49 protein-coding genes (1 of these 49 only partly in view) are annotated in these 57,115 nt (G+C 63.1%); 33 read left to right on the top strand and 16 right to left on the bottom strand.

Features of this window, described 5'->3' with window-relative positions; all coding sequences use genetic code 11:
- Positions 1-169 precede the first annotated feature (169 nt).
- From pyk to B0G80_RS12665, 6 genes are all read left to right on the top strand, one after another.
- Entirely contained in the window at positions 170-1,606 is a 1,437-nt protein-coding gene (gene pyk, locus B0G80_RS12690) for a pyruvate kinase (RefSeq protein ID WP_106284083.1), read from the top strand.
- Positions 1,607-1,921: 315 nt separating this feature from the next.
- Positions 1,922-2,986: a class II fructose-bisphosphate aldolase gene (fba, locus tag B0G80_RS12685; RefSeq protein WP_106284084.1), complete on the top strand. Its 1,065-nt coding sequence runs from the start codon at positions 1,922-1,924 to the stop codon at positions 2,984-2,986.
- Between the two features lie 132 nt (positions 2,987-3,118).
- Positions 3,119-4,009 (top strand): phosphoribosylaminoimidazolesuccinocarboxamide synthase, encoded by an 891-nt coding sequence (locus B0G80_RS12680; protein WP_012434235.1) that lies wholly within the window; start codon positions 3,119-3,121, stop codon positions 4,007-4,009.
- Positions 4,010-4,232: 223 nt separating this feature from the next.
- On the top strand, positions 4,233-4,751 hold the full coding sequence (gene purE, locus B0G80_RS12675) for a 5-(carboxyamino)imidazole ribonucleotide mutase (RefSeq protein ID WP_116118223.1): 519 nt from the start codon (positions 4,233-4,235) through the stop codon (positions 4,749-4,751).
- A gap of 112 nt (positions 4,752-4,863) precedes the next feature.
- Positions 4,864-6,060: a 5-(carboxyamino)imidazole ribonucleotide synthase gene (locus B0G80_RS12670; RefSeq protein ID WP_116118222.1), complete on the top strand. Its 1,197-nt coding sequence runs from the start codon at positions 4,864-4,866 to the stop codon at positions 6,058-6,060.
- Between the two features lie 10 nt (positions 6,061-6,070).
- Positions 6,071-7,111 carry an L-threonylcarbamoyladenylate synthase gene (locus B0G80_RS12665; protein ID WP_116118221.1) on the top strand — a complete coding sequence of 347 codons (1,041 nt, stop codon included), beginning with the start codon at positions 6,071-6,073 and terminating at the stop codon, positions 7,109-7,111.
- Positions 7,112-7,218: 107 nt separating this feature from the next.
- Here B0G80_RS12665 and B0G80_RS12660 read toward each other — a convergent pair whose 3' ends face one another.
- The 3 genes from B0G80_RS12660 to dacB form a co-directional block, all read right to left on the bottom strand.
- Positions 7,219-8,469, bottom strand: a complete 1,251-nt coding sequence (locus tag B0G80_RS12660) for an SGNH/GDSL hydrolase family protein (RefSeq protein WP_116118220.1) — start codon at positions 8,467-8,469, stop codon at positions 7,219-7,221.
- 97 nt (positions 8,470-8,566) lie between these two features.
- Positions 8,567-9,529, bottom strand: coding sequence for a sterol desaturase family protein (locus B0G80_RS12655; RefSeq protein ID WP_116118219.1), 963 nt, complete (start codon positions 9,527-9,529; stop codon positions 8,567-8,569).
- Between the two features lie 189 nt (positions 9,530-9,718).
- Positions 9,719-11,461: a D-alanyl-D-alanine carboxypeptidase/D-alanyl-D-alanine-endopeptidase gene (gene dacB / locus B0G80_RS12650; RefSeq protein WP_116119639.1), complete on the bottom strand. Its 1,743-nt coding sequence runs from the start codon at positions 11,459-11,461 to the stop codon at positions 9,719-9,721.
- 222 nt (positions 11,462-11,683) lie between these two features.
- Here dacB and B0G80_RS12645 point away from each other — a divergent pair, with 222 nt between their 5' ends.
- The 6 genes from B0G80_RS12645 to B0G80_RS12620 all read left to right on the top strand — a co-directional run bounded on the left by B0G80_RS12645 (position 11,684) and on the right by B0G80_RS12620 (position 17,469).
- The gene (locus B0G80_RS12645; RefSeq protein ID WP_012434228.1) at positions 11,684-12,346 is read left to right on the top strand and encodes a response regulator; all 663 of its coding nucleotides are present in this window, start codon (positions 11,684-11,686) and stop codon (positions 12,344-12,346) included.
- Positions 12,347-12,350: 4 nt separating this feature from the next.
- On the top strand, positions 12,351-13,652 hold the full coding sequence (locus tag B0G80_RS12640; protein WP_116118218.1) for an ATP-binding protein: 1,302 nt from the start codon (positions 12,351-12,353) through the stop codon (positions 13,650-13,652).
- Positions 13,653-13,808: 156 nt separating this feature from the next.
- Complete coding sequence (locus tag B0G80_RS12635) at positions 13,809-15,323, top strand: DegQ family serine endoprotease (RefSeq protein ID WP_106284091.1); 1,515 nt, start codon at positions 13,809-13,811, stop codon at positions 15,321-15,323.
- Positions 15,324-15,620: 297 nt separating this feature from the next.
- On the top strand, positions 15,621-16,118 hold the full coding sequence (locus B0G80_RS12630) for a carboxypeptidase-like regulatory domain-containing protein (protein WP_116118217.1): 498 nt from the start codon (positions 15,621-15,623) through the stop codon (positions 16,116-16,118).
- A gap of 163 nt (positions 16,119-16,281) precedes the next feature.
- A complete protein-coding gene (locus B0G80_RS12625) occupies positions 16,282-16,674 on the top strand; it encodes a DUF427 domain-containing protein (protein ID WP_106284093.1) in 393 nt (130 codons plus the stop codon).
- A 33-nt stretch (positions 16,675-16,707) separates the two neighbouring features.
- Positions 16,708-17,469: a CoxG family protein gene (locus B0G80_RS12620; RefSeq protein WP_116118216.1), complete on the top strand. Its 762-nt coding sequence runs from the start codon at positions 16,708-16,710 to the stop codon at positions 17,467-17,469.
- A gap of 136 nt (positions 17,470-17,605) precedes the next feature.
- On the opposite strand, the gene B0G80_RS12615 is transcribed toward B0G80_RS12620, so the two are convergent.
- Entirely contained in the window at positions 17,606-18,613 is a 1,008-nt protein-coding gene (locus tag B0G80_RS12615; RefSeq protein ID WP_116118215.1) for a helix-turn-helix domain-containing protein, read from the bottom strand.
- 163 nt (positions 18,614-18,776) lie between these two features.
- Between B0G80_RS12615 and B0G80_RS12610 the strand changes: the two genes are divergently transcribed.
- Positions 18,777-19,409, top strand: coding sequence for a cysteine hydrolase family protein (locus B0G80_RS12610; RefSeq protein ID WP_116118214.1), 633 nt, complete (start codon positions 18,777-18,779; stop codon positions 19,407-19,409).
- Positions 19,410-19,574: 165 nt separating this feature from the next.
- On the opposite strand, the gene B0G80_RS12605 is transcribed toward B0G80_RS12610, so the two are convergent.
- Complete coding sequence (locus tag B0G80_RS12605) at positions 19,575-20,234, bottom strand: TetR family transcriptional regulator (RefSeq protein ID WP_116118213.1); 660 nt, start codon at positions 20,232-20,234, stop codon at positions 19,575-19,577.
- A 429-nt stretch (positions 20,235-20,663) separates the two neighbouring features.
- Between B0G80_RS12605 and B0G80_RS12600 the strand changes: the two genes are divergently transcribed.
- From B0G80_RS12600 to B0G80_RS12590, 3 genes are read left to right on the top strand one after another with little or no spacing between them, the layout of a single operon-like run.
- Positions 20,664-21,896, top strand: coding sequence for an efflux RND transporter periplasmic adaptor subunit (locus tag B0G80_RS12600; RefSeq protein ID WP_106284098.1), 1,233 nt, complete (start codon positions 20,664-20,666; stop codon positions 21,894-21,896).
- A gap of 18 nt (positions 21,897-21,914) precedes the next feature.
- Positions 21,915-25,133 (top strand): efflux RND transporter permease subunit, encoded by a 3,219-nt coding sequence (locus B0G80_RS12595; protein WP_116118212.1) that lies wholly within the window; start codon positions 21,915-21,917, stop codon positions 25,131-25,133.
- Position 25,134: 1 nt separating this feature from the next.
- Complete coding sequence (locus tag B0G80_RS12590) at positions 25,135-26,712, top strand: efflux transporter outer membrane subunit (RefSeq protein WP_116118211.1); 1,578 nt, start codon at positions 25,135-25,137, stop codon at positions 26,710-26,712.
- 162 nt (positions 26,713-26,874) lie between these two features.
- Here the strand turns inward: B0G80_RS12590 and B0G80_RS12585 are convergent, their stop codons facing one another.
- Complete coding sequence (locus B0G80_RS12585) at positions 26,875-28,284, bottom strand: nucleobase:cation symporter-2 family protein (protein ID WP_106284101.1); 1,410 nt, start codon at positions 28,282-28,284, stop codon at positions 26,875-26,877.
- Positions 28,285-28,710: 426 nt separating this feature from the next.
- On the opposite strand from B0G80_RS12585, the gene B0G80_RS12575 reads away from it, so the two are divergent.
- From B0G80_RS12575 to fghA, 3 genes are all read left to right on the top strand, one after another.
- Positions 28,711-30,192 (top strand): xylulokinase, encoded by a 1,482-nt coding sequence (locus B0G80_RS12575; protein WP_116118210.1) that lies wholly within the window; start codon positions 28,711-28,713, stop codon positions 30,190-30,192.
- Positions 30,193-30,415: 223 nt separating this feature from the next.
- Positions 30,416-31,522: an S-(hydroxymethyl)glutathione dehydrogenase/class III alcohol dehydrogenase gene (locus tag B0G80_RS12570; protein ID WP_020069206.1), complete on the top strand. Its 1,107-nt coding sequence runs from the start codon at positions 30,416-30,418 to the stop codon at positions 31,520-31,522.
- Positions 31,523-31,537: 15 nt separating this feature from the next.
- The gene (gene fghA / locus B0G80_RS12565; RefSeq protein ID WP_116118209.1) at positions 31,538-32,389 is read left to right on the top strand and encodes an S-formylglutathione hydrolase; all 852 of its coding nucleotides are present in this window, start codon (positions 31,538-31,540) and stop codon (positions 32,387-32,389) included.
- Between the two features lie 59 nt (positions 32,390-32,448).
- Here the strand turns inward: fghA and B0G80_RS12560 are convergent, their stop codons facing one another.
- The 4 genes from B0G80_RS12560 to B0G80_RS12545 all read right to left on the bottom strand — a co-directional run bounded on the left by B0G80_RS12560 (position 32,449) and on the right by B0G80_RS12545 (position 35,686).
- Entirely contained in the window at positions 32,449-33,231 is a 783-nt protein-coding gene (locus B0G80_RS12560; RefSeq protein WP_116118208.1) for a metal ABC transporter permease, read from the bottom strand.
- Entirely contained in the window at positions 33,224-34,165 is a 942-nt protein-coding gene (locus B0G80_RS12555; protein ID WP_116118207.1) for an ABC transporter ATP-binding protein, read from the bottom strand. Before B0G80_RS12555 ends, B0G80_RS12560 begins: the two co-directional genes overlap by 8 nt.
- Positions 34,162-35,130: a metal ABC transporter solute-binding protein gene (locus tag B0G80_RS12550; RefSeq protein WP_116118206.1), complete on the bottom strand. Its 969-nt coding sequence runs from the start codon at positions 35,128-35,130 to the stop codon at positions 34,162-34,164. The genes B0G80_RS12555 and B0G80_RS12550 overlap by 4 nt, the downstream gene beginning before the upstream one ends.
- Positions 35,131-35,191: 61 nt before the next feature.
- A complete protein-coding gene (locus B0G80_RS12545) occupies positions 35,192-35,686 on the bottom strand; it encodes a Fur family transcriptional regulator (protein WP_116118205.1) in 495 nt (164 codons plus the stop codon).
- 330 nt (positions 35,687-36,016) lie between these two features.
- Between B0G80_RS12545 and B0G80_RS12540 the strand changes: the two genes are divergently transcribed.
- From B0G80_RS12540 to B0G80_RS12510, 7 genes are all read left to right on the top strand, one after another.
- Positions 36,017-36,799 carry an L-iditol 2-dehydrogenase gene (locus B0G80_RS12540; protein ID WP_116118204.1) on the top strand — a complete coding sequence of 261 codons (783 nt, stop codon included), beginning with the start codon at positions 36,017-36,019 and terminating at the stop codon, positions 36,797-36,799.
- 72 nt (positions 36,800-36,871) lie between these two features.
- A complete protein-coding gene (locus B0G80_RS12535) occupies positions 36,872-38,194 on the top strand; it encodes a sugar ABC transporter substrate-binding protein (RefSeq protein ID WP_106284109.1) in 1,323 nt (440 codons plus the stop codon).
- A gap of 150 nt (positions 38,195-38,344) precedes the next feature.
- The gene (locus B0G80_RS12530; protein ID WP_106284110.1) at positions 38,345-39,280 is read left to right on the top strand and encodes a carbohydrate ABC transporter permease; all 936 of its coding nucleotides are present in this window, start codon (positions 38,345-38,347) and stop codon (positions 39,278-39,280) included.
- Positions 39,281-39,321: 41 nt separating this feature from the next.
- On the top strand, positions 39,322-40,155 hold the full coding sequence (locus B0G80_RS12525) for a carbohydrate ABC transporter permease (RefSeq protein WP_085966707.1): 834 nt from the start codon (positions 39,322-39,324) through the stop codon (positions 40,153-40,155).
- The gene (locus B0G80_RS12520; RefSeq protein WP_116118203.1) at positions 40,152-40,865 is read left to right on the top strand and encodes an HAD family phosphatase; all 714 of its coding nucleotides are present in this window, start codon (positions 40,152-40,154) and stop codon (positions 40,863-40,865) included. The genes B0G80_RS12525 and B0G80_RS12520 overlap by 4 nt, the downstream gene beginning before the upstream one ends.
- A gap of 106 nt (positions 40,866-40,971) precedes the next feature.
- The gene (locus tag B0G80_RS12515; RefSeq protein WP_116118202.1) at positions 40,972-42,081 is read left to right on the top strand and encodes an ABC transporter ATP-binding protein; all 1,110 of its coding nucleotides are present in this window, start codon (positions 40,972-40,974) and stop codon (positions 42,079-42,081) included.
- A gap of 57 nt (positions 42,082-42,138) precedes the next feature.
- Entirely contained in the window at positions 42,139-42,435 is a 297-nt protein-coding gene (locus tag B0G80_RS12510; RefSeq protein ID WP_106284114.1) for a DUF1330 domain-containing protein, read from the top strand.
- Positions 42,436-42,460: 25 nt separating this feature from the next.
- Here the strand turns inward: B0G80_RS12510 and B0G80_RS12505 are convergent, their stop codons facing one another.
- The 3 genes from B0G80_RS12505 to dalD all read right to left on the bottom strand — a co-directional run bounded on the left by B0G80_RS12505 (position 42,461) and on the right by dalD (position 46,549).
- Positions 42,461-43,408: a sugar-binding transcriptional regulator gene (locus B0G80_RS12505; RefSeq protein WP_116119637.1), complete on the bottom strand. Its 948-nt coding sequence runs from the start codon at positions 43,406-43,408 to the stop codon at positions 42,461-42,463.
- A gap of 90 nt (positions 43,409-43,498) precedes the next feature.
- Entirely contained in the window at positions 43,499-44,980 is a 1,482-nt protein-coding gene (gene xylB, locus B0G80_RS12500) for a xylulokinase (RefSeq protein ID WP_116118201.1), read from the bottom strand.
- 156 nt (positions 44,981-45,136) lie between these two features.
- Positions 45,137-46,549 carry a D-arabinitol 4-dehydrogenase gene (gene dalD / locus B0G80_RS12495; protein ID WP_116118200.1) on the bottom strand — a complete coding sequence of 471 codons (1,413 nt, stop codon included), beginning with the start codon at positions 46,547-46,549 and terminating at the stop codon, positions 45,137-45,139.
- A 385-nt stretch (positions 46,550-46,934) separates the two neighbouring features.
- Here dalD and B0G80_RS12490 point away from each other — a divergent pair, with 385 nt between their 5' ends.
- The 7 genes from B0G80_RS12490 (at position 46,935) to B0G80_RS12460 (ending at position 55,018) form a co-directional block, all read left to right on the top strand.
- Positions 46,935-47,915 (top strand): AraC family transcriptional regulator, encoded by a 981-nt coding sequence (locus tag B0G80_RS12490; RefSeq protein ID WP_116118199.1) that lies wholly within the window; start codon positions 46,935-46,937, stop codon positions 47,913-47,915.
- 113 nt (positions 47,916-48,028) lie between these two features.
- Positions 48,029-48,982 carry an ABC transporter substrate-binding protein gene (locus B0G80_RS12485; RefSeq protein ID WP_116118198.1) on the top strand — a complete coding sequence of 318 codons (954 nt, stop codon included), beginning with the start codon at positions 48,029-48,031 and terminating at the stop codon, positions 48,980-48,982.
- Positions 48,983-49,043: 61 nt separating this feature from the next.
- Positions 49,044-50,564, top strand: a complete 1,521-nt coding sequence (locus tag B0G80_RS12480; RefSeq protein WP_116118197.1) for a sugar ABC transporter ATP-binding protein — start codon at positions 49,044-49,046, stop codon at positions 50,562-50,564.
- Entirely contained in the window at positions 50,551-51,558 is a 1,008-nt protein-coding gene (locus B0G80_RS12475) for an ABC transporter permease (protein WP_116118196.1), read from the top strand. The genes B0G80_RS12480 and B0G80_RS12475 overlap by 14 nt, the downstream gene beginning before the upstream one ends.
- A 37-nt stretch (positions 51,559-51,595) precedes the next feature.
- Positions 51,596-52,693 carry an alcohol dehydrogenase catalytic domain-containing protein gene (locus B0G80_RS12470; protein ID WP_116118195.1) on the top strand — a complete coding sequence of 366 codons (1,098 nt, stop codon included), beginning with the start codon at positions 51,596-51,598 and terminating at the stop codon, positions 52,691-52,693.
- A 46-nt stretch (positions 52,694-52,739) separates the two neighbouring features.
- The gene (locus B0G80_RS12465; protein WP_116118194.1) at positions 52,740-54,284 is read left to right on the top strand and encodes an FGGY-family carbohydrate kinase; all 1,545 of its coding nucleotides are present in this window, start codon (positions 52,740-52,742) and stop codon (positions 54,282-54,284) included.
- Complete coding sequence (locus B0G80_RS12460; RefSeq protein WP_106284124.1) at positions 54,281-55,018, top strand: SDR family oxidoreductase; 738 nt, start codon at positions 54,281-54,283, stop codon at positions 55,016-55,018. The genes B0G80_RS12465 and B0G80_RS12460 overlap by 4 nt, the downstream gene beginning before the upstream one ends.
- 289 nt (positions 55,019-55,307) lie before the next feature.
- Here B0G80_RS12460 and B0G80_RS12455 read toward each other — a convergent pair whose 3' ends face one another.
- The 3 genes in view from B0G80_RS12455 to B0G80_RS45260 are tightly spaced (at most 29 nt apart) and all read right to left on the bottom strand, a layout consistent with a single transcriptional unit that may run on beyond the window.
- Complete coding sequence (locus B0G80_RS12455) at positions 55,308-55,562, bottom strand: PAAR domain-containing protein (RefSeq protein ID WP_106284125.1); 255 nt, start codon at positions 55,560-55,562, stop codon at positions 55,308-55,310.
- A gap of 29 nt (positions 55,563-55,591) precedes the next feature.
- Positions 55,592-56,581 (bottom strand): hypothetical protein, encoded by a 990-nt coding sequence (locus B0G80_RS45265; protein ID WP_147309862.1) that lies wholly within the window; start codon positions 56,579-56,581, stop codon positions 55,592-55,594.
- Positions 56,582-56,601: 20 nt separating this feature from the next.
- On the bottom strand, positions 56,602-57,115 hold the 3' portion of the coding sequence (locus tag B0G80_RS45260) for a hypothetical protein (RefSeq protein ID WP_147308641.1). The gene runs 164 nt beyond the window's last position; the window shows 514 of its 678 coding nt (coding positions 165-678); its start codon lies off the right edge, out of view; it ends in the stop codon at positions 56,602-56,604.

Here is a 57,115-nt window from a genome sequence, read left to right as displayed (position 1 = left end):
ACTCGCCCCGCCACCGGCACCCCCCGTGCTGGTCTCGAATACCGCTTCATCCAATAAAGCGACGCTGGTTTCAACCGGCGCGCAGCCCCCGGCAGCATCTTTCGGTGCGCAGCCTCCGCATCCGACTCGCAGCGCTTTTCCCAGCGATCCTATCCAGACGAGGAGACTCATGCATCGCGCCACCAAGATTGTCGCCACCATCGGCCCGGCTTCCAGCACGCCGGAAATCCTGCTGCAAATGATGCAGGCAGGACTGGACGTGGTACGGCTCAATTTCTCGCACGGCACCGCCGACGACCACCGCCAACGCGCCGAATTCGTGCGCGAGGCGGCTCGCCAGGCCGGCCGTGAAGTCGCCATCATGGCGGACCTGCAAGGCCCGAAGATCCGGGTCGGCAAATTTGAAAACGGCAAAATCAATCTGATCGCCGGCGAGCCGTTCATCCTCGACGCCGACTGCGAACTCGGCAATGAAGAGCGCGCCGGTCTCGACTACAAAGACCTGCCGCGCGACCTGAAAGCGGGCGACGTGCTGTTGCTCAACGACGGCCTGATCGTGCTGAACGTCGCGCGCGTGATCAACAACGAGATTCACACCGTTGTGAAGATCGGCGGCGAGCTGTCGAACAACAAGGGCATCAACCGCCAGGGCGGCGGTCTGACGGCGCCCGCGCTGACCGCCAAGGACATGGAAGACATCCGCACCGCCATGTCGCTCGGCGTGGATTACGTCGCGGTATCGTTCCCGAAGAACGCCACCGACATGGAAATGGCCCGTCAGCTGGCGAACATCGCCGGCGCGCCGTTCGGCATCAAGCCGAAGATGATCGCCAAGATCGAGCGCGCTGAAGCCATTCCGGCGCTGCAGGGCATTCTCGATGCATCGGACGGCATCATGGTCGCGCGCGGCGACTTGGCCGTGGAAGTGGGGAATGCCGCAGTCCCCGCGCTGCAAAAGCGGATGATTCGTATGGCGCGCGAATCGAACAAGTTCGTGATCACCGCCACGCAAATGATGGAGTCGATGATCCACGCGCCGGTGCCGACCCGCGCCGAAGTGTCGGACGTCGCCAACGCGGTGCTCGACGGCACGGACGCGGTGATGCTGTCGGCGGAATCGGCGGCGGGCAAGTATCCGGTGCAGACCATCGAGACCATGGCGGCGATCTGTATCGAAGCCGAGAAGTCGGAGCAGTCGGAGCTGGACAAGGATTTCCTCGATCGCACGTTCACGCGGATCGACCAGTCGATCGCGATGGGCGCGCTGTTCACGGCGTTCCATCTCGGCGCGAAGGCGATCGTGGCGTTGACCGAGTCCGGCTCGACCGCGCTGTGGATGTCGCGTCACTGGACCCACGTGCCGATTTTCGCACTCACGCCGCGGGTCGGCAGCGAGCGGGCCATGGCGCTGTACCGCAACGTGACTTCGCTGCATCTGGACACCAACACCGACCGCGACACCGCGTTGCAACAGGCGTTGGAGACCGTGGTCAGCAAGGGATACGCGTCGCGCGGCGACATGGTGGTGCTGACCGTCGGCGAGCCGATGGGTCAGGCCGGCGGCACGAATACGCTGAAGATCGTACGGGTCGGCGAACCGTATTGAGCGCGTGTGGTGCGTGGGATCGGGGTCGGTGCTGAAGCGCTGGCTCTGATCGACATGCGCTCTGCTCGATCGGCGCGCTCTGCGTCGGATCGGAGTAAGTGCTGAAGCACAAACTCCGGTCGACAGACTTGATTGGCCGAAGCAGGTTGCCATGCTCCGCGAGAGGCGGCGCACAGGCTCCAATCGCGCGTCGAGCGGTAAGGACCGCTCCGTGCTTTAGAGACTGTGTGAACGGGTATGTGGCTTGCTCTGAGACCAACTCGCAAAAAAGATGCCGACGGCACAAGATTTCGTTTCAATCTATGGAGTTATTGCATGCCTCTCGTATCAATGCGTCAACTGCTGGACCACGCCGCTGAAAACGGCTACGGCCTCCCGGCATTCAACGTGAACAATCTGGAGCAGGTTCAGGCGATCATGGCGGCGGCCGACAAGGTCAACGCTCCGGTCATCATGCAGGCGTCGGCCGGCGCGCGTAAGTACGCGGGCGAAGCGTTCCTGCGTCACCTGATCGAAGCTGCGGTCGAGTCGTATCCGCACATTCCGGTCGTGATGCACCAGGATCACGGCCAGTCGCCGGCGGTCTGCATGGCGGCGATCCGCAGCGGTTTCACCAGCGTGATGATGGACGGTTCGCTCGAAGCCGACGGCAAGACGGTCGCGTCGTACGAGTACAACGTGGACGTGTCGCGCAAGGTCGTGGAAGCGGCTCACTCGATCGGCATTACGGTGGAAGCGGAACTGGGCGTGCTCGGTTCGCTGGAAACCATGAAGGGCGACAAGGAAGACGGCCATGGCGCGGAAGGCACGATGACGCGCGAGCAGTTGTTGACCGATCCGGAGCAGGCTGCCGATTTCGTCAAGCTGACCCAGTGCGACGCGCTGGCCATCGCGATCGGTACGTCGCATGGCGCGTACAAGTTCAGCAAGAAGCCCACGGGCGATATTCTGTCGATCCAGCGCATCAAGGAAATTCACCAGCGCATTCCGAACACCCATCTGGTGATGCACGGTTCGTCGTCGGTGCCGCAGGAACTGCTGGCGGAAATCCGCGAATTCGGCGGCGACATGAAGGAAACGTACGGCGTGCCGGTCGAGGAAATCCAGGAAGGCATCAAGAACGGCGTGCGCAAGGTCAATATCGACACCGATCTGCGTCTGGCCATCACCGGCGCGATCCGCCGCTACATGGCGACCAACCCCGGCAAGTTCGATCCGCGCGATTACCTGAAGCCCGCTCGCGAAGCCGCGATGAAAATCTGCGTCGAGCGCTACACGCAATTCGGCTGCGAAGGCCAGGCTGGCAAGATCAAGCCGGTTTCGCTTGATAAAATCGCGGAGAAGTACAAAGCAGGCGAGCTTTCGCAAGTCGTCCGCTAAGCTGTCAACAGGCTCCGCGCCTGGCCGTTTGGCCAGGTTGTCGTTAGACCGCCGTTCCCGCATCATCCGGGGAACGGCGTTTCCCTTTTGTTCCGGTCACACTTTTTGCCTCACTTTTAGCGAACCACGACGATGTCTACCCTCTACGAATCCACGCTCCGCTCGCTGCCGCTGCTCGGCCGCGGTAAAGTCCGCGACAACTATGCGGTGGGCAACGACCAGTTGCTGATCGTCACGACCGACCGTCTGTCCGCGTTCGACGTCATCATGGGCGAGCCGATTCCGAATAAGGGACGCGTGCTCAACGAAATGGCGAACTTCTGGTTCGAGAAACTGAAGCATGTGGTGCCGAACCACCTGACGGGCGTCGCGCCCGAATCCGTGGTGGCGGCGGACGAGGTCGAGCAGGTCAAGGGCCGCGCGGTCGTCGTCAAGCGCCTTGAGCCGATCCTCGTCGAAGCCGTGGTGCGCGGCTATCTGGCCGGCAGCGGCTGGAAAGACTACCAGGCCACCGGTTCGGTGTGCGGCGTCGAACTGCCGCCGGGTCTGCAAAACGCGCAGAAGCTGCCCGAGCCGATCTTCACGCCGGCGGCCAAGGCCGAAATGGGCCATCACGACGAAAACATCACGTACAACGAGATGGAGCGCCGCATCGGCACCGAACTGTCGGCCACGATCCGCGACATCTCGATCAAGCTGTACAAGGAAGCGGCTGACTACGCGGCCACGCGCGGCATCATCATCGCGGATACGAAGTTCGAGTTCGGTCTGGACAATCACGGCAAGCTCTATCTGATGGACGAGGCGCTGACCGCGGATTCGTCGCGCTTCTGGCCGGCCGACCAGTATCAGGTCGGCACCAACCCGCCGTCGTTCGACAAGCAGTTCGTGCGCGACTGGCTCGAAACCCAGCCGTGGAAGAAAGAGCCGCCGGCGCCGAAGCTGCCGGACGACGTGGTCACGAAGACGGGCGAGAAGTATCAGGAAGCGCTCGAACGCCTGACCGGACATAAGCTCGCCTGATTGCGCGCAGCGGTTGGCGCGCGCGAGAAAGCGCGGGCCACCGTGGCTTGCCCGCTCCAGAGGAAGCCGCCTCTGCAATCACGGCCTCGCCGGGCGGCGCGAAGCGACGACTTTGTGGCGCTTCTAACCAGGCGCCGGGCCGCCGCTAATTATTCCGCTCCGCCGGGGCGTCTGGCGCGAAGCGACAGCGCCGGGCGCTCTCAAGAAACAAGGAAGCCGTAAGATGAGTGAAGCACAAACCGCCCATACGCATGGCGCGCCGGTTATCGGCGTGCTGATGGGCTCCAGTTCCGACTGGGAAGTCATGAAGAACGCCGTGGCGATTCTGCAGGAATTCGGCGTGCCCTACGAAGCGAAGGTCGTATCGGCGCACCGCATGCCCGACGAAATGTTCGCCTATGCTGAAAGCGCGCGCGAGCGCGGCATTCGCGCGATCATCGCTGGTGCGGGCGGCGCCGCGCATCTGCCGGGCATGCTGGCCGCCAAGACCACGGTGCCGGTGCTCGGCGTGCCGGTAGCGAGCAAGTATCTGAAGGGCGTCGATTCGTTGCATTCGATCGTGCAGATGCCCAAGGGCGTTCCGGTCGCCACATTTGCGATCGGCGAAGCGGGCGCGGCGAACGCGGCCCTCTTCGCGGTGTCGCTCCTGAGCGGCACGAGCGACGAGTATGCCAAGAAGCTGGCTGCGTTCCGCGTGCGCCAGAACGAAGCGGCTCACGCCATGGTGTTGCCGGCGCTGTAAGCGCACGAACTGACTGCTTGAAGACGTCCCCTGTCCGACCCCCGGCCGGGTGCCTGACATCGCATTGCACGCACGCATTGCACACAGCACCCGGCCGCGACCGACCACTAAGATGAACCCAGACAACACACCGGTTTCACCGATTCTGCCCGGCGCATGGCTTGGCATGGTCGGTGGCGGCCAGCTCGGCCGCATGTTCTGTTTCGCTGCTCAAGCCATGGGCTACCGCGTTGCCGTGCTCGATCCGGACGAAAGCAGTCCGGCGGGCGCCGTCGCCGATCGCCATTTGCGCGCGGCTTACGACGACGAAGCTTCGCTGACCGAACTCGCGCGGCTGTGCGCGGCGGTGTCGACCGAATTCGAGAACGTGCCGGCCGCGAGTCTCGACTTCCTCGCGCGGACTACGTTCGTGAGCCCGGCCGGGCGCTGCGTCGCCGTAGCCCAGGACCGTATTGCCGAGAAGCGTTTTATCGCGTCGTCGGGCGTGACGGTGGCGCCGCACGTGGTGATCGAATCGTCGGATGCGCTGGCCGCGCTCGACGATGCGAAGCTCGAAGCCGTGCTGCCGGGTATTCTCAAGACCGCTCGCATGGGCTACGACGGCAAAGGCCAGATTCGCGTGCGCAACGCCGAGGAAGTGCGCGAGGCGCATGCTTCGCTGGCCGGCGTGCCGTGCGTGCTGGAAAAGCGTTTGCCGTTGAAGTTCGAAGTGTCCGCGCTGATCGCGCGGGCGGCGAGCGGCGCGTCGGTGGTTTATCCGCTCGCGCAGAACACGCATCGCGACGGCGTGCTGTCGCACACCATCGTCCCGGCGCCCGATGCGAGCGCCACGCTCGTCCAGCAGGCGCAACAGGCCGCGCTGCAAATCGCCGACAAGCTCGGTTACGTCGGCGTGCTGTGCGTCGAGTTCTTCATTCTCGAAGACGGTTCGCTGGTGGCCAATGAAATGGCGCCGCGCCCGCACAATTCCGGCCACTACACCGTCGACGCCTGCGCGACCAGCCAGTTCGAGCAACAGGTGCGCGCCATGACCGGCATGCCGCTCGGCGACACGCGCCAGCATTCGCCGGCTGTCATGCTGAACATTCTCGGCGACGTCTGGTTTCCGGACGGTCCGAAGCGCGCGGCCGTCACGCCGCCGTGGCATGAAGTCGCCGCCATGCCGGCAGCCCGTCTGCATCTGTACGGCAAGGAAGAGGCACGATGCGGCCGCAAGATGGGCCACGTGAACTTCACGGCTGCCACGCTCGAAGAAGCGCGCACGGCGGGACGCGATTGCGCGCGGCTTCTGCACATCATCACGAGCTGACACGAGCATCATGCCGGATCAACCGAAACACGCCGAAGCCGCAATGCCGGTGAGCGCCGCGCAGATCGAACACGCGGCGGCGCTGCTCGACGCGGGCAGCCTGGTCGCGTTTCCCACGGAAACGGTCTACGGTCTCGGCGGCGACGCCGAGAGTCCCGACGCCGTCGCGCGCATTTACGCGGCGAAGGGCAGGCCGGCGAATCATCCGGTGATCGTGCATCTCGCGCCACAAGGCGACCCGAACTATTGGGTCGAGCATTTGCCTGCGGAGGCGCAGCGGTTGATCGACGCGTTCTGGCCGGGTCCGCTCACGTTAATTCTGAAGCGCGCCGCGCGCATTCCGGCGGCGGTGAGCGGCGGCCAGGATTCGGTGGGATTGCGCTGTCCGTCGCATCCGGTCGCGCAAGCGTTGCTCGACGCGTTCAATGCATTGCGCGGCGGACACGGCGGTGTTGCGGCGCCGTCGGCGAACCGGTTCGGACATGTGAGCCCGACTACGGCGCAACACGTGCGCGACGAGTTCGGCGACACGATTCATGTGCTGGACGGCGGCGCGTCGGATGTCGGTATCGAATCGACCATTCTGGATTTGTCGCGCGGCTTTCCGGCGTTGTTGAGACCGGGGCGTGTAACACCGCAAGACATCGCCGACGTGCTCGGCGAGGCGCCGCGTTTGCCGGACGGTTCCGACGCGACCGCGCCACGGGCTTCGGGCACGTTGAAGGCGCATTACGCGCCGCGCACGCCGCTGGCGCTGTTGCCGTTCGTCGCGCTGGAGCCTTTGCTTGCCGCGCGGCAAGCGGATGAGCGCGTGGCGTTGGTGGCGCGTGCGTCGCGAGCCGGACATTGGGCTGACGCCGAAGGCGTGCATTTCATCGCCGCGCCTGAAGATCCGCATGTCTACGCGCGTGAGTTGTATGGCTTGCTGCGGGCGCTGGATCGCGCGAACGTGACGCGGATTCTGATCGAGAAGCTGCCGGATACGATTGAGTGGATCGCGGTGAATGACCGGCTTGGCCGGGCGGCCGCCGCGTTCGAAGCGCAGGGATAGTGTAGGCAGCACGGCTGCATCAGCCGCCGGGCCTCTCACTCACCACAGCAAAGAAAAACGGCGGATCGAGCTTCGATCCGCCGTTTTGCCTGCAACGTCTCGCCTGATTACTTCCCCAACCCCGTCGCAGCGATCTGCTGCTGCACGTACTGCGCGAACAACGCGTGCAGGTGCGTGCTCGGGTGCACCGTATCCGCGAACATATAGGTCTGGTCAGCGCCAGCCACCGTATAAGTCTGCGGCGAGCAGAACAGCGACTGGCCGAACTGGGCGCCGTACTGAGCCGGCGTCAGCCCGTTCGTCGCGCTCGGATTGGCGGTGGCGTATGCGGTTGCATTGGCCTGCATCGACGTCAGGTTACACGCCGTGCCGGTGTTGGACACCGTGAAGCCCAGCGCCTGGTAGTTCGGCAATTGCTGATCGATCCACGTGAACGCGTCGGCCACGATGACCTTGCCCGTACCCACCAGGCCGAGAGCCGTCAGGTTCTGCACCAGCAGATAGTTATACGCCGCGGTAATGCCGGACAGCAGCGCAGCCGAGCCAGGCGTGCTTGCGTTGGCGGCGACGCCGAGTGGCGTGTTGCCGATGTCCGGCACCGTCGACACCACCACGTGAGTCGCGCCCGAGCCGACGATCTTCTGGACTTGCGCCGCGAGCTGCGTGGCGGCCTGCGCGATCTGCGGATTGGGCAACTTCTGCAGGTAGCCAACGATGAACGCCACTTGGCCCGCTTGCGAGTTCGGCAGTGTGCCGGCTTGCACGAGCAGCGGGTATTGCGTCTGTAGCGCGGCGCCCAGCGCCGTCAGATTGGCGGTGGTCCCCGCGAACTGGAAGATGTCGTTCGCGCCGCCGTTGATCAGCACGAGTTGGTTCGGATTGAAGCTCGCATGCGCGCCCAGGTAGTTGGCCACCTGGGTCACGACCGGCACGGTCGTCGCGGCCATGTTGTTAGGCGCCCAACCCTGGCCTTGAGCATTGACGACGTCCGAGCCGCCTTGCGCATAGCCCAGACCGCCCGTTGCGACCAGCGGTTGGCCGAAGCCGCCGAGGTAGGCTGGCGTCAACGTGTCGCCGTAATACTCAGCGACCTTCTGGGTCCACACTTCACCCGGGTTCGTCGTGAAGCGGCCGCCGCCGAAGCTCCCCTGAATGACCGGCGAGTACGTGCCGACATCCGACAAGCTGTCGCCGAACGACACGACCTGCAACTTGACTCCGCCCGCAGGCGTGCTGCTGGCGTTGTTGTTATTGTCGCTACCCCCGCCGCAAGCCGCGAGCAGAGCGAATGCCGTGCTGGCCATGGCGATCTGCGTGACACGCAGCCAATGTTGTTTCCGCGATGCTGTTTGCTTCATGTTGACGACATCTCCTCGTATGTATGTGTGGCCCTTTGCCATGTGTTGCAGGCAGCGCCCACCGCTTAGGCGGCGTGACGACAGCTTACAGAATCTTCTACGGCCTGCGTGGTGTTTGAAGCGCGGCCGTATGGTCTTGCTTCGCGCGCGTAGCCTCGCTCGAATATTCACCTGAGTCCATGCGCGCTCCCGATGAACCGGCGGCGCGCCGCGCATGATAATCCGCCGCCCACGCGGGCGGCGCAAACAGCGTGCGCAGTTTGTTGCGCCAGCCGCGCACGCTCGCGAAGTCGGCGGCCATCGACGCCCATTCGTGAAACGTCGCCTTCAGCGGGTTGTAGGTGTGAAGCGGCTCGACGATGCCGTACACCGGCGCATCGCGCAAATCTTCCTCGACGTAGCTGCCGAACAGGCGATCCCAGATCACCAGCACGCCGGCATAGTTGCGGTCGATATAACGATCGTTGCGCGCGTGATGCACGCGATGAATCGACGGCGTATTGAACACGTTTTCGAGCCAGCCGAGTTTGCCGATGGCCTGCGTATGCACGAAAAACTGAAAGCCGAGATTGATGAGCACGATCGCGACGATCTGCTTCGGCGGAAAACCGAGCACGGCGAGCGGCGTCCAGAACAGCCACATGCCCGCGACCGGATACATCAGGCTCTGACGGAACGCGGTCGAAAAATTCATGCGCTCCGACGAGTGATGCACGACATGCGCGGCCCACAGCCAGCGCACGCGATGACTACAACGGTGGAACACGTAGTAGAGCAGATCCTGCGCGATGAACAGCACGGCAAACGACACCCAGCCCGCCTGCCACGTGTAGATGCGATAGTGATCGTAGAAGAACGCGTAGACCGGAATGATGGCGAGCCAGGCGACCTTGTCGGCGGCTTGCTGCATCAGCGCGAGCGCTGCGTTGCAGAGCGTGTCGCGCCAGCTATAGAGTTGCGCGCCCGGTTGCGTGCGCCGCAGGTGCCACGCCTCCCAGCCGATGCATGCGAGAAAGACCGGCGCCATGGCGAGCAGCAGCAATTCGGCATCGAATTGCATTGTGTCTTCCTCCGTGGGTCCCTGGCCGCCGCGCTGTGCGCAGCGGATGTTGTCGTTTTTGTTCGAGCGGGGACGTAATCGATGCACAGCCCCGGCGCCACGTCCAGCGTATTACGCGCGCCTCAAACACTGCCCGACAGCGTACACGCTTGAGCACGTTGCCGCGCGCGGCTTCGCTAGAAGGAACACTCAGTGAGCGCCACGCGCGTGCGGGTTTTTCCTGGGCTTGATGCTGCGCGGTTCGACGACCGGATCGGACACCTTGGTGAAGCCCTGCGACGGTCCTTGATACACCCATTCGAGCAGCGCGTCGTGCGCGGCGCGCGCGGCTTCCGAATGCGGATCGTTGATCAGGCTGACCACCACGTAACTGTTACCGTCCGCCGAGGCCACATAGCCCGCGATTGCCCGAACGTCGCGCAAGGTGCCCGTCTTGATGTGCGCATTGCCGCCCGCGCCCTGGTTGGTCAAGCGGTTGCGCATGGTGCCGTCGACGCCCGCGATCGGCAGCGACTCCACGAAGACCTGCGCGACCGGACTCGCGTTGGCCCGCTGCAATAGATCGGCGAGCGAGAGCGCGGTGACATGCTCGTCGCGCGAGAGGCCCGAGCCGTTATCGAGCGTCAGATATTCCATGTCCACGCTGTCGCGGCGCAGAAACGCCTGGATTGCGCGCGCCGATTTGGCGGTCGTCGCGGGCCCTTTTTCCTCGGCGGCGCCGATCGTCAGGAACAGGTTGCGCGCCATCGTGTTGTTGCTGAACTTGTTGATGTCGCGAACGATGTCGGACAGCACCGGCCCCTGATGCGTCGCCACCAGTTTGGCGCCGACGGGCACCGCGCCTTCGCGCGTCGCGCCGCTGAACGTGCCGCCGGTTTGCTGCCATAGCGCGAGAAAACCGCCCGCAAAAAACGCCGAGTGGTCGAGTACCGCGACGTTGATCGTGCGCGGGCCGCAGCGCATCGAATAGTCGCCGCTGAACGAGGCCACGACGATGCCGTTCGGTTGCGGCGTGACAGTGGGCGACACCGAGGCCGCGTCGCCGCGGCACGGGCCGTTTACCGCGTGCATCTGGTTGTCGATCTGCAACTGCGCGAGCGCGGGCAGCACGTCGATCGCGACGCTGCCGTCGGGCGACGGCGTCAGCGTGAACGACAGCGATTTGAATGCATACAGCAGCGGATCGGGGCCGACGTTGTACGGCGCGGTGGCGTCGTCGTCGAACGGCGGCAGGTCGCGTGTGGACGGATCGAAGTAGCGCTTGTCGAGCACCAGTGCGCCGTCTATGCCGTTGATGCCGGCCTTGTGGATCTTCTGCACGAGATCGATCAGTTCTTCCGGCACGAGCTTTGGATCGCCCGTACCCTGAATGTAGAGATTGCCGTGCAGCACGCCGTTGGCATCGACGTTGCCGTCCGCGTAGGCGCTGGTGCGCCAGCGGTAGTCGGGGCCGAGTATCGACAGGCCGGAGTAGGTGGTGACGAGTTTCATCGTCGAGGCGGGCATCATCGGCTTGCCGGCGTTCAGTGCGAGGATCGGCGTGCGATCGCCGACTTTCTCCACGACCACGCTGATCGACGACAAGGGCACGTGCGCGCGCTGCAAGCCCAGCATCACCGACTGCGGCAAGACCGTGGTGACGTTGACGCTCGGACGCGTGGCCTTGACGCGAGCCTGCGCGACTAGCGGCAGCGATGCGCCGCAGCCGAGCGCGGCGCAGGCGACGAGCCATGTCACGGCGCGCGGCGCGAACCGGCGTGGCAGATGCATGGTGGAAGCGGTTGTTATGGCCGAAGCTGCGCGAGCCACGCCATCGAACGGCTCAGCGAGTGTGCCTGGAGCGGCGAAAGCAGAAGCGGATCGCGCACGCAGCGCGACATGACGAACATACTTGATGCGGCGTGCAAGAGAAACCAGAAAAGCGTGCGTCATGGACGGGCGAAAAAGCAAAATGTCAGGGCGTGGGGCACGCGGCAATCCCGGCGGCGCCGATGGATCGCGTTGGCGCGCGGAGGCAAAACGCCGGCCGCGCGAAGCAAAGCGCCCATTGTAGAGAGTTGCCGCCAGGCTGCGGTGGAAAATGCGCCACGCGGCGCGCATGCAGGGAGCGGGCGCTAGAATGCGGCATCATCGAACGATTCGGAACGGATAACCATGCGCATCTTGCTAGTCGAAGACGACCGGATGATTGCCGAAGGCGTGCGCAAGGCGCTACGCGGCGAAGGCTTCGCGGTCGACTGGGTGGAAGACGGCGAAGCGGCGCTCAGCGCGGCGGGCAGCCAGCCTTACGATCTCGTGCTGCTCGACCTGGGCCTGCCCAAACGCGACGGCCTCGACGTGTTGCGCACGCTACGCGCGCGCGGCCACGCGCTGCCGGTGCTGATCGTCACCGCACGCGACGCCGTGGCGGATCGTGTCAAAGGCCTCGACGCCGGCGCCGACGATTACCTCGTCAAACCTTTCGATCTCGACGAACTCGGCGCCCGCATGCGCGCATTGATCCGGCGTCAGTCCGGACGCAGCGATTCGACCATTCGCCACGGCAACCTGACGCTCGACCCCGCCTCGCATCAGGTCACGCTCGACGGCGCGCCGGTCGCGTTGTCGGCGCGAGAATTCGCGCTGCTCGAGGCGCTGCTTGCGCGTCCCGGCGCCGTGCTCTCGAAGAGCCAGCTCGAAGAAAAAATGTACGGCTGGGGCGAGGAGATCGGCAGCAACACCGTCGAGGTCTACATTCACGCGCTGCGCAAGAAGCTCGGCGCGGAGCTGATCCGCAACGTGCGCGGTCTGGGCTACATGATCGCGAAGGACGCCTGAGCCGATGCGTTCGATCCGCCGTCAATTGCTGGTCTGGCTGCTGGCGCTGGTGTTGCTCGGCGTCGGCATTGCGGGTTGGCTGATTTACCGGCAAGCGCTTGCCGAAGCCAACGAACTTTTCGATTATCAACTGGAGCAGATCGCCGCGGCGCTGCCGTCGGAACCGTTCTCGCAAGTGCTCGGTTCGCGCGACACCGGCGACGAAGGCATCGTGCTGCAGATCTGGAATCGCAACGGCGTGCTGATGTACTACTCACGTCCGCGAGCGCCGCTCGCGCCGCGCGCCGAACTCGGGTTTTCGACCGAGCACACGGATCGCGGCGAGTGGCGCGTGTATGGCGCGATCGTCGGCGATAACGTGGTGCAACTGGCGCAGCCGATTTCCGTGCGCAACCGGCTCGCCGCGAATGTCGCGTTGCGTACGCTGTGGCCGTTGATCGTGCTGCTGCCGTTGCTGGGGCTCGCGGTGTGGGTGGTTATCGGACGCGGACTCAGGCCACTGCGGCGCGTGACCAGCGCGCTCGACGCACGTCATCCCGAAGCGCTCGATCCTTTGCCGGATCAGCGCTTGCCGCTCGAAGTGCAGCCGCTCGTGCGCGCGTTGAACGGTCTGCTCGAACGGCTCGCCACTGCGCTCGATATTCAGAAAGCATTCGTCGCGGACGCCGCGCATGAATTGCGCACGCCGCTCGCCGCCGTGCAGATTCAGGCGCAACTGGTGGCGCGCGCGAAGGACGATAGCGGACGCAGCGAAGCGCTCGCCGATCTGCAAGCCGGCGTGACACGCGCCACGCGTCTTGCGGAACAGCTATTGGCGCTGGCGCGTTCTGAACCGGACGGCCTCGCCGCTACCGACGCGATCGATCTGCGTGCGCTGCTGCAAGAGTGCGTGGTGGCTTACGCGCCGCTTGCGCTCGATCGCGGCGTCGATCTCGGCATCGAGGCGACCGAATCCGCCACCGTGGTCGGCGATGCCGACGCGTTGCGCGTGATGTTCAACAATCTCGTGGATAACGCAACCAAGTACACGCCACGCGGCGGACGTGTGGACGTCAGCCTGCATGTCGAAGAGGGACACCCGGTCGTGCGGATCGCCGACAGCGGGCCGGGGATCGAGCCGGCCGAACGCGATCGCGTGTTCGATCGTTTCTATCGCGCGAGCGCCGGCGCGAATCGCGTCCGTACCGACGTGGCGGGCACCGGTCTGGGTCTGGCGATCGTGCGCCGCATCGCCGTGCAGCATCATGCCGCCGTATCGCTCGACGAGTCGCCGGCGGGCGGCTTGCAGGTCAGCGTGCGATTTTGAAGGCAAGGCTTTCTGTTCGTAAAGAGACTTAAAGAAGGCTTAAACAGGCCTAAATAGCTGGATGGAAGCGATCTGTCGCTGCTTAAGACTCTTTTAAGCGATGCCACGTACGCTTCGAGACATCCAAAGTCTCTTTCTCCCAGTCAGGAGTACACGATGAACGCGAAAACCTTGTCCCGCAGCGCTGTTGCAATCGCCGTCGCCGTAGCGCTTTCCGCCGGCTATGTGGCGGGGCATCGCGACGTGCCCGCGCCGCAGGTGATCTCGCCGGCGCAAGCCGCGATGATGCCCGCTGAAGCCGCCGCCAAAACCGGCATTCCCGACTTCTCGGGCCTCGTCGAAACCTACGGTCCGGCCGTGGTGAACATCAGCGCGAAGCACGTCGTCAAGCAGACGGCGCTGCGCGGCAATCCGGGCAACGGCGGCGGCAATCAGTTGCCGATCGATCCGAGCGATCCGTTCTACCAGTTCTATAAGCATTTCTTCGGCGGCATGCCCGGCATGCAAGGCGGCGGCGACGGCGGCGATGCGACCGATCAGCCGAGCGCGAGCCTGGGCTCGGGATTCATCGTCAGCAATGACGGCTATATCCTGACTAACGCGCACGTGGTGGACGGCGCGAACGTCGTCACCGTGAAGCTGACGGACAAGCGCGAGTTCAAGGCCAAGGTGGTCGGCGCCGACAAGCAGTCGGACGTCGCCGTGTTGAAGATCGACGCGAGCAATCTGCCGACCGTGAAGATCGGCGATCCGCGCCAGAGCAAGGTCGGCCAGTGGGTCGTCGCGATCGGCTCGCCGTACGGTTTCGACAACACGGTGACCTCGGGCATCATCAGCGCGAAGTCGCGCTCGTTGCCTAACGAAAACTACACGCCGTTCATTCAGACCGACGTGCCGGTGAACCCAGGCAACTCGGGCGGACCGCTGTTCAATCTGCAAGGCGAAGTGATCGGTATCAACTCGATGATCTATTCGCAGACGGGCGGCTTCCAGGGCCTTTCGTTCGCCATCCCGATCAATGAGGCGATCAAGGTCAAGGACGACATCGTCAAGACCGGCCACGTGAGCCGCGGCCGTCTCGGCGTGGCGGTGCAGGGCATGGACCAGACGCTCGCCAATTCGTTCGGTATGCAGAAGCCGCAGGGCGCGCTGGTCAGTTCGGTCGATCCGGGCGGCCCGGCGGCCAAGGCTGGCCTGCAGCCTGGCGACGTGATCCTGTCGGTGAACGGCGAACCGGTCAGCGACTCGTCCGATCTGCCGGCGCAGGTCGCGGGTCTGGCGCCGGGCAGTTCGGCAACCGTGCAGGTCTGGCGCGACAAGGCCACCAAAGACCTCAAAGTGACCATTGGTTCCTTGTCGGATGCGAAGGTCGCTTCGGGCAAGGCCGATCAGCCGACCCAGTTGCAAGGCCGGCTCGGTGTGGCGGTGCGGCCGCTGACGCCGGAAGAGAAGAGCGGCGCGTCGGTTTCGCACGGTCTGCTGGTGCAGCAATCGGGCGGCGCGGCGGAAAGCGCCGGCATTCAACCGGGCGACGTGATTCTGGCGGTCAACGGCCGGCCCATTTCGAGCGTCGATCAACTGAAACAGATAATCGCCGGCGCCGGCAACAGCATCGCGTTGCTGATCCAGCGCGACAACTCGCAGATCTTCGTGCCGGTGGATCTCGGCTGATGCGCGAGAGGCGAACGGCATAGCCGCTCGTCCGGTTGGAAGTTTGACCGACGCTGCGGCTGCTCTCACCGCGAGTTGAAGTAATGCTTGCCGGTCCTTGCATTTACTGCCGGCGGACCGGCAATTTTTATTGGACCTTTGCATCGAAGAAGGGCGCTGTGCGCCACCGGGCGTGGCGTACGGCGGTTTCCGTATGATGCGTCCGGCGGCTTGGCACGCAGGTTGCGTCTGCGTTGATCCGGGCCCATCGCGGGAAACCGGAGAAGCAGGCATAGGACTTCAACAAGGAGCGAACCGATGAAAACCCAACGCAAGCAGCGAAGGATCGTAGCCGCCGCGGTCGCCGCAGCGCTCACGCTCGGTCTGGCGGGTGGCGCATACGCACAGCAGGCAAGCGACACGACCGGCGGCACGACCACCGATCAAACCAGCGCGGGCAACGCCAATGGCGGCGGCCTGCCGCAAATCCAGCAGCAAGGCGACGTCTCGTTCGTGTCGGGCGGCGTCGGTCTCGACGAATCGAAGGCATTGCAACAGGCGCAAAGCCAGTGGCCGCTGTCACTGCGCTTTACGGGCCCGGGTTCCGACTTTCTCGCCGACGTTCATGTGCGTCTGGTCGACGCGCACAACGGCGAGGTGCTGAGCACCACGTCGCGCGGGCCGTATATGCTGGTCAAAGTGCGCCCGGGGCGCTACACGGTGCACGCTCAATACAAGGACCGCGACCAGTCCAAATCGGTGACGATCCCGGCCAAGGGCACTGCGAAGGCCGCGTTCTACTGGAACACGCAGTAAGACACGCAGTAAGCCCGGCGCCGTTCCGGGCGGCGGTGTGGTTGGCGCCGCACTGCGTGCAGGAAGGTTGCGCAATCGGCCGGACTTTGGCCGATAATGAAGCCACGGGCACCCCCCGTGGCTTTACTGTTTGCACGACCGCACATCATCACGGAGCCGAGACATGAGCGATGCCTTGACATCTCACGGGAGCCCGGACGCGAGCGCAGGCGCGCACACCATCGTGATCACCGGCAACAGCCACCGGGTGCGGATGATCCACGGCGGCGTGACCATGGCCGATACGCAAGCGGGACTGACATTGTCGGAAACCGGTCTGGCGGACGTGTTCTATTTCCCGCGCTCGGACGTGAACATGGCCCGGCTCGAGCGCTCGACGCACACCACGCACTGTCCGTTCAAGGGCGACGCGTCGTATTTCCATCTGCGCACGGAAGACGGCCTGATCGAGAACGCCGTGTGGAGTTACGAAACGCCGCTCGAATCGGCGATGAAGATCAAAGGGTATCTCGCGTTTTACGCATCGCGCGTCGACCGCATCGATCAGACGTCCTGATCCCGCTGTCGCGCGTTCATCGGGGAGGCTGGCATGGAACTGAACGACGCGTTACGGATTCCACTTGCGCCGTCCGACGTCTGGGAAGCGTTGCAGGATCTCGCGCTGCTGCGCGCCAGCCTCGACAACTGCGAGTCGTTCACCCGCCTCGCGCACGGCGAATACGAGCTGATCATGACCGTGCCGCTCGGTCCGCTGCGCGCGCGCTACCAGGCGCGTGCCCACGTGGCCGGCCAGGATTCCGGTCCGGCGGATGCGCAGCGTCGCACCATCAATTTCAAAGCGCGGGCCGAGGGGATCGGCGCGTTGCGCGGGCAGATCGAAGTACGCTTGCGCGCGGACGAAAGCGCGCACGCCGCCGACAGGGAGCGCAACACGCGGATCGATTACACCATCTGGGCGACCTCGTCGGGCCCGCTCGCGGAACTGCCGACGCGGCAACTCGAAAACGCGCTGCATCAACTGGCCGACGACTTTTTCACGGAGTTCGATGCTGTCGTGCGCGCGAAGCACGGGCAAGGTCCTAATCGCGCCCGGGGTTCGGCGGTGCGCCGCCAGCATGTGTTTCTGCGGCCGATCACGCTCGGCAGCATGGCGCGGCGAGTAAGGTCGGATCACGGCAATGCGCTGCCCGGGCGCGCGGCCAGCGCGTCGCACGGAGCCGCGCATGGTGTGTCGCACGGGGTTCCGCATCACGAGCCGAGTCCTCACGCGGTCCCGAACTGGGCTTGGGCCGCGATGATCTTTCTGGTCGCGCTGCTGTTGTATGTCGCGCGCTGGATCAGCGAGCATTGATTCTGCCAGGTGCCTGTCGTAGCGGCGGCGCAAGCGCGGCGGGCAGCGCCGCTGTCGTGTCCATGCGACTACGAAATTCCGGTGGCCTGCTACGAAACGTCGTCAGCCGAGCGGCGCCGCGCTCGCGCGAGCACACTCACACGCTACGAAACTCCCTTCGCCATGCCGACGGCGACGTGCGGAACGCCTCCGCGAAATGTTGCCGCAACGAAGCGGCCGAACCGAAGCCCGCGATTCCCGCGATCGCTTCCACCGACTCGTCGGTGCTCTCGAGTAATTGCTGCGCGCGAGCCAGCCGCTGCGCCAGCAGCCATGCGCCGACAGTCGTGCCCGTGGCGAGCCGGAAGCGTCGCGTGAAGGTGCGGCGGCTCATCAGCGCGCGCCCGGCCAGCGTGTCGAGCGTATGCGGCAACGTCAGATTGCCGCTCACCCAATCGAGCAGATCCGACAGCCGGTCGCCGCGCACATTCGGCGGCATCGGCTGCTGAACGTATTGCGCCTGGCCGCCTTGCCGATGCGGGGGCACCACCAGCCGGCGCGCGACGTGATTGGCCACTGCAGCGCCGCACAGTTTGCGCATCACATGCAAACAGCAGTCGAGGCCCGCCGCCGTGCCGGCCGAGGTCAGCACGTTGCCGTCGTCGACATAGAGCACGTTCGGGTCGAGGCGCACGCGCGGGTAGCGGCGCGCGAAGTCGTCGGCCCACGCCCAGTGCGTCGACGCCGGACGCTCGTCGAGGATGCCGGCGGCTGCCAGCACGAATGCGCCCAGGCAAAGCCCGACCAGTTGCGCGCCGCGCGCGTGGGCGGCGCGTAGTGCGTCGAGCAGCGCCGCGGGCGGCGTTTCGGCCGGATCGCGCCAGCTTGGCACGACGATCGTGTCGGCGTCGGCGAGCGCTTCGAGTCCATGCGTGACGGCGATCGAAAAGCCGGCGGTGGTGGTCAGCGCGCCCGTTTCGGCGGCGCAGACGCGGAAGTCGAACTCCGGCACGCCGCCGCCGCTGCGGTCTTCGCCGAACACCACGCACGGCACCGAAAGATGGAACGGACTGATGCGATCGAACGCGACCACCGCGACGATGTGGCGGAGCGGTTCACCGCGAGTCGTGCCAGAGGAAACGAAAGTGGAAGCGGGCGTGGCCATCAGTCATCTCATGAATTCCGACGATGGCCCGATTCTAGCGAATCTTGTCATTCGGGTCGCTATCGGGAAGCTCGCCGTAAGGGAACAATGCAGTCATCCCCGCAGCTCGTTCCGAGTCCAGACTGGACCGGCCCGTGCCGCCCCTTGACCAAGGAGTCTTGCCATGACCACACCGCGCCGTGCGCTGATCGTTATCGACGTGCAGAACGAATACGTGACCGGCGATCTGCCGATCGAATACCCGGACGTGCAAAGCTCGCTCGCCCATATCGGCCGCGCGATGGATGCGGCCCGGGCCGCCGGCGTGCCGGTGGTGGTCGTGCAAAACTTCGCGCCGGCCAGCTCGCCGCTATTCGCGCGTGGCAGCAGCGGCGCGGAGCTGCATCCGGTAGTGGGCGAGCGGGCTCGCGATCACTACGTCGAAAAGTCGCTGCCCAGCGCTTTCACCGGCACCGACCTGGCCGACTGGCTCGCCGCGCGCCAGATCGACACGCTGACGGTTGTCGGCTACATGACGCACAACTGCGACGCGTCGACCATCAATCACGCGGTTCACTCGGGGCTGACCGTCGAGTTCCTGCACGACGCGACGGGTTCTGTGCCGTATCAGAACAGCGCGGGTTTCGCCAGCGCGCAGGACATCCATCGGGTGTTCAGCGTGGTGCTGCAGTCGCGTTTCGCGGCGGTGGCGAGCACCGACGAGTGGATCGCGGCGGTGCGGAGCGGGACGCCTTTGGAGCGGGACAATATCTATGCGTCGAATCAGAAGGCAAGGGCCACGCGGGCCGCGGCGTAGAGATCGCGGACGATGGCCGCGTCGAGCGCTGCTATATAGAATGCGGTCGGCCGGGTAGAACAAAGCGGCGAATGCGGCATCACGCATGCTGTGCATGAAAACAAAGGCGGCGGGTTGCTCACCCGTCCGCCTTTTTTTCGTCCGCCGCTTCCGTCAGGCAATCGACTAACCGCCGCTGCTCCGCTGCGCATGCCCATTGCGCAGAGCTGGGCTCAGCTTCAGTGCGTCGAACATACCTTCGACCATCTGCACGGCATGGGCGCCGAAATCCGTGGCGTCGGGCAAAAAAAGCATGTCGCGCAGCGAACCGCTGACGAACGCATGCACCATCGCCGCCGCCAGTTTCGTGTCCAGATCCGCGGGCAGTTGCCCTTTGGAGATGGCGTTGCGCAGACCGCCCTGGATTTTCTGAAGTCCTTCGCGCATGTTGGTCTGATAGCGGACCATCACCGGACCCATTTCCTCGACCAGCTCGCATTTCAGAAACAGGATGTCGAACACGCGCCGGCGACGCGGGTCGTTGGCGGTGTCGCGCAGACAGACCGTGCAGATTTCCATCAGACGTCCGAGCGGATCGGGCTCATTGGGATCTTGCGAGGCGGCCTTGAGTTCGTCCAGCGGCAGCAGCACGCGGTCGAACATTTCCGTGAACAGATCGCTCTTATGTGCGAAGTGCCAATAGATGGCACCGCGTGTGACGCCGGCGGCCTGCGCGATATCGGCAAGCGACGTGCGCGATACGCCTTTCTCGAAGAAAACCCGTTCGGCCGCGTCGAGAATACTGTTGCGCGTCTCCTGCGCCTCTTCTTTGGTTCTTCTGACCATGTTGGAATGACCTGCCCTGATTGTGGGGTTTTCCCGGGCGTTTTTAAGTACGCCCGATGACAATCCGTCTACCGTTGACCGAATTGCGAAGCAATCTTGCAAGTCCCCAGCCAGCAAGAGATATAAACGCACTTTTACATGCATTCGTGAATGTATATATAATAGCATCCCACGATCGGATAGCCCAAGCCGTGACGAAACGTTAATATCCGTCACTGTTGCCTTTCAAACGCTCTTCGCGCCGTGCCCGGACGGGCGGCGCCGTGCGGCATTTCCCCGGTATGGCGCATTTCACTCAGGGTGCCCTGCAGGTTCGGTGTGCGTCCGCGGGTGTCCGGTCAGGCGTCGCAAGACGCATGTGTGCGCTGTCGTCCCCGGGGTAGGGATGCGCGCACTTTTTCATTCTCAGTCTTTGACAGAGGTCGCTCCATGCGCGTCGAACGGGTTCCATTCCGCTTAATCAGTGCCGCGACGGCTGCCGTATTGCTGGCAGCGTGCGGACCAAAACAATCTGCCCCGCCGCAACAAACGCCGGAAGTCGGCGTCGTCACTGTTCAGCCGACGGCCGTGCCCGTCGTCACCGAATTGCCCGGCCGCACCAGTGCCTTCCTCGTGGCGCAAGTGCGCGCGCGGGTCGACGGCATCGTGCTGCGCCGCGAGTTCACGGAAGGCAGTCAGGTCAAAGCGGGACAACGTCTGTACAAGATCGATCCGGCGCCGTACATCGCCACGCTGAATAACGCCAAGGCGAGCCTGGCGAAGGCGCAGGCCAACCTCGTGTCGGTCACTGCGCAAGCGAACCGTTACAAGGTGCTGGTGGCGGCCAACGCGGTCAGCAAGCAGGACTACGACAACGCCGTCGCCTCGCAAGGGCAGGCTGTGGCTGACGTCGCCGCGGGCAAGGCGGCGGTCGACACGGCGCAGATCAACCTCGGCTACACGGACGTGGTTTCGCCGGTGAGCGGCCAGGTCGGCATTTCGCAGGTCACGCCGGGCGCCTACGTGCAGGCGAGCGCCGCCACCTTGATGGCCACCGTGCAGACACTGGATCCGGTCTATGTGGACCTGACGCAATCAAGCCTCGACGGGCTGAAGCTGCGCCGCGACATGCAGGAAGGACGTCTGAAGACGACCGGGCCGGACGCCGCCAAGGTGTCGCTGATTCTCGAAGACGGCCGCACCTATTCGGAGAAGGGCAAGCTGCAGTTCACCGACGTGACGGTCGACCAGGGCACCGGTTCGGTCACCGTGCGCGCGATCTTCAAGAACACCGACAAGGTGCTGCTGCCAGGCATGTTCGTGCGCGCGCGCATCGAAGAAGGCGTCAACGAAAGCGCGCTCGTGGTGCCGCAAGTCGGCATCACGCACGACCAGAAGGGTCAGCCGACCGCGCTGGTCGTCGGTAACGACAACAAGGTGGTGTTGCGTCAGCTGGTCACCTCGGGCACGTACGGTTCGAACTGGGTGGTCGAAAGCGGCCTGAATCCGGGCGACCGCGTGATCGTGCAGGGCACCGACAAGGCGAAACCCGGCATGCAGGTCAAGACCGTTGCCGCGCAACTTCCCGCCACACCCGCTTCCGGCGCTGCTGCTCAAAGCGCGCCGGCCGCCAGCGGTGCTGCGCAGACGGCACAACCTGCCTCCGCTGCATCGGGCGCGTAATAACAGGGAGCCCGCCTCATGGCAAAGTTCTTCATTGATCGCCCGATTTTTGCATGGGTGATCGCCATTATTCTGATGCTCGCGGGTATCGCGTCGGTCTTCACATTGCCGATCGCGCAGTACCCGACCATCGCGCCGCCGGCCGTGCAGATCAGCGCAACGTACCCGGGCGCATCGGCGAAGACGGTGGAAAACACCGTCACGCAGGTGATCGAGCAGCAGATGAGTGGTCTCGACCACTTGCTGTATCTGTCGTCCACCTCGGACGACTCGGGTACGGCAACCATCACGCTGACGTTCGCGGCCGGCACCAATCCTGACATCGCGCAGGTGCAGGTGCAGAACAAGCTGCAGCTCGCCACGCCGCTGTTGCCGCAAGCCGTGCAGCAGTTGGGCACCAAGGTCACGAAGTCGAGCAGCAGCTTCTTGCTGGTGATGGCGTTCGTGTCCGAAGACGGCAGCATGAACAAGTACGACCTGGCGAACTACGTCGCGTCGAACATTCAGGATCCGGTGAGCCGTATCGACGGCGTGGGCACGGTGACGCTGTTCGGTTCGCAGTACGCCATGCGGATCTGGCTGGACGCGAACAAGCTGACCAACTTCGGCCTCACGCCGGTGGATGTGGAAACCGCGTTGCAAGCACAGAACGTGCAGGTCGCGGGCGGTTCGCTCGGCGGCACGCCTTCCGTGCCGGGTCAGGTGTTGCAGGCCACTATCACGGAAGCCACGCTGCTCAATACGCCTGAACAGTTCGGCAACGTGCTGCTGAAGGTGAACCAGGACGGCTCGCGCGTTCGCATCAAGGACGTGGCGCGTATCGAACTCGGCGGCGAAAACTACAACTTCGACACCAAGTACAACGGCCAGCCGACGGCGGGCTTCGGTATTCAGCTCGCTACCGGCGCGAATGCGCTGGCTACCGCGAAGGCGGTGCGCGCGAAGGTCGCCGAACTGTCGAAGTACTTCCCGCACGGTCTGGTGGTGCAGTACCCGTACGACACCACGCCGTTCGTGCGTCTGTCGATCGAAGAAGTGGTCAAGACGCTGCTCGAAGGTATCGTGCTGGTGTTCCTGGTCATGTACCTGTTCCTGCAGAACCTGCGCGCCACGCTGATCCCGACGATCGCGGTGCCGGTGGTGCTGCTGGGCACGTTCGCGATCATGGGTCTGGTGGGCTTCTCGATCAACACGCTGTCCATGTTCGGGCTCGTGCTGGCGATCGGCTTGCTGGTGGACGATGCGATCGTGGTGGTGGAAAACGTCGAGCGGGTGATGCAGGAGGAGGGTTTATCGCCTCGTGACGCCACCCGCAAGGCAATGGATCAGATTACCGGCGCGCTGGTTGGCGTGGCGCTCGTGCTCTCGGCGGTGTTCGTGCCGGTGGCGTTCTCGGGCGGTTCGGTCGGCGCAATTTACCGGCAGTTCTCGCTGACGATCGTGGCGGCCATGGTGCTGTCCGTGCTGGTCGCGTTGATTCTGACGCCGGCATTGTGCGCGACGATTCTCAAGCCGGTTGAACCGGGGCACCAGGAAAAAACCACTGGTTTCTTCGGCTGGTTCAACCGCACCTTCAACAGGAGCCGCGACAAGTATCACTCGGGCGTGCACCACGTGATCAAGCGCTCGGGCCGTTGGCTGATCATCTATATGGTGGTGATTTTCGCGGTCGGCCTGCTGTTCGTGAAGCTGCCCAAGTCGTTCCTGCCTGACGAAGACCAGGGCACGATGTTCGTGCTGGTGCAAACGCCGTCGGGCTCGACGCAGGAAACCACGGCGCGCGCGTTGAAGGACGTGTCCGACTATCTGCTCAACACCGAGAAGAGCATCGTCGAATCGACCTTTACCGTGAACGGCTTCAGCTTCGCCGGTCGCGGCCAGAATGCGGGTCTCGTGTTCGTGCGGATGAAGGATTACTCGCAACGTCAGCACAGCGATCAGAAGGTGCAGGCGCTGGTGGGCCGTCTCTTCATGCACTTCGGCAGCTACAAGAACGCGCTGGTGTATCCGGTGAATCCGCCGTCGATTCCTGAACTCGGCACGGCTGCGGGCTTCGACTTCGAATTGCAGGATCGCGCCGGCGTCGGTCACGCAAAGCTGATGGAAGCACGCAATATGTTGCTGGGCATGGCGGCGAAAGATCCGACGCTGGCTCAGGTGCGTCCGAACGGCCTGAACGACACGCCGCAGTTCAAGGTGGATATCGACCACGAGAAGGCTTCGGCGCTTGGTGTGTCGCTGTCCGCGATCGACCAGACGTTCTCGATCGCGTGGGCATCGCAGTACGTGAACAACTTCCTCGACACCGACGGCCGGATCAAGAAGGTGTATCTGCAAGGCGATGCGCCGTTCCGCATGACGCCGGAAGACCTGAACGCCTGGTACGTGCGTAACTCCGCGGGTGGCATGGTGCCGTTCTCGTCGTTCGCGAGCGGCACGTGGACCTACGGTTCGCCGAAGCTGGAGCGCTACAACGGCATTTCCGCGGTGGAAATCCAGGGCGCGGCGGCACCGGGCAAGTCGACCGGTCAGGCCATGACAGCCATGGAAGCGCTCGTGGCGAAGCTGCCGGCCGGCGTGGGCTACGAGTGGACGGGTCTGTCGCTGCAGGAGCGCCAGTCCGGTTCGCAGGCGCCGATTCTGTACGGCATCTCGATCCTCGTCGTGTTCCTGTGTCTCGCGGCACTGTATGAAAGCTGGTCGATTCCGTTCTCGGTGATCATGGTGGTGCCGCTCGGCGTGATCGGCGCACTGCTGGCCGCTACGCTGCGTGGACTCGAGAACGACGTGTTCTTCCAGGTCGGTCTGTTGACCACGGTGGGGTTGTCGGCGAAGAACGCGATTCTGATCGTGGAATTCGCCCGCGAGCTGCAGCAGGGTGAGGGCATGGGGCCGATCGAGGCCGCGCTGGAAGCAGCGCGTCTGCGGTTGCGTCCGATTCTGATGACCTCGCTCGCGTTCATTCTCGGTGTGATGCCGCTCGCGATCAGTAACGGCGCGGGTTCGGCGAGCCAGCACGCGATCGGTACGGGCGTGATCGGCGGGATGTTGACGGCGACCTTCCTCGCGATTTTCATGATCCCGATGTTCTTCGTCGTGATCCGCGCGAAATTCGGCGGCGAGAAGGAAGACCCGGACGAGGCGCTCGCACACTACAACCAGCACCATCCGCATGACGGCCAGGGCGGCGCTTCGGCCGGGTCGACGGATGAAGGCTCGGGCAAGGACGGACATTGAGATGCAAAAACACTCTCTGATTGCAGTGGCGGTCGCGCTGTTCGCCGCGGGGTGCACGATGGCGCCGAAGTACGAGCGTCCGGCTCCGCCCACGACGAGCACCTTCCCGACCGGCGGCGTGTACGACACGCAACCGGGCGCGACCCAGCCGGGCGCGAGCCAGACTGACGCGACCCAGGCGGGCAAGCAACCGCCCGGCGCGACAAATGCTGCGCGCAGCGCCAACGGCCTGGCCGCGGCGGATATCGGCTGGCGTGATTTCTTCGTCGATCCGCGCATGCAGCGGTTGATCGAGATCGCGCTGAAGAACAACCGCGACCTGCGCGTGTCGGTGCTTAACATGCAGGCCTCGGCGGCGCAGTACCGGATCGTTCGCGCCGGGCTGTTCCCCACGCTCGACGCCGCGGCTTCGCAAAGCAAGCAACGCACGCCGAAAGATCTGTCGGTCGCGGGGCAGACGATTACCAACACCTATTCGGTCGGCTTGAACGCGTCGTGGGAAATAGACTTCTTCGGGCGGATTCAGAGCCTGAAGGACCAGGCGTTGGCGCAATACCTGGCCACGGCTCAGGCGCGCAAGGCGGCGGAAATCTCGCTGGTCTCGCAGGTGGCGACCCAGTACATGACCGTGCTCGAGCTGGACGATCTGTTGAAAGTCACGCAGAACACGCTGAAGACCTCGCAGGAATCGTATCGGATCGCCAAGCTGCAGTTCGACAACGGCACCGGTTCGGAGCTGGATCTGCGTCAATCGCAAACCGTGGTCGAGCAGGCTCAGGCCAACCTGCAGCAGCAGCTGCGTCTGCGGGCGCAGGCGGATAACGCGCTCGTGCTGTTGATCGGCGAGCCGTTGCCGGACGATCTGCCGCCGGGCATGACGCTGGACAACCAGAATCTCCTCACGGATATTCCGGCGGGTCTGCCGTCCGATCTGCTGACGCGTCGTCCGGACATCATGGAGGCCGAAGAGAATCTGCTGGCCGCCAATGCGAACATCGGCGCGGCGCGCGCGGCGTTCTTCCCGAAGGTCTCGCTGACCGGCAGCTTCGGTACGCTCAGCCCGTCGCTCGGCGGTCTGTTCAAGCCGGGTTCTGCGGCGTGGAGCTTCGCGCCGTCGATCACGTTGCCGATCTTCGAGGGCGGACAGAATCTCGCCAACCTCGATCTCGCCAACATCCAGAAGAACGTCCAGATCGCCACGTATGAAAAAGCGATCCAGTCGGCCTTCCGCGATGTGGCCGACGCCCTGGCGGCGCGTGGCACGTACGATCAGCAGATTCAGGCATTGGAGCGCAATACCTTTGCCGAACAGCGCCGGCTGGATCTGTCGAACCTGCGTTATACGAATGGTGTCGACAGCTATTTGACGGTGCTGACCGCGCAGACCGATCTGTATTCGTCGCAGCAGTTGCTGGTCACCGCCCGCATGCAACGTCTGCAGAACCTCGTGACGTTGTATCAGGTACTCGGCGGCGGCTGGATCGAACACAACGGCGAGCAGCCGCGTCCGGCCGATGCACCGGTCGACTACGGTGCGGCGAGTGCGCCGGTGGCGGCTTCGGGGGCCACGGCGGGTTAGGATTGCCCGTTGCCCCGGGCGCGTAGAGCGGTTTCAGTTTCAGCAGAAACCGCCTTGCGCAGCCCGCCATGAAAAAAACGCCACGGCATGCCGTGGCGTTTTTTTATCCGCAGCGCTTGCGCGAGCTCTCGATCGCACAAGCGCTCAAGTGTTGCGCACCGTTCAGTGCACGTCAGCTGCGCGCAGCATGTCGTCGCCGCGCGGTTCGTTGCCGCCGCGTCCGTCGAAATCATGCCCGGCGCTGCGAATTTCGCACTGCGCCTTTTTCTCGCTCTTCACGCCGTTGAAGATCAGATTCAGCACGACCGCCGACACCGAAGCCAGCAGAATTCCGCTATGCAGCAGCGGCGAAAGCGCCGGCGGCAGCTTCGAGAAGAAATGCGGCGACACCACCGGCACGAGACCCAGGCCGATACTGACCGCGACGATGAACAGGTTGTGATGGTTCTTCACGAAGTCGACCTTCGACAGCACCTTGATGCCGTTCGCCGCGACCATGCCAAACATCACGATGCCCGCGCCGCCGAGCACGAAAGCCGGCACCGACGCGACCACTTGCGCCATCTTCGGGAACAGGCCCAGCAGCACCAGGATCACGCCGCCCATCGCGCAAACAAAGCGGCTCTTCACGCCGGTCACGCCGATCAGGCCAACGTTCTGCGAGAACGAGGTATGCGGGAACGAGTTGAAGATACCGCCGATCAACGTGCCCAGGCCGTCGACGCGCAAGCCGCGCACCAGCGTCTTCTGATCGACCGGACGATCCACCATGTCGCCGACCGCGAGGAACATGCCGGTCGATTCGATGAAGGTGACGAACATCACGGTGACCATCGTCGCGATCGACAGCGGATCGAAGTGCGGCAGGCCGAAGTGGAACGGCATGACGAAGCCGACCCACGGCGCATGCGTGACGCCTTCCATGTTGACGCGGCCGATGGCCAGCGCAATCACGAAGCCGGCGACAATGCCGAGCAGCACCGAGATATTGGCAAGGAAACCCTTGGCGAATTTGTTGATCAGCAGAATCAGCATCAGCACGGTCAGCGAGAGGCCGAGATAGATCGGATTGCCGTAATCCGGATTGCCCACGCCGCCGGCCGCCCAGTTGATGCCGACTTCCATCAGCGACAAACCGATCACCGAGATCACCACGCCGATCACGACCGGCGGGAAGAAGCGCAGCAATTTGCCGACCGCGGGCGCGAGCAGGATCCCGACCACACCGGCCGCAATCGTCGAGCCGAAGATGTCGAGAATGCCGAGCGAGGGATTGGTGCCGATCGCGACCATCGGGCCGACGGCCGCGAACGTGCAGCCCATGATGACCGGCAGACGGATGCCGAAAATCCACAGACCGAGCGTCTGGATCAGCGTGGCGATGCCGCAGGAAAACAGATCGGCGCTGATCAGGAACGCGATCTGATCTTTCGGCAACTTGAGCGCAGCGCCGATGATCAGCGGCACTGCGACCGCACCGGCATACATCACCAGAACGTGCTGGATGCCGAGCGTGAGCAACTGACCTGCGGGCAGTCGTTCGTCGCACGGGTGAACCGTGTTCGATTGCATATTGTCTGTCTCCACCATCTGAGTTTTTGGGATGACTCCAAGGTATCGGGGACTAAAAAGCACAACAAGACCAGTGGGGCCTATTCCGGCATTCCCGGTGACGATATGGGTAGGGGCCGTTTGAAAGCCAAAAGAAATGCGCGGACCTGGTCCATCGGCGGTCAGCCCCGTGCAGTGGCGACGCGAGGCTGTGCGTCGCGCGAGTCCGGATTGACGCGATATGTGTGAGAATCAATGAGGTGTATCTCGCTCACCGCATAGTCCTGTTTTGATGTGGCTCGCGGCGCGAGCGGGTTAACCCGCGATTCGCGATTTTCGGCGTGCGGTCGGGCATGCTTTTCAAGCGCTGCGCCGACGCTGAAAAATACGCTTTTCGGGCAGCTTTCGCGTGCTCCTTTCGCTCCTCAATTTGACGCTCTATCGCTCATGAGTTTTCTCGGCATCGACCTCGGCACCGGTTCCCTCAAAGTAGCAATCGTCGACGAAAACGGTCGCGAGCAGGCGGTGGCGAGCGTCGCTTACCCCATCGAAACGCCGCAGGCGGGGTGGGCGGAGACATCGGTGCAAACATGGTGGCGCGCGCTATGCGAAGCCGCCGCGCGTTTGCCCGACGGATTGCGCCGCGATGTGCGAGCCATCGGTTTTTCCGGACAGATGCACGGCGTCGTGTTGATCGACGCAGCGGGCGAGGCCGTGCGGCCCGCCATGCTGTGGCCCGACACGCGTGCGCTGGCCTTGCTCGACGCGTGGCCCGAGCCGCAGTCGAACCCGGTCGCGCCGGGCATGGCCGGTCCGCTGCTGCGCTGGATCGTGTTGCACGAACCGCGGTCCGCGAGCCGCACGCGCTGGGCGCTGCAACCGAAAGACTGGCTGCGCGTCGCATTGGGCGGCGCGGTGGCGACCGATCCCTCCGACGCCTGCGCGACCGCGCTCGCCGATCCCGCCGGTGTGTGGGACGCAGCGCTGCTCGATCGGCTCGAGATTCCGCGCGAGTGGTTCGCGCCGCTGGCGCCGTCCTATGCGGCCGGTGGTGTGTTGTCGGAGAGCGCGGCGCAGGCGTTGGGGTTGCGCGCCGGCATCGTGCTCGCGACAGGCGCGGCCGATACGCCTTGCGCCGCGCTCGGCAGCGGATTGGCGCACGACGGCGACGCATTGCTGACCACTGGCACTGGCGGACAGATCGTGGTGCTGGCCGAGCACGCGCCCGCGGCGGTCAAGGGCTTGCATCGTTATCGCGCGGCGAGCGATCACTGGTATCGGATGGCGGCGATGCAGAACGTCGGCATCGCGCTCGAACGCGCGCGCGGATGGCTGTCGTATGAATGGGCCGATGCGTATCGGGACGCGTTCGGTGACGCGACCAGCGCATCCAACGCAATCGGCGCATCCAGCGCATCCAATGCGAACACAGCGGCAGCATCCGGCCTCACGTTCCTGCCGTACCTCACAGGCGAACGCACGCCCTGGCTCAATCCGATGGCGCGCGGCGGGTGGCTCGGCCTCGCGCTCGATCACACGCGCGGCACGATGATGCGCGCCGCGTTCGAAGGCGTCGCGTTCTCGCTGCGTGCCGGACTCGACGCGATTCGCGCGAGCGGCGCGACGGTGACGGCGTTGAAACTGGCGGGCGGCGGTTCCGTCGACACCCGCTGGCGCCAGTTGCTCGCCGATGCGCTGAATGTCGAACTGCACGCGGTCGATTGTCCGAATGCGGCGCCGCGTGGCGCGGCGATTCTCGGCGGCCTCGCGAGCGGGCATTGGCACGCGCGCGATCTGGCCGCGCTCGCGCCGGGCGCGACGCGCGTTGCGGGTCCGCAAGGCGACGCGGCGCTTGCCGAACGCTATGAGCGCTTTCTCGATCTCTACGGACGAGTCGAAACATGGTTCGCGAACATGCCGTCGCAATGAGCGAAGGTCATGTCAGGTTCAGACAATGCCGTGACGCGCTTTGCAATACCATGTCGTTTTTCGCACGCTAATGTATGAGTCGACGCAGTGCGCCGAATGCCAATGACGACGTGCCCGCATGAGGCGCACGAATCAGCCGCAGCACCGGATCGCAACACATGCGCGCCGCAACGCAGTCCGCCGCGACGCGCCTTGACTTGACAGACACACAGGAGCATTCACGATGAAGACCAAAGCAGCAATCGCATGGAAGGCCGGGGCGCCGTTGACGATCGAGGAAGTCGATCTGGAAGGGCCGCGCGCCGGTGAAGTCCTGATCGAAGTGAAGGCCACGGGCATTTGCCATACCGATTACTACACGCTCTCCGGCGCGGACCCGGAAGGCATCTTCCCGGCGATTCTCGGGCACGAGGGCGCGGGCGTCATTGTCGATACCGGTCCCGGTGTCGGCACGCTGAAGAAGGGCGATCACGTTATTCCGCTCTATACGCCGGAATGCCGTCAGTGCAAATTCTGTCTGTCGCGCAAGACCAATCTTTGTCAGGCGATCCGTTCGACGCAAGGCAAAGGTTTGATGCCCGATGCGACCTCGCGCTTCTCACTCGACGGCAAGCCGCTGTTTCACTACATGGGCACGTCCACGTTTTCGAACTACATCGTCGTGCCGGAAATCGCGGTGGCGAAAGTGCGTGAAGACGCGCCGTTCGACAAGATCTGCTACATCGGCTGCGGTGTGACGACGGGCGTCGGTGCGGTCGTTTATTCGGCGAAGGTCGAGGCGGGCGCGAATGTCGTGGTGTTCGGTCTCGGCGGCATCGGCCTCAATGTGATCCAGGGCGCGAAGATGGTCGGCGCGGACAAGATCATCGGTGTGGACATCAACCCGGGCCGTGTCGAACTGGCGAAGAAATTCGGCATGACGCACTTCATCAACCCGAATGAGGTTGAGAACGTGGTCGATCACATCGTGCAACTCACCGACGGCGGCGCGGACTACTCGTTCGAATGCATCGGCAACACGAAGGTGATGCGTCAGGCGCTCGAATGCACGCATAAGGGCTGGGGACAGTCGTTCATTATCGGCGTGGCGGCGGCGGGTGAGGAAATCAGCACGCGTCCGTTCCAGTTGGTGACGGGCCGCGAGTGGAAGGGCTCGGCGTTCGGCGGCGCACGCGGCCGCACCGACGTGCCGAAGATCGTCGACTGGTACATGGAAGGCAAGATCAATATCGACGATCTGATCACGCACCGTCTGCCGCTCGAGCGCATCAACGAGGGCTTCGATCTGATGAAGAAGGGCGAGTCGATCCGCTCGGTCGTGCTGTACTAATCCGGAAGCCTCGCCATGCTTGAACTCTTGTCATCGCATGTCTGTCATGGCGGCGAGCAGCGCATCTATCGGCACGAGTCGCAGACCATCGGTCTGCCGATGCGCTTCTCCGTCTACCTGCCGCCGCAAGCTTTGCAGTCCGGTGCGAACGTGCCCGCGCTGTTCTATCTCGCGGGTCTCACGTGCACCGAAGAAACGTTTCCGGTCAAAGCCGGCTCGCAACGTTTCGCCGCGCAGCAGGGCATCGCGCTGATCGCGCCGGATACCAGTCCGCGCGGCGCGGGTGTGCCGGGCGAAAGCGCGGCGTGGGACTTCGGCGTAGGCGCGGGCTTCTACGTTGACGCCACGCAGCAGCCGTGGGCGCAGCACTACCGGATGTACTCGTACGTGCGGGACGAGCTGCGCGAAACGGTGCTCGCGAATCTGCCGGTGGACGGCGCGCGTCTGGGCATCTTCGGGCACTCGATGGGTGGTCACGGCGCGTTGATGCTCGCGTTGCGCAATCCGGAGATCTATCGGTCGGTGTCGGCGTTCGCGCCGATTGCCGCGCCGACGCGCTGTCCGTGGGGCGAGAAAGCGTTCAGCGGCTATCTGGGCGACGACCGCGAAGCGTGGAAGCAGTACGACGCGAGCGAACTCGTTGCGCATGCGTCGCGCAAGTTCTCGGAAGGGATTCTGGTCGATCAGGGACTCGCGGATCAGTTCCTCGCGGAGCAACTGAATCCCGACGTGTTCGAAGCCGCTTGCCAGGCCGCAGGTCAACCGCTGACGCTACGCCGTCACGCGGGCTACGACCACGGCTATTACTTCATCTCGACGTTCATCGAGGATCATCTCGCGCATCACGCGAAGGTGCTGCTCGGCTGAAGTCCCGCAGGACGACGATGGCGGTGTGCAGATACGATGCCGCCATCGTTCCTGAAGACTCAATGCCGTCTCAACAAACTCCCGCCGTACACCATCGCCGACAGCACGGTGATCCAGAAGCTCGTCGGCCAATCGGTGTAGAACGCGAGTGTCAGACCGAGCCACGCCTGCAGCAGCGCGAACACCGCGGCGAGCGCGAGGCCCGCTGAAAGCCGCGTCGTCATGTTTTGCGCGGCGGCGGCCGGGCCGACCATCAGCGTGAACACCAGCAGCACGCCGACAATCTGCGTGCACGCCGCCACGGCGAGCGCGGCGATCGCGAGAAATAGCACGGACACGAGGCGCAACGACACGCCCTTGGCTTCGGCCAGTTCCGGCTGCAACGAAGCGAACAGCAGCGGCCGCATGATCGCCGCGAGCGCCAGCAAGCTCACGACGCCCAAGCCCGCCAGCACGCCGAGCGTCGATGCATTCACGCCGAGCACATTGCCGAACAGCAGCGCCGTGACCTGAGTCGCGTACGCGGTGAAGAAGTGCAGAAACAGCAAGCCGAAACCGAGCGACAGCGAGAGGATCACGCCGATCGCCACATCGCGTCCGGCGAGGCGTTCGCCGAGCGCGCCCATGCCGACGCCCGCCGCCAGCGTGAAGCCGATCATCCCCCAGATCGGCGAGACGCCGATCAGCACCGCGCCGGTCGCGCCGGTGAAGCCGACGTGCGAGAGCGCGTGGCCCGCGAAGGTCTGTCCGCGCATCACCAGAAAGTAACCCACCACGCCGGCCAGCACCGCGACGATCCCCGACGCCGCGAATGCGTTCACCATGAAATCGTATTCAAACATCGTGCTTGTGTCCGTCGCGTGAGTCGTGCTGATGTGAGTGGCCGTGCGCGTGGCCATGCGAATGGGAATGCGAGTGGCTGTGGCCGCCGTTCTCGTCGTGTTCGTGCTCGTGATCGTGCTTTTCCACTTCGACGTCGCCGGACATCACGAAGATGCGGCCATTCACGCGCATCACGTCGATCGGCGAGCCGTAGAGGCGCGACAGGACCGGCCGGGTAATCACTTCGTCGACGGTGCCGAGCGCCGCCACGCCGCTGCCGAGATACAGCACGCGATCGAGCGCGTGCAGCAGCGGATTCAATTCATGCGCAGAAAACAGCACGGCGATACCGAGTTCCTGTTGCACGCGCCGCACCAGTTCAACCACGCTCTTCTGATGATGCGGATCGAGGCTGATCAACGGCTCGTCGAGCAAGAGCAGCTTCGGGTTGCCGAGCAGGCATTGAGCGAGCAACAGCCGCTGACGCTCGCCGCCCGACAGTTCCGACAACGGCCGCTCGGCCAGCTTGCGGCCGCCCACCAGATCCAGCACACGTTCGACATCGGCGCGCGTGGCCGCGTCCGCATGCGGCAAGCCCCAGCGATGGCCGTCGGCGGCCATCGCGACGAAATCGCGGCCGCGCACGCGGCGTCCGGCGAGCGCGCTGCGCGTCTGCGGCATATAGCCGATCGACGAATTGCCGCGTTCGACCGGTTGTCCCAGCACGCGGATCGCGCCTTGAGCGGCAGGCACGAGACCGAGGACGGCGCGCATCAGCGTGGTCTTGCCCGCGCCGTTGGGTCCGAGCACGCCGATGAATTCGCCCTGGTTCACCACGAAGCCGGTGTCGCGCAGAATCGTGCGGTCGCCGAGTTCGAGCGTCACGCGTTCGAGTTCGAGCACGGGCGCGCTGCTGGGCTCGCGCGCTGGCGCGCCGCGGCCAGTCTGGGTCATTGGGTTTTTCCTTTCGCGCCTGAAGCCGCAGCCGCACTTGCGCCGTTCGTATCACCCGAGGCCAGCGCCGTGTCCAGCGCGTCGAGCTGCGTCAGCATCCACGTCTGATAGGTCTTGCCGGCCGGTTCGGTCTCGGTGACGCTCATGGTCGGCACCTTCGATTGCTGCGCGAGCTTCAACATGCGTTTGGTCAGGGCCTCGGTTGCCTGGCTGTTATAGATCAGAACACGGACGCGCTTCTCGCGCAGGTCGCGTTCGAACGCGGCGATATCGGCCGCGCTGGCTTCGGTGTCGTTCATCGTGGCGAGCTGGAAGCGCAGGTTGCGCATGGTCAGGCCCACGGCGTCGGACATGTAGCCGAACACCGGTTCGGTCGCCGTGACCGGCACCCCGGCGTAGCGGCCATGCAGTTCGGCGACTTTGGCGTCGACTGGTTTCAGCGAATCGAGAAACTTCGCGAGGTTCGCATCGTACGCCGACTTGTGCGCCGGGTCAGCCGCGACGAGCGCCTCGCTTACCGCGCGCGCCACTTTCGGCATGGTCGCCGGGTCGTACCAGAGGTGCGGATTGTCGCCGCCTTTCTTGCCGACGAGATCGGCCGCGACGATCGTCACGCGCTTCGCGCCCTTCGACGCCGCCAGCAATTTTGCCATCCACGGATCGTAGTCGGCGCCGTTGTAGACCACAAGGCTTGCATGCTGCAGTGCGCGCGCCGTCTTCGGGCTCGCTTCGAACAGATGCGGGTCCTGCTCCGGATTGCTGAGGATGCTCGTCACGTCGACGCGATCGCCGCCGAGTTGCTGCACCACGTCGCCGTAAAAATTCTCCGCCGCGACCACCGGGATTTTGGCGTCCGCGGCCATCGCGGCGTGGCCGAACGCGACCATGGCGGCGCTTACCGCGACGTACTTCGACAGTTTCAGCGCACGCTGTGCGCCGTTCAACATCGGGCCGAATTTCTTCATTGTTGTGTCCTGCTGCGTGAGGGTTGAATGGATCACTGACGTTAGGAAAAGCGCGCCGGCTCTAGGCCGGCTTTGTGTCGGCCGAAGCACCGCCAGGCCGCGCCGCGCGGGCACATAGCGCGCATAGACCGCTCAGTTCGACCACCTGCCGATGCACTTCAAAGCCATGGGCCGGCGCGCTATGCGACAACTGTTCAGCGAGGTCGTCGCCGGGAATTTCGACGGTGGCGCCGCAGCCGTCGCACATCAGAAACTGGCTGCGATGCGGCACGCCGACTTCGCAGCAGGCCACGAACGCGTTCTTCGATTCGATCCGATGCACGAAGCCATGCGCGAGCAAAAAGTCCAGCGCGCGATACACGGTCGTGGGCGGCACACGGCCGCGTTCCGGTTCGAGCGCATCGAGCAGTTCATAAGCGCCGATCGGCCGCTCGCTCGCGACGATCGCCGCATACACCTGACGACGCAGCGGCGTCAGCGCGAGCCCATGCAACGCGGCATGCGCTTCGGCATGCGCGAGGCGCACGGCATGGTGTTCTGCAGTCGATGTGGCCATCGGCGGAGGCTCCTACGAAATGGCAATCAAGCGAATCGCAACCAAACAGCTTCGAAGCGAAGCGAGGTCGCAATGATATAACGTATCTCGAAATGTTGTCAGCATGGCCGAATGGAAAGCAGATTGGCTGACTGCGAGTTCTCGCACTAGTGTTGATCGGAGCAGGAAAGGGGTGCCGGAGTCCTGCCGCGCTGCACCATCGAAATCTGCTCGGGCGCCTTGACATGGCCCGGTGCGTATCCGATCATCCGATCACTAACAGAGCAATTGTTCGCGTGATGAGCGTTCGCTCACCGCGCCTCAAGAAGCGAAACGAACCGGAGACGAGCAGTGGCGGCACGATTGCAGGACAAGGTGGCCATTCTGACGGGCGCGGCAAGCGGAATCGGTGAAGCCGTGGCGCGGCGATATCTGGACGAAGGCGCGCGCTGCGTGCTGGTCGACGTGAAGCCGGCCGATAGTTTCGGCGACTCGCTGCGTGCGACCCATGGCGATCGCGTGCTGACGGTGCGCGCCGACGTCACGCGCCGCGACGATATCCAGCGCATCGTGGCGAGCGCGCTGGAGCGCTTCGGGCAAATCGACATTCTCTTCAACAACGCGGCGCTCTTCGACATGCGCCCGATCCTCGACGAATCCTGGGACGTATTCGACCGTCTCTTCGCGGTCAACGTGAAGGGCATGTTCTTCCTCATGCAGGCCGTGGCGCAAAAGATGGTCGAGCAGGGCCACGGCGGCAAGATCATCAATATGTCGTCGCAAGCCGGACGGCGCGGCGAGGCGCTCGTGTCGCACTACTGCGCGACCAAGGCGGCGGTGCTCAGCTACACGCAATCCGCGGCATTGGCGCTTGCGCCCCACAAGATCAATGTGAACGGCATCGCGCCGGGTGTCGTCGATACGCCGATGTGGAACGAAGTCGACGCGCTCTTCGCCCGCTATGAAAACCGCCCGCTCGGCGAGAAGAAACGGCTTGTCGGCGAAGCGGTGCCGCTCGGCCGCATGGGCGTGCCGGACGATCTGACCGGCGCCGCCCTGTTCCTCGCGTCGGCGGACGCCGACTACATCACCGCGCAAACCCTGAACGTCGACGGCGGCAACTGGATGAGCTGAGTCCGCGCCGTTCATCGTCAATTTCGTAGAACAAACGCTGCACTACATAACGTACGAGAAAGGAGACAACACATGAAGCCAGCCCTCAAATCCACGCTAAAGGCGGTCAGTGCCGGCGCGGTCGCATGCTTTGCATTGAGCGCGTCGGCGGCGACGGTAACGATCGCCACGCTGAACAATCCGGACATGATCGAGCTGAAGAAGCTCTCGCCCGAATTCGAAAAGGCGAATCCGGACATCAAGCTGAACTGGGTGATTCTCGAAGAAAACGTGCTGCGTCAGCGCGCCACCACCGACATCACGACCGGCAGCGGCCAGTTCGACGTGATGACGATCGGCGCATACGAAACGCCGCAATGGGGCAAGCGCGGCTGGCTCACGCCGCTCACGAATCTGCCCGCTGATTACGATCTGAACGACGTCGTGAAGACGGCCCGCGATGGCCTCTCGAGCGGCGGCCAGTTGTACGCGCTGCCGTTCTACGTCGAAAGCTCGATGACGTATTACCGCAAGGACCTGTTCGAGAAGGCCGGCCTGAAGATGCCCGACCAGCCGACTTACGACCAGATCAAGCAGTTCGCCGACAAGCTCACCGACAAAGCCAACGGCGTTTACGGCATCTGCCTGCGCGGCAAGGCGGGCTGGGGCGAGAACATGGCCTACGGCACGACGGTGGTGAACACCTTCGGCGGCCGCTGGTTCGACGAGAAGTGGAACGCGCAGCTCACCTCGCCGGAATGGAAGAAGGCGATGACCTTCTACGTCGATCTGCTGAAGAAGGACGGCCCTCCGGGAGCGAGTTCGAATGGCTTCAACGAGAACCTCACGCTGATGTCCTCTGGCAAGTGCGGCATGTGGATCGACGCCACGGTGGCAGCCGGCATGCTTTACAACAAGCAGCAATCGCAGATCGCCGACAAGGTCGGTTTCGCCGCGGCGCCGGTCGCGGTCACGCCGAAGGGTTCGCATTGGCTGTGGGCCTGGGCGCTGGCGATTCCGAAGTCGTCGAAGCAGGCTGACTCGGCCAAGAAGTTCATCACGTGGGCCACGTCGAAGCAATACATCGAACTGGTCGCGAAGGACGAAGGCTGGGCTTCGGTGCCGCCGGGAACACGTAAATCCACCTACGCGCGCCCTGAGTACAAGCAGGCAGCACCGTTCGGCGACTTCGTGCTGAAGGCAATCGAAACGGCGGATCCGGAGCACCCGACGCTCAAGCCGGTGCCGTACACCGGTGTGCAGTTCGTCGGGATTCCTGAGTTCCAGTCGTTCGGCACCGTGGTCGGTCAGAGCATCTCCGGCGCGATTGCCGGTCAGATGACGATCGATCAGGCGCTGGCGGCCGGCAACGCCACCGCGGATCGCGCGGTGAAGCAGGCCGGCTACCAGAAGTAAGCCACGGTCGTTACGTGGCACGCGCCGGCTGACGCCAGTCAGCTGGCTTACGCGGCACAGCGGGCCTTGCCGCCACACGTGCGCCGCGACATCGCAGGGTGTCGTCGCGGCTTCGGGCGGCGGTCCGCGCATTACCACAGGTGGTCAATCATGCGTCCTCTGCGCCTACCTATCATGCATGCCCATCCCCAGACAGAAAAAGAACGCGAAATCCGCAAAGCCAATTCCGCCCGCTGGCTAGTCACGCCTTCGGTCGCGGTGCTCGTGCTGTGGATGGCGATTCCGCTCGCGATGACGATCTGGTTTTCGTTCTCGCGCTACAACCTGTTGAATCCGGATCTGAAAGGCTTCGCGGGTTTCGACAACTATAAATACCTTGCCAGCGATCCGTCGTTCGGCCCTTCGATCGGTCACACGCTCGAACTGATCATCTCGGTCCTCGTGATCACGGTGGTGGGCGGCGTGCTGATGGCGATCCTGTTTGACCGCAAGTTCTACGGCCAGGGCGTCGCGCGGTTGCTCGCCATCGCGCCATTCTTCGTGATGCCGACCGTGAGCGCGCTGATCTGGAAGAACATGATTCTGCATCCGGTGTATGGCCTGATCGCGCAGGGCATGCGCGCCATGGGCATGACGCCGATCGACTGGTTCGCGGAATATCCGCTGACAGCCGTGATCATGATTGTCGCGTGGCAGTGGCTGCCGTTTGCTTTCCTGATTCTGTTCACGGCGATCCAGTCGCTCGATCAGGAGCAGAAGGAGGCGGCGCGCATCGACGGCGCGGGGCCGTTCTCGATGTTCTTCTATATCACGCTGCCTCACCTGAAACGGGCGATCGCGGTGGTGGTGATGATGGAGACGATTTTCCTGCTGTCGATTTTCGCCGAAATCTATACGACCACGGGCGGCGGTCCGGGCACCGCGACCACCAACCTGTCGTACCTGATCTATTCGCTGGGCCTGCAACAGTTCGACGTCGGTCTCGCGTCGGCGGGCGGCATTCTCGCTGTCGTGCTGGCCAATATCGTGTCGTTCTTCCTCGTGCGGATGCTCGCGAAGAACCTGAAAGGGGAGTACGAAAAATGAGCCAAGTTGCCTCTACCCCGGTGTCGAACCCGACGACTGCCATGACGGTGCCGGCGAAGTCGCCGTTCGCCGCGATCCGCCGCGGCATTCCTGGCGTGATCGCCTGGCTCGTCGCCCTGCTGCTGTTTTTTCCGATCTTCTGGATGACGATCACCGCGTTCAAGACGGAGCAGCAAGCCTATGCGTCGTCGCTGTTTTTCATCCCGACGCTCGACAGCTTCCGCGAGGTGTTCGCGCGCAGCAATTACTTTTCGTTCGCGTGGAATTCGATACTGATCTCCGCGGGCGTGACGATTCTGTGCCTGATTCTCGCCGTGCCGGCCGCCTATGCGATGGCGTTCTTCCCGACCCGCCGCACGCAGAAGGTTCTGCTGTGGATGCTGTCGACCAAGATGATGCCGTCGGTCGGCGTGCTGGTGCCGATCTATCTGCTGTGGAAAAACAGCGGACTGCTGGATTCGGTGTCGGGTCTCGTGATCGTCTACACGCTGATCAATTTGCCGATCGCAGTGTGGATGTCCTTCACGTACTTCGCCGAAATTCCGCGCGACATTCTCGAAGCCGGACGGATCGACGGCGCCGCGACGTGGCAGGAAATCGTCTATCTGCTAATGCCGATGTCGCTGCCGGGCCTGGCCTCGACGGCGCTGCTGCTCGTGATCCTGTCGTGGAACGAGGCGTTCTGGAGTATCAACCTGTCGAGTTCGAATGCCGCGCCGCTGACGGTGTTCATTGCTTCGTATTCGAGTCCTGAAGGCCTCTTCTGGGCCAAGCTGTCCGCCGCTTCGCTGCTGGCGGTGGCGCCGATCCTGATCGTCGGCTGGCTGTCGCAGAAGCAACTGGTGCGCGGCCTTACCTTCGGGGCGGTCAAATGACGGCAGGCACGAGTGGAAGCACGCTCGCCGGCAATTTCGCGCTGATCTGCGATTGCGACGGCGTGCTGATCGACAGTGAAGCCGTGGCGGCGCGCATGCTGGTGCACGAACTCGAAGCGCGCTGGCCCGACACCGACGTCGAACCGGTCGTCATGCCGCTGCTCGGACTGCGCATCGAGAAAGTGCTGCAAGGCACCGCGGCGCAGCTCGGCAAGAGCCTCAGTGTCGAGGACATCGATTCGATCCGCCAGGCAGTGGAAGCGGCGGCGATGCAGGCGCCAACGGTCGAAGGCATCGAAGCCGCGCTGGCTCAGGTGCCGCTCACCAAAGGCTGCGCGAGCAACAGCTTTCGCCCGTATGTGGAGACGGTGCTGACGCGCACGGGTCTGGTGAGATTTTTCGGCGACCGCCTGTTCTGCGCCGACGCGGTGCCGAATCCGAAGCCCGCGCCCGACGTTTATCTGGCGGCGGCCAAGGGCCTCGGACTCGCGCCTTCGGCGTGCCTCGTGGTGGAGGACAGCGTCACCGGCGTGACTGCGGCCACGGCGGCGGGCATGACGGTGCTCGGCTTCATCGGCGGCGGTCATGCGAGCGATGCGCAGATCGACAAGCTGCATGCGGCCGGCGCGCGTCACGTGTTCGACGACATGCAGCAGTTGCCGGAACTGGTCGCGCAATGGACGCTGAGTGCAACGGCGGCCGCGCCATAAGCAGCGGCATGGAAAGCGAATCAAATGTAGCCGCCTGAGCGTCACAAACAACTCAGGCAACCGAAACATCGGACAAGCAACACACAGCATTACACGGAGACACATCATGGCAAGCGTAACTCTGCGCAACATCAGGAAGGCGTACGACGAAAACGAAGTGATGCGCGACATCAACCTCGATATCGCGGACGGCGAGTTCGTCGTGTTCGTGGGCCCGAGCGGTTGCGGTAAATCGACGCTGATGCGGATGATCGCCGGCCTCGAAGATATCAGCGGCGGCGATCTGACCATCGACGGCATGCGTGTGAACGACGTGGCGCCCGCCAAGCGCGGCATCGCGATGGTGTTCCAGTCGTACGCGCTGTATCCGCACATGACGCTATACGACAACATGGCCTTCGGCCTGAAGCTCGCCGGCACCAAGAAGCCGGAGATCGACGCGGCAGTGCGCAACGCCGCGAAGATCCTGCACATCGACCATCTGCTTGATCGCAAGCCGAAGCAGTTGTCCGGCGGCCAGCGTCAGCGCGTGGCGATCGGCCGCGCGATTACGCGCAAGCCGAAGGTGTTCCTGTTCGACGAACCGCTGTCGAATCTCGACGCCGCCTTGCGCGTGAAAATGCGCCTCGAATTCGCGCGTCTGCATGACGAACTGAAGACCACGATGATCTACGTGACGCACGATCAGGTCGAGGCCATGACGCTGGCGGACAAGATCGTGGTGCTGTCGGCGGGCAATCTGGAGCAGGTCGGCAGCCCGACCATGCTGTATCACGCGCCGGCCAACCGTTTCGTCGCGGGATTCATCGGTTCGCCGAAGATGAACTTCATGGAAGGCGTGGTGCAATCGGTTACGCACGACGGCGTCACGGTGCGCTACGAGACCGGCGAGACCCAGCGCGTCGCAGTGGAACCGGCCGCGGTGAAGCAGGGCGACAAGGTGACGGTCGGCATTCGCCCCGAGCACTTGCACGTAGGCATGGCTGAAGACGGCATCTCGGCCCGAACCATGGCGATCGAATCGCTCGGTGACGCCGCGTATCTGTACGCGGAATCGAGCGTCGCGCCGGACGGACTGATCGCGCGCATTCCGCCGCTCGAACGTCATACCAAGGGTGAGACGCAAAAACTCGGCGCCACGCCGGAGCACTGCCATTTGTTCGACAGCGCGGGGAAAGCATTCCAGCGTAAGATCGTCGAAGTGCTGGCCGCGTAATGATTGGGAAAGCGGCGGGCGCGCCGCTTTCCTTTCAATCACGCTCCGGAAACGTTCATGGCCGCCTACGTTGTCATTACGCGCGAGAAAACGCTCGACCCCGCCAAACTGGATGAATACAAACAGGTTGCGCCTGCAACCTTCGAGCAACATCCGGTGATGATGCTGGCGAGCCACGGCCGCAAGGAAGTGGTGGAGGGTCCGCCGATCGACGAAATCCTGATCCTCGAATTCGCCAGCTACGACGAAGCCATTGCCTGGTATCGCAGCCCGGAGTATCAGGCCGTCAGCGAGACGCGTCTGCAGGGCGGGGAATATCGAATCATCATCACCGAAGGGCTGACGGCGATGTAGCGTGGCATGGGCTCAGACCGTCCGCTTACGCCTCGAGCGCGGCTCTCGCGCATGATTCGTCGGTCACGAGGCCCGACAGCCAGCCGCCTTTCAGCACGGCAATCAGCGCTTCATGCTTGCGCTGCCCGCCGGCGAAGCCGATGGTCGGGCGCTGCGGCGGCGAGTCGAGCGCGATGCTTGTCACGCGCCGGCCGGTAGGCGATTCGACGTGCGCGCCCGCGGCGTCGATAGGCAGTCCGAGCATCTCCGCCACCGCGCCGTTCTGCATCAACTCCTTCACTTCGGCCGACGTAATGAAGCCGTCTTCGTGCAGCGGACATTTCGGCCCGATATTGCCGATGCCGACGAACGCCACATCGGCCTGCGCCGACAACGACTCGACGATCCGATATAAACGGTGATTGCACCACTGCGCGCGCTCAGCTTCGCTATCGGCGAGCAGTGGGGCGGGCAGCAGAAAATGCTTGCCGCCCGTCTTCTCCGAAATGTGCAGCGCGACGTCATAGCGGTTCGAGGAGCCGTCCTGGGCGATCGCCCCGACCATCGATACCAGCCGGTGCTGCGGACGGTCCAGTTGCGCGATCTGATCGACGGCGGCCTTCAGCGTGCGGCCGCTGCTCACCGCGACCACCATCGGTTTTTCCTCGCCGAGGTAGCGCTCCATCACTTGCGCGCCGGCGACTGCGAGTTTGCGGTCGACTTCCTCGGACGTATCGCTGTCGATCGGCACCACTTCGCACATGCTCAGGCCGTAGCGTTTCGACAGTTGATCGGCGAGCGCGAGACAGTCAGCCAGTTTGTGATCGACGCGCACACGAATCAGATTCTTCTCCACCGCGAAAGCAACGAGCCGTTGCGCGACCGGGCGCGACACCTGGAGCTTCTCAGCAATTTCGTTCTGGGTATTGCCGGCAACGTAGTAGAGCCACGCAGCGCGGGTAGCGAGATCTAATTTTTCTGTGGACTTGGGCACGGTGACGGTTCGCTTGAAGTGCGCCGATGATAGCAGCCGGTCTGCGCGCTTCAACCAACCCAGGCGCGCAAACCGGCTGCGGATAGCCGGTCAGGCAAGCGGTTGCCGCGCGGGGTCGAACAGCGGCCGTACGTGGCGGTAAAGCGCGCGATAGGCTTCGAGCCGCGCGCGCAGTTCGGCATGGCGGCGCGGGTTGGGCGTGAACTCCTTGGCGATAGGCGGCTTGGTCAGCACGGTGGCCGGATCGCCACCGGCGGCGAGCCAACCGAGGCGTGCCGCGCCGAGCGCCGCGCCGGTTTCGCCACCGCCGTGCTTGCGCGTGGCGGTGTCGAGCGCGTCGGCGAGCAACTGGGCCCAGTAGTCGCTGCGGGCGCCGCCGCCGAGCAGGGACAGCGCCTTCGCTTCGGTGCCGGCCGCGCGCAGCGCGTCGAGGCCGTCAGTGAGCGCAAGCGTGACGCCTTCGAGCACCGCGTAGCCGAGCAACGCGCGATCCGTTGCATGCGTCATGCCGAAAAACACGCCTTGCGCGTACGGGTCGTTGTGCGGCGTACGTTCGCCCGACAGATAGGGCAGGAAGAGCGGTGCGGTGTTCAATGCATCTGCGGGCAGCGCCTCGATTTCGGCGAGCAGAGTCGGCTCGTCGGTGGAGGTGAGCTTGCAGACCCAGCGCAGGCAACTCGCGGCGGAGAGCACCACGCTCATCTGATGCCAGCGATCAGGAATCGCGTGACAGAACGCGTGCACGGCGGAGGCCGGATTCGGCCGGAAGCTGTCGCCGACCACGCACAGCACGCCCGACGTGCCGAGCGAGACGAAGCCGTCGCCGGGTTGCGTCGCGCCGATGCCGATCGCGCTGGTGGCGTTGTCGCCGCCGCCGGCCGCGACGATCACGCCGTCGCTCAGGCCGAATTCACGCGCGACCGAGGGCAGCAGCGTGCCGGACGGCTCGCTGCCTTCGGCGAGGCTCGGCATTTGCGCGCGCGTCATGTTGCAGGCCGCGAGCAGCGAGTCCGACCAGTCGCGTTTGGCGACATCGAGCCACAGCGTGCCGGCCGCATCGGACGGATCGGACACCTTGCCGCCGGTCAGTTGCAGGCGCAAGTAATCCTTCGGCAGTAACACGCAGGCGGTCTGCGCAAAAATCTCGGGCTCGTGACGCGCGACCCACAGCAGCTTCGGCGCGGTGAAACCGGGCATGGCGAGATTGCCGGCCACGCTGTGCAACTCCGGCGCGCGCTCGGTCAGCTCCGCGCACTCCTTGTCGCTGCGCATGTCGTTCCACAGGATCGCGGGACGCAGCACGCGGTCCTGCGCATCCAGCAGCACGGCGCCGTGCATCTGGCCCGACAGGCCGATGCCGCGAATCTGCGCGAACTCGTCGGGATACTTCGCGCGCAATGCTGCAAGCGCCGTACGCGTGCCGGCCCACCAATCTTCGGGATTCTGCTCGGCCCAGCGCTGATGCGGACGCGAAACGGTAAACGGTGAGCCTGCGGTGCCGATTACGCGTCCGTCGGAGGCGAGCAGCAGGACTTTCACTTCGGACGTGCCGAGGTCGATGCCGAGATACATGGGCGCGGAACCTTCGTCGTTGGAGATGCGCTACTTTAGCCGCACATGGCGCGCGGTGCCATGCGCATTAAGCCTGGCTAAGCCTGGCTTGGCGTGGCACCCGCGCGCTTCGATGCCGCGCGGTGCGCGGCGCTTCTGAATCATCAAGTCAGGCGTTCAAACCGCGCCGCGTTTGGCGAGCCATACGTCGACGCGCGCCAGGGCGCCTTCCAGCGCCGATTCCAGCTCCGGCGTTTGCGCCATGCCGCCCCACAGCAGCCGGTCGGCGGCGAACGCTTTCAATGGATCGGGCGCCTCGAAGAAGGCCCGCGCGACGCGCTCATCCATCACGCCGTCCTGGTACGCGTAGGGCAACTCGCCGGCGTTCCAGCGATCGAGAAAACGGAAGAACAGGGCCGGCAACATGGCAGTCGCCGCGGGCGTGACGCCGCGCTCGAAGCACTCCGACAACGTCGGCGCGATAAAGCCCGGCAGCTTTGAAAAGCCGTCTGCCGCGACGCGCTGGTTCGTGTCCTGGATATACGGATTGCTGAAGCGTTCGAGCACGACATCGCGATAGCGTTCGAGATCGAGCGGACTTGGCGTGAGGCACGGAATCACGTCTTCAGTCACGTACTCGTAGGCGAATTTGTTGATGTCCGCGTCGAGCGTGCCTTCGTGAATGTAGTTCAGCCCGACCAGCGTACCCGCCCACGCGATGCAGCTATGCGTCGCGTTGAGAATGCGGATCTTCGCCTCTTCATACGGCATCACCGAGTCGACCAGTTCCGCGCCGACCTTTTCCCATGCCGGTCGTCCCGCGATGAAGTTGTCTTCGATCACCCATTGGATGAAGGCTTCGCCCATCACCGGAGCGGCGTCGTCGACACCGGTCGCCGCTTTGACGCGTTCACGCACGTCCGGCGTGGGACGCGGCGTGATGCGATCGACCATCGAGCTTGGACTGGCGGTGTTGTCGTCGAACCATTGCGCCAGTTCGATCGCGCCGCGCCGTTCGAGAAACTCGCTCATGCCGGCATGGAAGCGCTCGCCGTTGCTGCGCAGGTTGTCGCAAGTCTGCAGCGTGACGGGGCCCGCGCCGCCTTTCATGCGCGCGTCGAGAATCGCGGCCAGCGCGCCGTAAATGGTGGTGTGGCCGCCTTTGAGGTCGGCCGCGAGATCGGGGTTGGCGGTGTCGAGTTCGTCCTGCTCGTCGAGGTAATAGCCGCCTTCGGTGACCGTGAACGCAATGATCTTGCAGGCCGGATCGGCGCCCGCTTCGATCAGCGCATCGAGGCTTTCGGTCCACGGCACGACGCGCTCGATCGAGCGAATCGTCTCGTATGCGCGCTCGCCTTGGGGCGTGACGGTCTCGAGCGTATAGACGCCGTTTTGCGCGGCGAGCGCTTCGAGCACCGCGTTCATATCGCTGCGGATATTGCCGACCGTGAGCGACCAGTGCGGCTCGCCAGGCACCTTGGCCTCGTTCAACCGATGGAGATACCACGCCTGATGCGCGCGATGAAACGATCCCGCCCCGATGTGCAGGATCACGTGTGCGGCCGCGCCGCTGTCTTGCCCGCTGTTCATGTGCGTCTCCTGAATGTCCTTGCTCGCACCGCTCGTAGCGTGCGTTTCTTCTCGAGATGGAGCATTTGCTCTGTATGTGAGCGAATGATCGTACCCGGCGAAACGAAAGTCAAGGCGACCGGATACGGTTTTTTGTGGCGCAGCGCCGCGCTGCGGGGCTTTTCGGCGTGACTTGCGATGCGCCGTGGCGTGATGGCGGCGAGTTGCGGCGCGTATTGCATTGCATCAAATTTGACATTGAGCGGGCCAGGACTAACCCGAATGCAAAAAAGTATTGGTCCGCGGTCTCATTTTTAGTGGTGGATCACGCGCGAGAAGACTACTTTTCGCTATACAAGACGAAAGACCAGCGGCGCCTCAAGTGGCCGCTTCATGGAGACAGACAGTGCAACCCGATCTCGAACTCGTGGCCGTACGTCGTGACGAATCGTTCAAAGTATGGTCGCACGGCTATCCGTACCGTACGGTGCGCTGGCACTTTCATCCGGAATACGAAATTCATCTGATCGTGGCGACGACCGGCAAGATGTTCGTCGGCGATCACATCAGCAGCTACACACCCGGCAACCTCGTGTTGATGGGGCCGAACCTGCCGCACAACTGGGTAAGCGACGTGCCGGAAGGCGAGACGATCGCACAGCGCAATCTGGTCGTGCAGTTCGGGCAGGAGTTCGTGTCGAGCTGCATCGACAGTTTTCCGGAGTGGCGTCAGGTCGAAGCGCTGCTTGCCGATTCGCGCCGCGGCATCTCGTTCGGCGCGCAAACGAGCGCGGCGATCCAGCCGTTATTCCTCGAATTGCTGGCGGCGCGCGGACTGCGCCGGTTGGTTCTGTTCATGTCGATGCTCGAAATTTTGATGAACGCCGAGGACCGCGAGACGCTTGCGAGCCCCGCTTATCAGGCCGATCCCACCAGTTTCGCGTCAACGCGCATCAATCACGTGCTCTCGTATATCGGCAAAAACCTCGCGAACGAATTGCGCGAGTCGGACCTGGCGCAACTCGCGGGCCAGAGCGTCAGTGCGTTCTCGCGTTATTTCCGCCGCCATACGGGGTTGCCGTTCGTGCAGTACGTGAACCGCATGCGCATCAACCTCGCGTGCCAACTGCTCACTGACGACGATCTGAGCGTCACCGAAATCTGTTTCAAGGCGGGCTTTAACAATCTGTCGAATTTCAACCGGCAGTTTCTCGCGGTGAAGGGCATGGCGCCTTCGAAATTCCGCCACTATCAGCAGCTGAACGACGCGAGCCGCGACGCCTCCGAAGAGGCCGCGGCACGCGGTGTAGGCATCGACGACGCGCCCGCCATCGTGCTCGCGCCAGGTTTGCCGCGCAGGGCCGCCGCCGCTTATCCACCGACGTAGTCCCAGGCCCAGGCTTCCCGCCGAAGCGTTTTATTTCACCTGCGTTTCAACACGTATCGCGCTGCCTCACGGCAGCGTGAGGGACGTGCTCACTTTTAATAATGGAGACAACCATGACGCAATCCCTTTCGAAACCGACTTCGTTGAAGACTTTCGCACGCAGCACGGCGGCACTGGCGACCCTCGCCTTCGGCTTGTCGCTGATCGCCGCGCCGGCCGCGCAGGCCGCGCCGCTGAAAATCGGCATGACGTTTCAGGAGCTGAACAATCCGTACTTCGTGACGATGCAAAAAGCGCTGAACGATGCGGCGGCTTCGATCGGCGCGACGGTGGTCGTCACGGACGCACACCACGATGTCAGCAAGCAGGTCAGCGACGTGGAAGACATGCTGCAGAAGAAGATCGACATCCTGCTCGTGAATCCGACTGACTCGACCGGCATCCAGTCGGCGGTGACCTCGGCAAAGAAGGCGGGCGTGGTGGTGGTCGCCGTGGATGCGAACGCCAACGGTCCGGTCGATTCGTTCGTCGGTTCGAAGAACTATGACGCCGGCGAAATGGCTTGCGAGTATTTGGCCAAGTCGATCGGCGGCAGCGGCGAAGTGGCGATTCTCGACGGCATTCCCGTCGTGCCGATTCTCGAACGCGTGCGCGGCTGCAAGGCGGCGCTCGCGAAAGCGCCGGGCGTGAAGCTCGTGGATACGCAGAACGGCAAGCAGGAACGCGCGACCGCGTTGTCCGTCACCGAGAACATGATTCAGGCGCATCCGAACCTGAAGGGCGTGTTCAGCGTGAACGACGGCGGTTCGATGGGCGCGCTCTCGGCGATCGAATCGTCGGGCAAGGACATCAAGCTGACCAGCGTCGACGGTGCGCCGGAAGCGATCGCCGCGATCCAGAAGCCGAACTCGAAGTTCGTCGAAACGTCCGCGCAATTCCCGGCTGACCAGGTACGCATTGCACTCGGCATCGCGCTCGCGAAGAAGTGGGGCGCCAATGTGCCGAAGACCATTCCGGTCGACGTAAAGATGATCGACAAGAGCAATGCCAAGGGCTTCAGCTGGTAAGCCGAATGTCCATTGCCGCGCTGAGCGGAAAGCGCGGCAACGGACAGCAGAGGAGGACCCGATGGACACGATACTCAAGCTCGACAACATCACCAAAAGTTTTCCAGGCGTGAAGGCGTTGCAAGGCATTCACCTGGAAATCGCGCGCGGCGAGATTCACGCTTTGCTCGGCGAAAACGGCGCGGGTAAATCGACGCTGATGAAAATCCTGTGCGGCATTTATCAGCCCGATGAAGGCACGATCACGATCGAAGACGAGGCGCGTCATTTCGCCAACTATCACGATGCGGTGGCTGCCGGCGTTGGTATCGTGTTTCAGGAGTTCAGCCTGATTCCGTATCTGAACGCCGTGGAGAACATGTTTCTCGGCCGCGAACTGAAGAACGGTTTGGGCTTGCTCGAACGCGGCAAGATGCGGCGCGCGGCGGCGGCGATTTTCCAGCGGCTCGGCGTGACGATCGATCTGTCGGTGCCGATTCGCGAACTCTCGGTGGCGCAGCAGCAGTTCGTTGAAATCGGCAAGGCGCTTTCGCTGGAGGCGCGCATTCTGATTCTGGACGAGCCCACCGCCACGCTCACGCCCGCCGAAGCCGAGCATCTGTTCGCCATCATGCGCGAGCTGAAACAGCAGGGCGTCGCGATGATTTTCATCTCGCATCACCTCGAAGAAATTTTCGAAGTGTGCGACCGCATTACCGTGCTGCGCGATGGCCAGTACGTCGCCATGACGGAGGTCGCGCAATCCGACGTGGGACATCTCGTGGAAATGATGGTGGGGCGCCGCATCGAAAACAGCTTTCCGCCGAAGCCGCCGCTGCGTGCCGATGCGAAGCTCGTGCTCGAAGTCGACAAGCTGCAGTTGCTTAAGGACAGCCCCGTTTTGAGCTTTACGCTGCGTGAAGGCGAGATTCTCGGCTTCGCGGGACTGGTCGGCTCGGGGCGCACGGAAACCGCGCTCGCCGCGATCGGCGCGGACCCGGCCTACGTGAAGGAGATTCGCATCAACGGTACGGCGGCAAAGCTGTCCGATCCCGCCGATGCGTTGCGCGCCGGCGTCGGCATTCTGCCGGAGAGCCGCAAAACCGAAGGCCTGATCACCGACTTCTCGATCAAGCAGAACATCTCGATCAACAATCTCGGCAAGTATCGCTCGATGCGCTTCTTCATCGACCAGCGCAGCGAAGCGCGCGCGACCGCCGACATCATGAAACGCGTGGGCGTCAAAGCACCGAGCATGCATACCGAAGTCGCGACGCTCTCCGGGGGCAATCAGCAGAAAGTGGTGATCGCGCGCTGGCTGAATCATCACACCAACATCCTGATCTTCGATGAACCGACGCGCGGCATCGACGTCGGCGCCAAAGCCGAAATCTATCTGCTGATGCGCGAACTCACCGCGCGGGGCTACTCGATCATCATGATCTCGTCCGAACTGCCGGAGATCGTCGGCATGTGCGACCGCGTCGCCGTGTTCCGGCAGGGCCGCATCGAAGCGATGCTCGAAGGCGACGCGATCGACTCGAACGCCGTGATGACCTATGCAACTGCCGGCTCTCGTGGAGCAACACATGAACACGCCTAATCCTTCTTCTTCACCAAAGACATCCACTGTCAGCAGCGATACGCCGGGAGCGCCGGTGCGTTTCACGTGGGCCGCCCTGAAACGCTCGACGCTGTTCTATCCGTTCGTCGGCTTGCTGGTGGTGTGCATTGTGATGGTGTTCGCGAGCGACAGCTTCCTCTCCGGGGCGAACATCGAGAACGTGCTGCGTCAGGTGTCGATTAACGCGATCATCGCCGTGGGGATGACGTGCGTGATCCTGACCGGCGGCATCGATCTCTCAGTGGGTTCCGTCATGGCGCTGGCGGGCACGCTCGCCGCCGGGCTGATGGTGGCCGGTATGAACGCAGTGGCCGCGCTTGCGATTGGCGTCGCGGTCGGATTGGGCTTTGGCGCGGCGAACGGTTTCTTTGTAGCGTTCGCCGGCATGCCGCCGATTATCGTCACGCTCGCGACGATGGGCATTGCGCGTGGCCTCGCGTTGATCTACACGGGCGGCTATCCGATCGACGGCTTGCCCGATTGGGTCAGTTTCTTCGGCAGCGGCAAGATTCTCGGCGTGCAGGCACCGGTTGTGATCATGGCCGTGATCTACTTGATCGCGTGGGTACTGCTGGAGCGCATGCCGTTCGGCCGCTATGTCTATGCGATCGGCGGTAACGAACAGGCGACGCGTCTGTCCGGCGTGCGTGTGGCGCGCGTGAAGCTGATCGTCTACACGATTGCGGGTTTGACGTCCGCCTTCGCCGCCATTGTCCTGACCGCGCGTTTGATGAGCGGCCAGCCGAACGCCGGCGTCGGCTTCGAACTCGACGCCATCGCCGCCGTGGTGATGGGCGGCACGTCGATCTCCGGCGGGCGAGGCTCCATTATCGGCACGTTGATCGGCGCGTTGCTGCTCGGCGTGCTGAATAACGGCCTGAACATGGTCGGCGTGAATCCTTATGTGCAGAACGTGATCAAGGGCGGAATCATTTTGCTCGCGATTTACATCAGCCGCGACCGCAGAAAGTAACTCTTCAACGACTTCCACTTTTAAGCAGGACCATGCAATGACGACTCAATCCACAGACCACGACCAGCAGAACATGACAGCCATCGTCTGTCATGCACCGAAAGACTATCGCGTCGAACAGGTGTCGAAGCCTCGCGCGGGCGCGCACGAACTGGTGATCCGCATTGCCGCGTGCGGTATTTGCGCGAGCGACTGCAAATGTCATTCGGGCGCGAAGATGTTTTGGGGCGGCCCGAGTCCCTGGGTCAAGGCGCCGGTGATTCCGGGCCATGAGTTCTTCGGTTTCGTGGAAGAAATCGGCGAGGGCGCGGCCGATCACTTCGGCGTGAAGATGGGCGACCGCGTGATCGCCGAGCAGATCGTGCCGTGCGGCAAATGCCGCTATTGCAAATCAGGCCAGTACTGGATGTGCGAGGTGCACAACATTTTCGGCTTCCAGCGGGAAGTCGCCGACGGCGGCATGGCCGAATATATGCGCATTCCGCCGACGGCAATTGTTCACAAGATTCCCGACGGTATTTCGCTGGAAGACGCCGCGATCATCGAACCGCTCGCCTGCGCGATCCACACGGTCAACCGTGGAGAAGTGCAACTCGACGACGTGGTGGTGATCGCCGGCGCCGGCCCGCTTGGTCTGATGATGACGCAAGTGGCGCATCTGAAAACACCGAAGAAACTGGTGGTGATCGATCTGGTCGAAGAGCGCCTCGCACTCGCCCGCGAATACGGCGCCGACGTGACGATCAACCCGAAACAGGACGATGCGCTGGCGATCGTCCACTCGCTCACGGACGGTTACGGCTGCGATGTGTATATTGAAACCACCGGCGCGCCGATCGGCGTGAATCAGGGCATGGACCTGATTCGCAAGCTTGGGCGGTTCGTCGAGTTTTCGGTGTTCGGCGCGGATACCACGCTGGACTGGTCCGTGATCGGCGACCGGAAAGAGCTCGACGTGCGCGGCGCGCATCTCGGCCCGTACTGTTATCCGATCGCGATCGATCTGCTGGCGCGCGGGCTGGTTACATCGAAAGGCATTGTCACGCACGGCTTTTCGCTGGAAGAATGGGACGAGGCGATCAAGATCGCCAACTCGCTCGATTCGATCAAGGTACTGCTGAAGCCGCGCGCCTGAGCGTCGAACCCGGTCGGAGTGCGAGCGGCATATAAACGGAGACAGTATGGACTACGTCATCGGCGTCGATATCGGCACGCAGAGCACCAAGGCGCTGCTGGTCGATCAGCACGGCGCGATCGTCGCGCAGCATGCGTCGAGCTATCAGCCGGATACGCCCAAGCCGCTGTGGGCCGAACAATGGCCCGCGGTCTGGTTGAAGGCGGTGGTGGAGTGCATCGCCGCGTGCGTAGCCAAGGCGAAGGAGGCGGGCGTCGCGGCGAAGTCGATCAAAGCCGTGTGCGTGAGCAGCTTGTATGGCGGCTCCGGCATTCCGGTGGATAGCGAGATGCGGCCGCTTTATCCTTGTCTGATCTGGATGGATCGGCGCGCCACCGAGCAGGTCGAATGGGTGCGCAATAACGTCAACCTCGAACGGCTCTACACGATCACGGGCAACGGCGTGGATAGTTACTACGGCTACACGAAGATGCTGTGGCTGCGCGATCACGAGCCGGACGTGTGGTCGCATACGCGCTACTTCCTGCCGCCGAATGCGTACGTGATCTACATGCTGACTGGCGAGGTGGCGGTCGATCATAGTTCGGCGGGCAATATTGGAGGCATCTACGACATTGGCAAACGCGACTGGTCCGACGAAGCGCTCGACATGCTCGGCATTCCCGCGACGATGATGCCGGAGCGGCTGGTCGAATCGTCGGACGTGGTGGGCGGCTTGCTGTCGCAGTGGGTCGAGCAGTTAGGCCTCGAAGCGGGCACGGCGATCGTCGCGGGCGGCGTGGACGCAGCAATGGCGACGTTCGCGGCCGGCGTCACGCGCGCCGGGCAACATGTCGCGATGATCGGCACGAGCATGTGCTGGGGCTACATCAACCAGAACGTCGACGCGCGGCATGGATTGATCAGCATGCCGCATGTGTTCGACGGGCAACGCGATATTTATGTGTTCGGCGGGGCGATTACCGCGGGCGCGTCGGTGAGCTGGTATCGCGAGCAGTTCTGTCACGCGGAGATCGAGGCCGCGCGTGCGACGCCGCATGGCGATCCGCATCGCTTGCTGGAAGAGTCGGCAGAGAAAGTGCCGGCTGGTTCGGATGGCGTGATGTTCCTGCCGTATCTGATGGGCGAGCGCAGCCCGGTGTGGGATGCCAAGGCGAGCGGAGCGTTTATCGGACTGAGCCTGTTTCATACGCGGGCTCATTTGTACCGCGCCGTGCTGGAAGGCGTCACGTTTGCGCTGAAGCACAACATCGAGGCGGGGCGCAAAGGCGCGCAGTCGCTGGATGACAAACTGATCGTGGTGGGCGGCGCCGCGCATTCGGATTTGTGGATGCAGATTATCGCGGACGTTACCGGGTATCCGGTTTATACCATCGAGCAGGACGTGGAGGCGGCGATGGGGGCGGCGTTGCTGGCGGGCGTCGGTGTCGGGCTGGTGTCGCGTGAAGAGGCGCGGCGTGGATGGGTCACGCTGGTCGAACGCGCGGAGCCGAACGCACAACGGATGGCGTTGTACGAGCAACGCTTCGGCGTTTATACGGATCTGTATCCGGCGCTAAAGCCGATCATGCATCGGTTGCAGACATCATGAATGCTACTTTTGATTTTTCTGGCAAGTCGGTACTGGTTACCGGAGCTTCGAGCGGGATCGGGCGTGCGACGGTTGAGGCGTTGTGCGCGTCGGGCGCGAATGTGGTGGCTGCCGCGCGCAATGTGAAGGAGCTTGCGCGGTTGGCGGAGGAAACGGGTTGCGAGCCGTTGACGCTCGATGTGAGCGATGAGGCGGCTATCGATGATGCGTTTGGTTCGCTCGATACGTTTGATGGGCTCGTGAATTGTGCCGGGATTGCGTTGCTCGAGCGTGCTGTCGATACGACGGGTGAGAGTTTCGATCGTGTGATGGCGGTGAATGCGCGGGGCGCGGTGCTGGTGGCCAAGCATGTGGCACGAGGGATGATCGATGCTCAGCGCGGTGGCAGTATCGTTAATGTTTCCAGTCAGGCTGCGCTGGTGGCGTTGGATGATCATTTGAGTTATTCGGCTTCCAAGGCGGCGCTTGATGCTGTTACCAGGGCTTTGTGTGTTGAGTTGGGGCCGTTCGGGATTCGGGTTAATAGTGTGAATCCTACGGTTACGTTGACGCCTATGGCGGTGCTGGCTTGGAGTGATCCGGTTAAGCGGGATCCGGCGCTTAAGGCTATTCCGTTGCAGCGGTTTGCTGAGTCTGCTGAGGTTGCTGCGACTATTTTGTTCTTGTTGAGTGGTGCTGCTTCTATGGTTAGCGGGGTTTGTTTGGCTGTTGATGGGGGGTATACGGCTAGGTGAGCTTTTTTGATCGTGCGGTATTAGTTGGGGAGCAGTGGGGGAATTTTGCGGGCCGGCCGCCCCTTGCCGGTTCATCGGCGAAAAGCCACCTTCCGGTCCGGCCACGCGGCCCGAGTGTATTTGCCCGCCTGGCACGGCGGAAGCGTGCGGCGGTACAGGATTAAACGCATCCGGTAATTACGCGCCGGCCGTGCGCAAGCGGGGGGCATTGGATTCATCCTGTTGGTGCATTCCGCTCGATACTCGGTTAGCCGGCCAATCACGGTCGGCCTGATTCAGGGTCAACGACTCAATCGAGCATCCAGCTATCGTCGCCTTCGATCAGTGTGCCGCCGTGGCTGGTCATATCGCCCTTGCGGGCGACACCCGCGCCGCCGAATGTGGAGGCCGAGCCAGTAACGATGACCGCGCCGCAGCTTGTTTGATCGCCTATCCGGGCGACAGCACGGCCGTTGACCGTCACGCCACTTGCACCGCTGATGACAGTGCCGAACCCGTGCATAGGGCAGGAATGAAGATGACCTACGAGAGCGATGGGGCGCATAAAAACCTATATGAGATACCTGCAATGGATCAACGGCAAATAATTTTCTGAAAAACCGGGTATCTCGCAATTCGCCATTTGTCTGCAATATTTTCTGAAATATATGAGAAATGAGTGCGATACCGTTTCCCATCGAAACGGTAGATGGCGATATTGCTGCTCCCCATGTCTCCTCGGGCTTCGGTTTTGAGATCAGGAAGTCCGTTACACCAATGTCGTTTTTGATCGAAGGGACCGTCGTCAACGTGTAAAAGCTGGGTGGCGGTCGATTTTGACGACAATCTGAATATCCAGGACGGGGAATTTACCTGAGTGGACTCCATATCAATATTGCAATCCGCAAAAAGTAAGTCTTCGTGCCTGTTAGCACATATGCTTACCGATATGCCGCTTGCGCCGCATTGATCTTTGATGTTTTTTATAACTGCACGCGAGTTCCGAATCAGACCAGCGGCCGTATTGATATCAATCGCTTTCTTTATTTTGCATGTGTCACCTCCTGTATTTTCCAGCAAAGACTTGGAATTTCGATATACTGGTTCGAGTTTTACTATTATCTTTTGTAGGGTTGTCTTCAAGCAAGTCCTGTTTTTGCAAGATGCCAGTTTAGCATTCTGTGTCTGGACCGCTCGAAATAACGATTCTGGATCGTCTGAGGCAGCAATCGACGCGTACTGCAGGAAACTCGCCTTGAAAATCAAAGGGGGAATCCGGGCGTCTGTGCAGGTTCCCTTCGGATATCGTTCGCGGGCTTCCCGCACCATGCGCTGAACCTCAATGTCGCTTTCGACGGAAACGTCGTAACACGGCGAAAGTAGAATCTGCGTAGATACATACGCCGGAGAGAACTGACTTAGAGATGGAATATCCAAATCGCCTGCCGCTCTAACGCCAGGCAGCCAGCCGATGAAAATAATAGCCGCCAAAATTTTAATAGAGAGGATCGCGAAAGGGATTCTATTGTCAAGCGAAAATAATGGCGATGATCTTGAAAAATAACGTGACACAAGGAACTTCATATATATTGTCTGTTCGCGAGCTACTCTTCGTTGAATTGGATGGTTTTTATCATTTCCAATAAAATATTGTAGCTAAACCCACTGTCGAGATCAAAATCCTCTGCATTTCGTGTGACGCAATACTGTTGCATCGTCGCGCTTGACTTCGAATTTCCTATCACAATGCGAATGCACCGATTGACGGAAGAATATCGCTGACAATAATCAGGTGCCGTGATTTTTCTGTTGGAGTTTTTGTAGATGTCCTCTACCAACCACCCCCTCCAATTCCGGCCATTAAGTTTGATAGAGGTTGCGCTTGTTGCGACAGCGCACGCGGATGGGACTATTTTTCTAGTATGTACATTGCCATTCTTGTCAGCCACAATGAAGCTATCTTTTTTCCTCAGCATTTGATCAATGCCAACACGTCGAATATTTAACGATGGAATTCTTTCAACCCAACTGGGATCATGAATTCCGAACCCTTGTGGCGCGAGTGACAAAACGGTCCCGTTGTCGGATTTATATGATCCAAGGCAATCGAGAAGTTTT

This window comes from Paraburkholderia sp. BL6669N2, assembly GCF_003387275.1.
Lineage (GTDB): Bacteria > Pseudomonadota > Gammaproteobacteria > Burkholderiales > Burkholderiaceae > Paraburkholderia.
Note: the sequence above shows the minus strand (reverse complement) of the source record. Positions and strands in the feature narration are given on the sequence as shown.

What these genes read in the sequence shown, in the direction of transcription:
- B0G80_RS12605 (WP_116118213.1), bottom strand. Translation starts at nt 20,234, where the DNA reads ATGGTCAGAAGAACCAAAGAAGAGGCGCAGGAGACGCGCAACAGTATT.
- B0G80_RS12680 (WP_012434235.1), top strand. Translation starts at nt 3,119, where the DNA reads ATGTCTACCCTCTACGAATCCACGCTCCGCTCGCTGCCGCTGCTCGGC.
- B0G80_RS12475 (WP_116118196.1), top strand. Translation starts at nt 50,551, where the DNA reads ATGAACACGCCTAATCCTTCTTCTTCACCAAAGACATCCACTGTCAGC.
- B0G80_RS12615 (WP_116118215.1), bottom strand. Translation starts at nt 18,613, where the DNA reads ATGGCCACGCCCGCTTCCACTTTCGTTTCCTCTGGCACGACTCGCGGT.
- pyk (WP_106284083.1), top strand. Translation starts at nt 170, where the DNA reads ATGCATCGCGCCACCAAGATTGTCGCCACCATCGGCCCGGCTTCCAGC.
- B0G80_RS12520 (WP_116118203.1), top strand. Translation starts at nt 40,152, where the DNA reads ATGACGGCAGGCACGAGTGGAAGCACGCTCGCCGGCAATTTCGCGCTG.
- B0G80_RS12515 (WP_116118202.1), top strand. Translation starts at nt 40,972, where the DNA reads ATGGCAAGCGTAACTCTGCGCAACATCAGGAAGGCGTACGACGAAAAC.
- B0G80_RS12655 (WP_116118219.1), bottom strand. Translation starts at nt 9,529, where the DNA reads ATGCAATTCGATGCCGAATTGCTGCTGCTCGCCATGGCGCCGGTCTTT.
- B0G80_RS12470 (WP_116118195.1), top strand. Translation starts at nt 51,596, where the DNA reads ATGACGACTCAATCCACAGACCACGACCAGCAGAACATGACAGCCATC.
- fba (WP_106284084.1), top strand. Translation starts at nt 1,922, where the DNA reads ATGCCTCTCGTATCAATGCGTCAACTGCTGGACCACGCCGCTGAAAAC.
- dalD (WP_116118200.1), bottom strand. Translation starts at nt 46,549, where the DNA reads ATGAACAGCGGGCAAGACAGCGGCGCGGCCGCACACGTGATCCTGCAC.
- B0G80_RS12455 (WP_106284125.1), bottom strand. Translation starts at nt 55,562, where the DNA reads ATGCGCCCCATCGCTCTCGTAGGTCATCTTCATTCCTGCCCTATGCAC.
- B0G80_RS12640 (WP_116118218.1), top strand. Translation starts at nt 12,351, where the DNA reads ATGCGTTCGATCCGCCGTCAATTGCTGGTCTGGCTGCTGGCGCTGGTG.
- B0G80_RS12465 (WP_116118194.1), top strand. Translation starts at nt 52,740, where the DNA reads ATGGACTACGTCATCGGCGTCGATATCGGCACGCAGAGCACCAAGGCG.
- B0G80_RS12645 (WP_012434228.1), top strand. Translation starts at nt 11,684, where the DNA reads ATGCGCATCTTGCTAGTCGAAGACGACCGGATGATTGCCGAAGGCGTG.
- B0G80_RS12630 (WP_116118217.1), top strand. Translation starts at nt 15,621, where the DNA reads ATGAAAACCCAACGCAAGCAGCGAAGGATCGTAGCCGCCGCGGTCGCC.
- B0G80_RS12595 (WP_116118212.1), top strand. Translation starts at nt 21,915, where the DNA reads ATGGCAAAGTTCTTCATTGATCGCCCGATTTTTGCATGGGTGATCGCC.
- B0G80_RS12480 (WP_116118197.1), top strand. Translation starts at nt 49,044, where the DNA reads ATGGACACGATACTCAAGCTCGACAACATCACCAAAAGTTTTCCAGGC.
- B0G80_RS12660 (WP_116118220.1), bottom strand. Translation starts at nt 8,469, where the DNA reads ATGAAGCAAACAGCATCGCGGAAACAACATTGGCTGCGTGTCACGCAG.
- B0G80_RS12550 (WP_116118206.1), bottom strand. Translation starts at nt 35,130, where the DNA reads ATGAAGAAATTCGGCCCGATGTTGAACGGCGCACAGCGTGCGCTGAAA.
- B0G80_RS12665 (WP_116118221.1), top strand. Translation starts at nt 6,071, where the DNA reads ATGCCGGATCAACCGAAACACGCCGAAGCCGCAATGCCGGTGAGCGCC.
- B0G80_RS12670 (WP_116118222.1), top strand. Translation starts at nt 4,864, where the DNA reads ATGAACCCAGACAACACACCGGTTTCACCGATTCTGCCCGGCGCATGG.
- B0G80_RS12535 (WP_106284109.1), top strand. Translation starts at nt 36,872, where the DNA reads ATGAAGCCAGCCCTCAAATCCACGCTAAAGGCGGTCAGTGCCGGCGCG.
- dacB (WP_116119639.1), bottom strand. Translation starts at nt 11,461, where the DNA reads ATGACGCACGCTTTTCTGGTTTCTCTTGCACGCCGCATCAAGTATGTT.
- B0G80_RS12485 (WP_116118198.1), top strand. Translation starts at nt 48,029, where the DNA reads ATGACGCAATCCCTTTCGAAACCGACTTCGTTGAAGACTTTCGCACGC.
- B0G80_RS12585 (WP_106284101.1), bottom strand. Translation starts at nt 28,284, where the DNA reads ATGCAATCGAACACGGTTCACCCGTGCGACGAACGACTGCCCGCAGGT.
- B0G80_RS12460 (WP_106284124.1), top strand. Translation starts at nt 54,281, where the DNA reads ATGAATGCTACTTTTGATTTTTCTGGCAAGTCGGTACTGGTTACCGGA.
- B0G80_RS12530 (WP_106284110.1), top strand. Translation starts at nt 38,345, where the DNA reads ATGCGTCCTCTGCGCCTACCTATCATGCATGCCCATCCCCAGACAGAA.
- B0G80_RS12590 (WP_116118211.1), top strand. Translation starts at nt 25,135, where the DNA reads ATGCAAAAACACTCTCTGATTGCAGTGGCGGTCGCGCTGTTCGCCGCG.
- B0G80_RS12610 (WP_116118214.1), top strand. Translation starts at nt 18,777, where the DNA reads ATGACCACACCGCGCCGTGCGCTGATCGTTATCGACGTGCAGAACGAA.
- B0G80_RS12635 (WP_106284091.1), top strand. Translation starts at nt 13,809, where the DNA reads ATGAACGCGAAAACCTTGTCCCGCAGCGCTGTTGCAATCGCCGTCGCC.
- xylB (WP_116118201.1), bottom strand. Translation starts at nt 44,980, where the DNA reads ATGTATCTCGGCATCGACCTCGGCACGTCCGAAGTGAAAGTCCTGCTG.
- B0G80_RS12570 (WP_020069206.1), top strand. Translation starts at nt 30,416, where the DNA reads ATGAAGACCAAAGCAGCAATCGCATGGAAGGCCGGGGCGCCGTTGACG.
- B0G80_RS12545 (WP_116118205.1), bottom strand. Translation starts at nt 35,686, where the DNA reads ATGGCCACATCGACTGCAGAACACCATGCCGTGCGCCTCGCGCATGCC.
- B0G80_RS12510 (WP_106284114.1), top strand. Translation starts at nt 42,139, where the DNA reads ATGGCCGCCTACGTTGTCATTACGCGCGAGAAAACGCTCGACCCCGCC.
- B0G80_RS12575 (WP_116118210.1), top strand. Translation starts at nt 28,711, where the DNA reads ATGAGTTTTCTCGGCATCGACCTCGGCACCGGTTCCCTCAAAGTAGCA.
- B0G80_RS12555 (WP_116118207.1), bottom strand. Translation starts at nt 34,165, where the DNA reads ATGACCCAGACTGGCCGCGGCGCGCCAGCGCGCGAGCCCAGCAGCGCG.
- B0G80_RS12600 (WP_106284098.1), top strand. Translation starts at nt 20,664, where the DNA reads ATGCGCGTCGAACGGGTTCCATTCCGCTTAATCAGTGCCGCGACGGCT.
- fghA (WP_116118209.1), top strand. Translation starts at nt 31,538, where the DNA reads ATGCTTGAACTCTTGTCATCGCATGTCTGTCATGGCGGCGAGCAGCGC.
- B0G80_RS12620 (WP_116118216.1), top strand. Translation starts at nt 16,708, where the DNA reads ATGGAACTGAACGACGCGTTACGGATTCCACTTGCGCCGTCCGACGTC.
- B0G80_RS12560 (WP_116118208.1), bottom strand. Translation starts at nt 33,231, where the DNA reads ATGTTTGAATACGATTTCATGGTGAACGCATTCGCGGCGTCGGGGATC.
- purE (WP_116118223.1), top strand. Translation starts at nt 4,233, where the DNA reads ATGAGTGAAGCACAAACCGCCCATACGCATGGCGCGCCGGTTATCGGC.
- B0G80_RS45265 (WP_147309862.1), bottom strand. Translation starts at nt 56,581, where the DNA reads ATGAAGTTCCTTGTGTCACGTTATTTTTCAAGATCATCGCCATTATTT.
- B0G80_RS12625 (WP_106284093.1), top strand. Translation starts at nt 16,282, where the DNA reads ATGAGCGATGCCTTGACATCTCACGGGAGCCCGGACGCGAGCGCAGGC.
- B0G80_RS12525 (WP_085966707.1), top strand. Translation starts at nt 39,322, where the DNA reads ATGACGGTGCCGGCGAAGTCGCCGTTCGCCGCGATCCGCCGCGGCATT.